Below are 57,671 nucleotides of genomic sequence, written 5' to 3'. Positions count from 1 at the left end.
AGAATGTGAAACATCTCATCCAAAACGCCTATGCCGAAGTACGTAACATTTCGCACAATATACTTCCGGCTGAACTGGAAAAGGAAGGGCTTTCGGTGGCTCTGAAAAAGCTCATCGACCGGCTGAACCAAAACCTGCCGCTCGAATTTTCATTGAATATTGCTGGTCTGAATGAACGCCTTCCTGCCGAGATTGAATATAACCTATATAGTATCGCGTTCGAGCTGGTTAATAATGTTGTGAAACATGCCCAGGCTGATTTTGTTGCCATTCATTTGACCCGTACGGATGTCGGAGTCGATCTGTCGGTAACCGATAATGGAATCGGGCTTGGACAACATGACCCAAAGCAGGGTGTAGGGCTGCAAAACATTCGTACCCGTCTCGAAGCTCTTGGAGGATACATAAATGCCGGCCCGGGAATTGAGGGGGGCACAACAATGGATATAAAAATTCCCATCGAGGCAGTTCGCGTCAATGGGAATAAAGTTAGTTAAGGCCTTACTGGATCCATACCAGGGGGTTTGAGTTGGGAGAACTTCGTAATAGGTTGGCCGGTGGCAGAGTCCCGGAATGCAAATTTATCCACGGTTGTGTGATGTTTGAACCATGCTTCGTCGAATGCAGCGACCATATGGATTACGTTGGATCCCGGAGTACTTACCAGGCTGTCAAGAGGATCTTCAAAGCGTAGACCCCTGTTTAACGGATTCATACTTTGATCCAGGATCACGACTTCGATCATTCCATCTGGTTGCTTATTAATTTGTGCTTCACAATTTAAAGTTAGATACCTGTACTTTGCCATAGTCGAGTAGGGTTAAAGTGAATAATGATTATATGATATGAAACTTCAATGCATATTTAACCAGTCCGATGGTAGACTGTACTCCAAGCTTTTGCATGAGATGTTTACGGTGTGTTTCAACAGTGGTGGGCCCAATAAATAGCTTTTCAGCGATCTGCGTTCCGGAATATTCCTCAGCGATCAGTTTCAATACTTCCAGTTCCCGTTTTGTAATGGATATTTTCTGCGGTTTGTCGACCTCTATCGAGAAGTCGAGGGCGGTTTCGTTTGCCAGTGTCATAAGAACCTTCTCGCTAAAAAATCTGGTTCCTTTCATGATCATATTTAAGGACGTTTCCAGCTCCTCGCGGTCAGCACTTTTGAGTACGTAGCCGTCAGCGCCCGCACGAATGGCCTCTTTAATTGCACTGGGCTGGTCAGCGACAGTGAGCAGGCAGATCTTTACCTGAGGGAAACGTTCCCTCATTTTAAGAGTCAATTCAATACCACCCATGATCGGCATTTGCACATCGGAAACAACAAGGTCGATATCAGGTTCTAATTCCAGGGCTGTTAATATTTGCTGCCCGTTTGTATGCTTCGAAACGACTTCCACTCCCTCCATACCTGACAAAAGCAGGCAAAGACTGTCGAGCACAATTCTGTGATCTTCGGCTATCAGAATACGCATGAGTATTTATTCAGGGATTAAATATTTCTAATCTTAAAAATATATCAGGAAGCAGATCCATATAGATCAGCTCAGAAATACCAGATTTGACGGGAAGTGGGTTAATAGTAAATAAAGCATAATCCTTCCTTAATCTCTCCATTCGACGTCGTAATAATTTGCCTAATATTTCAGTGGCGGGAAGATTTATTTAATAGTATAACAATCGACTGTTTTTCTAAATCCTAAAATTATAGGATGCAAAATCGTAAGAACAGGGGATTTTCGCCCGATAGTGAATTCTTCACCTTTGTAATGTTCTAGGGAGTGTAAGAAAACTTGCAAGCCTGATAGCACACAGTACATATTCAATAGTCTGACCCACGAATATGGGAATCAACAAGGAAGACCTTAATTAACAACTAACATAAACCATGCTGACATGTGGACGCTTGGCCGGACTTGGAATTTCGGACTTGACTAATTGCCAGTAGCAATCATCTATGCGAATTCTTATAGCCGAAGACCACCGAGCACTGTTGGATAGCCTGGCACGTCTGATATCGGGTTTTGAAGGGGTAGAGGTCATAACCAAACACACCAACGGTCACCAGGTATTGACGGCATTGGAAGCAGATCCCGATATCGATCTTGTCGTATCCGACCTGAAAATGCCTGTAATGGGAGGAATCGAACTGACGCTTCAGATAAAGGAACGTTTCCCGGGGGTAAAGATATGTTTGCTCACGGGCGCTGACGAGCCAGACCTGATCAAAGAGGCGATGCGCGCCGGAGCCGACGGTTATGTTTTAAAAGATACGGAGCTTGGCGAGCTTGAAACAGCCATGAACCTGATTGTCGCAGGTAACAAGTTTTACAGCCCGGAAGTGTTGAACCTCCTGGCAAATGACCAGGAGATCGAGTTTGTTCCTGAAACTGACGATTTTTTGAAGATAGCGATCACTCAAACGGAAATGGATGTGTTGAAACTGATTGCACAGGAATTCTCGGGTACGCAGATCGCGGAAAAGTTATTTATAAGCGCAAATGCCGTGGAGACGCATCGTAAGCATCTGATGCAAAAGCTTGGTGTGCAATCAACCATCGGACTTGTTAAATATGCTGTTAAAAACAACCTCATTAAATAATCCTCTCACTTTTAACTACAATTCAAACTATGTCAGAAACAGTAAAGTACGTTCTTTTGAAAGGCCGCGCCAAGATGGGCGTAGCCACGGACGGACGACTAACCCTCACGATGTGTGCCCAGGATGGTACCCCTTACCCAGGCACCGAACCTATTTTCTTCGCTATTCCGGGGACAACAGTAGGTGTAGTTCCCGAGGATCCCAAGGTTCCAGCAATCGCATCTCCGCCTTTAAACCCGCCAATCAACTTTTTGGACATCGAGCTGTTGGCGCAATTCAACCAAAAGGATTTTATCCGTTATCAGCCGCTTTGGGACATAATCGCCCCAACACTAACGTGGGCCACTGCGCTGATACCCAATCAGCACAATATGCCCAACATGAATCCCACCGGCCCTCCGAAGCCATGACATGAGATTTTTCAGGAGTTGATCGGATTCCCATTGAAGCTAACCGTTTCAATGGGAATTTTTATGACTATCCGTGTTCCTTTCCCAGGAGGCGGTGTGCTGGTAAACGTCCCGCCCAATGATTCCAGCCTTGTCTGGATGTTTTGCAGACCAATCCCCCTTTTAACTTCACTGTTCACCATGCCGATTCCGTCGTCGGTAACTGCAATGTCGACACCGGAATCCGTTCGGCGCAGACTGATGCCTACACATGAGGCCCTGGCATGTTTGATAACGTTATTGATAAGCTCAAACAGAATACTATATACGTTGAATTCGATTTCCACTGGAAGCCTGTTATCAAGTCCTGAGATCGCCAGGGAAAATTGCAATGGAGAATTTTGATTTAACTTACCTACCAGTGAGGCCAAAGTGCTGACAAGACCTTCTTTTTCCAAATCGGCGGGCAGGATATTATGAGAAATGTTACGGACTTCGGCGTAAGCGTTCCGGACAAGGTGTTTGACATTTTCATAAACTGACTGTTCGGATTCTGACAAATGCTGAGGATTAATATGCTGCATGGTCATATTTACCGCGCTAAGCAGGCTGCTGAGGTTGTCATGCAATTCGATAGCAACACGCTTACGTTCAATCGTCTGTCCTTTGAAGAGTGCTTTTTTTATTTCCTCATTCTTTCTGATCAGCTCATGGTTTGCCTGAAGCAGTTCTTCTGTCCGTTCTTCGACACGGGTTTCGAGGGTTTTATTGATGTCTGCAAGCTCTAATCTGGCGGTTTCCAGCAGAACCTTTTGCCCATTGATTAGCGCGTTTTTTGCCTGTAATCTTCGGTTATTCCAAAAAAGCAGGCCGGCAATGATAAGTATAGAAATTATTCCGACGAACAATCCGTTACGGGTTCTTTGATTTGCTAAAAGCTCCACCTGTTTCTTTTGCAACTCGTTAGTTTTCTGGACATTGTCGTACTGGGCCTGTAACGTTTCGATCCGATGATCTGTTTTTTCTTTTGACAGGCTATCTCGCAATAGGACAAAGTTTTCGTACGAATCCAGCGCCCTTGCGGGTTTATTCATTTGCTTGAATATGTTGTAAAACGTTTCAAAAGCTTCTGCTTCGATGCTGCTATTGCCCACACGCCTGGCTGTTTCCTTAGCGATATTGCAATAGGCCAGGGACTTTTTCCAATTTCGTTGGCTTAAATAAAGTTTGCTGATATTGAGTAAGATACTTCCTTCCAGATCGACGCTCCCGGTTTTGCGGGCGAGTACCAGTGCATTCCTGAAATAGTTGAGCGCCTGCGGCATGTCATTCATCTCTTTGTAAACCCAGCCAATGGCATGCAACCCTTGCGCTTCGTACCAGGTGTGATGGTCCCTGACAGCAAGTTTATAAAGTTCCTGGTTGACCCTGAGAGCCTGTTCCAGTTTCCCCTGTTGCCGGTAGATGGCACCCTGCACGTTAAGGATAGACGCCTGTACATAAGAATCCGGGTGTTTGCGCAGGACGGCAAGCCCCTGTTCGCAGAATTTTGCGGCCTTGTCGAACTCCTTGAGGCTCGTATACGCGTGTGCGAGCCAACCGTAGGAAGCCGCCATCCGGGTGTATTGCCCTAGTTTTTCGGCAACAGGGAGCGCCTTGTAATGGAATCGGATACTTTGATGATAGTCCCCACGCACCTGGTAAAGGTAACCGGCATACTGGTAAGCGTAAATTAAGTGCTCTTCTAATCCGGGTTTTTCGCTGAGTGCAATCAGCAGTTGGTTGTAGTGCGAGGCTGAATCTATGTCTACATTTACATATGACCTCATAACGGCTTTCAATGCATTGCAGGTAAGGGTGTCTCTTGCGAACCCCTCAGGGCGTTGTTTAATTGCCATCAATTCTTGTTTCAAACTATCGATGGCAGGTACCTGAGCATAACATATCCGCAACAGCAGTAGCAAAATAAGCAGCAGTTTTTTCATAGAGGAGGATTTAAGTAAACTTAACCAGGATATTGCTATTTACCAAGGGTTAATATCCTTAAATTATAGGATGCAAAATACTACTAGTCAGGGATTTAACCTGGCATAAAATGTGCCGACCTTTAAGACCTGAGTTCTTCATTATTTCTATTTCTGAATAAATATTCTGCACACCATTTCAAGTGCTATTACAATCCTCCAAAACCTAAAAGATATGGATCGGGAAACCACGCCATTTTCACTGGGCAGCTTTTTTTCTTTTGACCGGAAGCAAGTCATTATTCTGGTGACAATTGTCTTTATACTTGTTACCGGAGCACTTTATTCTTTTCTCTACATACCGTCCAATCAGCGGAGTGTTGAAGCCCTCCGGTTCCGGGCAATTCAGAATATCGATCGAAATATCAATAAGAAGATAGAGAACTCTGTTATTTTGATGAATCAGTTGTTGATCGCCTACCGACGAAGACCGGAGCCTGTTAAGGCGTATATCGACTCATTTCCCAAAACCAACTTTGAACTGTCCGATATTCAGACGGATACAAAAGGAGATAGTCTGTTGGGTATTTTATTTGATGGTGAAAAAGTGCAGATAAAGCTCCTGAACGATAGTTTGAGCATCGAAATGAAGTATACGCTTCCCAAATTTATCGAACCCTTGCTTTCCAAAGAGGCATTTGACAACTATCTGATCATCGGAAACCGCGGGGAAATCATTTATCAAACTTTTCCGTGCGGTGCCACCGAGCTTTGCGAAGATTCACTTCAAAAGAATTGCACACCATTCGGGGACAAACCTATCCGAAATATTCGTCTTGGGGGTACAGATTACAAAATGTTTCTTCAGAAAATCAAGCTTGGCCCCAATAATTCGGTTACCATTGCCGGATTATTAAGAAAACAGAAATACCAGCATTTGAACACGAGCTTGCCTGAGAAAATCGTGGTATCCATGCTCTTTGTATTGCTGGCGGTTATTCTGTCTCTTCCCTGGATTAAACTCTATCACATCGGTAATCAGGATAGGTTGACAGTGTTTGACGGACTGTTTGCATTTGTTTCATCACTGTTGCTGATCGCCTTTCTGGTGTTTGCATTTATGAATTACAACGGTCCTATGCAGCCAGCCGATGCCTCCTCCAATGTTAGCAGTAAAAATCTGGCGAACAGTTTGAAAGCTGCATTTAAAACGGATATCAGGAAGGCCATAGGCGCACTTTCCAGGGTTGATTCATTACGAATCAAAAATAAAATACTTGGTAATCTTAGGAATATTTCAAAGGATATAAGCTACCAGGACTCGACAGGCACTCGCAGAAGTGGCGTCAGGCCGACTATTGATTTAATACCCGACCTTTTGGCTGGACTGGATGTTGCGGAAGTTTTTTGGCTTGACCGTACCGGGCAGGAAATATATAACTATAACAAAAATGAAAGCGCGCCCTCGGCAAGTTATGCAGATCGGAGTTATTACAGACAGTTGGCAGAAAACCGGCCCTATTGCCTGAAAGATGGCAAAACTCCCTGCTTTGGCCTTGAACAGGTAGTCTCCTGGACGACGGGTAGTTTTGTAACGGTGGTTTCGAAGTCGGTCCCGGTGAAGGATACCGCATCTTATGCGGCAATTGCATTCAATCCCAGGAGCGTTACTAACCCCCTTTTGCCTGCTGGCTTTACATTTGCGATCACTGATCAGCTGGGAAATGTGTTGTATCACTCCAATCCGTTTAAAAATCTAAACGAAAACCTTACTGAGGAATTTGCAGACGCAAGTTTGCTCAGGGAAGCACTCCGGGGAAACGCCGAAGTTTCCATTCATACGAAATACAGCGGGACGGCATGTAACGTATACGTCTCACCGTTTGGCGATTTGCCGTATTACATGATTATTTTTGATGATACCAATTTTACCTCTGTGAGAGGCACCAAAGTTTTCGTGTTCACTTTTACGTTGCTGCTTCTTTTCTTTGCTTTTCTTGTTGTTCACTTTCTGGTCATTTATCTCCTTTATCAGCGTCCGAGCTTCCTGAAAAAGCACTATTTTGACATTACCTGGCTTGGTCCGAGTGTGAAATTCAAGCCACGATACTTATTGGTTTTGGGGCTTAATTGCTTCATTATACTGTTGCTCCTTACATTCGCTTATTTTACGTCTTTTTTGCAATTTCTTTTTATTTTGCTCCTTTCTGCCACAGCTAGTTCGATATTTTTGAATAGCCAATATAAAATGAGCTACTTCAAGACAGAAAGTGAAAAGTTCAGGCAAAAAAAGAAAGCGATACAAACTCTTTGGGGCATTATGGGGCTTATCGTCGTAGGAGCGATGGTGAATACCGATTTTGATCACTTTTTGTATTTTGGAATGATAACTGCCGTTTTTTCGTGGAGTTATGTAAAGTATACTTCCAAGGTAAGACAAAGACGTTTGTTGATCCTAATAGCGAGGTGTTTGCCCCTAAGTCACTGTTTTACAGCGATGGTGTCTTCGCGCCTGATCATCATGAGTGCTTTACCGGTGGCCTATTTTTTTATTGCTTCATACAACTATGAGTCGTCGCTGATCGGCACTTATCGTCACAGGCAGTTTCACGACGAATTCATCCGGCGCAACGCTACAAGTCCATTCGTGAAAGATGCCAACATGTTTTACGACGAGGTATGGATTGCCGGCTCAACAAAGCCGGATATGGAGAAATCCGAAGTAGAAGGGACCGCAAAGTGGCTATTTGAAAAACTGACCGGATACATAACTCACGATGGAGAAACATCCTATTCCGGAGCGCAGAATGCAGCCGGGTATTCGCTGTACAATGAGGGCATTACTATTACGACTTTCCCCGGAGAAGATCTGATCTTTAAAAGATTGGTTACCGCGCCTGTGAATTATAAATTTCCGACCGTAGTCAGAAATGGCGTTGTCGACTGGAAGGGGATTTCTTTTTGGAGTATTTTCGTTGCTGCGCTGGTTTTATTTGTTTTTCTGCTGCATCGTGTCATCAGAAAACTATTCGCACTCAATCTTCCCAGACAAACCGGATGGGATATAATCGATAAGCGGCTGCTTTTGGATAATAGTCTGAATTCGAGATTGTTCTTTATTGGCCCCTGGGGCTCTTCCATACTCCAGCTGATTGTTCAGGAAATCGATAATGGTCGAATCAAAGGATTGGAAGATGAGGTCCTAACGCGTGCAAGTACATACATAGCGGACATGCTCGCGATCCCTGAAAATGAAGAAGACGCGAAAAAAGATTCCGCCTGGTTGGATATCCAGACAAATGCCGTCAACACGCTTTACAAGCTGATCATCGTAAACCATTTCGAATATGACCTTAAAAGTGTTAACACGAATAGAATAAAATTGAATTTCCTGGAACGCCTTAAGCAAAGAAAGGACTGCAAAATCATTATTGTGTCAACAGTGCACCCGGTTAATTTTCTGGAATCACTAAACCAACTTGAGAACAAGAAGCCGGTTGGTGAACGGCAACCCGAGCACGATCTGGAACGTTGGCATACATTGCTTAGCCACTTCAGAATTATCGTCAAAGGGCTTAGGGATATTGGCAGATTAAACAGTTTTACAACTCCGGCCTGGGAGAAAAGCCTCAAATCTGAATTGCGATTTGGAGAATTCCTGCACAGCATGCAGGGCCAGGCATTGACAGCATTGAAAACATTGCCAGAAAAACAATTCGAAAACCTTAAGGGCGATTCCTTAGCTTTCAAAATGGAAATAACGTCGCACTACTATTATATGGGCCTGTGGCAATCACTCACCAAAGAAGAGAAGTTCCTATTGTATGACCTGGCAGAAGACGGATTGGTCAATCCTTTTGATGATTATAACTTGACACTCCTCATTCGAAAAGGTCTTATTTTACAAGACGACGGAGGGTTGCGGGTTTTCAATACGGGCTTTCGTCATTTTATTCTGACCGCTATCGGGACCAGCGAGGCATTAAAAATCCGCAGCCAGATCAAGGACAACGGCACATGGAACAGTCTGAGGATACCGTTAACAATTTTGATAGTGGCGGTATTTACATTTCTGTTCGCATCCCAGCAGGAAGCATATGAAACCCTGTTGAAATACTTGTCGGTACTTACCATTTCAGTTCCCGCGGCGTTGAAATTCTTTGCCATGTTCGAGAAGACGCCTAAAAGCGAATAATAATGCGACATCATGACCATGATACCTTACAGTAGAATACCGTTAGGTCAAGGTTAGAAGCCAATGGGATAAAAAGGCCATGGAAGATTTTGCGCGCTGGTGAAAAGCGGCGGATCGTTTTCAAGAAATCGGTTGAAACCCCCAGCTGTCGCAGTCGCACATGATGCGTACCAGAGAGGAGTATTCGCTGAGAGAGATGGTGATGACAGACGTAAGCCGGACGTCGGTAAAGCCCGGATACGACCGCTGTGCATTCGCTATCGCCTGCGATCCGTCCGGCGCGTCTGACCGCTCATAGAACATTGTACATTGGTAGCGAAGGTTGTCCCCGCCTGTCGCCGAGAAGTTGAATTGCAGATATTCCATGCTGAAAAGTGATTTAACGGAAAATGCAGCAGGTTTGAAGAAATACTGGTTTCGTCGAGCATGCGGTTAGGGAGATTTAGTATCCGGTTTGGCACAGTTTTTGAACTACCTCGCATAATCCACATATCAAACCACTTCAAACTTAAAAATCATGAGAAAAATCTCTTTGCTTGTTCTTCTGTCGGTGTTCAGCAGTGCGGCGTTTGCACAGTCGTTTTCCATCGGCCCGAAAGCCGGCGTCAATATCAGCAACTATACCGGAAGTGATATTGAATCGGATGCCCGCGTGGGGTTCCATTTGGGCGGGATCATGAACTTTGGGATCGGGCAGGTGTTTTCGATCCAGCCCGAAGTACTGTTTTCAACGCAGGGCGCCAAGATCGACGATGGTACCAAAAGGGAATTTAAGACGAGCTACGTATCGGTTCCGGTCATGTTGAAATTCCGGTCCAAAGGCGGTTTTTTCTTTGAATTCGGGCCTCAGGCATCGTTCAAAACCGGCGAGGACATACCGGATCAGACGATCGACCATTTCGCTAAAAACCTCGATCTGGCAGGGGCTGTCGGATTGGGTTATCAGGCCAACTTCGGACTAGGTATCGGAGCGCGCTACATTGCCGGGTTTTCCAAAGTAGGGGATTTTGATGAGACCGCAGCCATGAATCCCGACTTCAAAAACAGCGTGATTCAGTTCAGCTTGTTCTTCGCGATCCCGGCCCATAAATAGCCGTTCGCTAACAGAAACCAGAATAGCTTTGAGGCAGGGGAGACCCTGCCTTTTTTATTTGCCGGTTTACGACGAAAGCCCTATTTGCTTCAAAAACTGCTCGCGATAATTGCTGCCGATCGGTATCTCAGTGCCTTGAATAAACACCCGGTTGCCCTCAATGTGGTCTATTTTTGACTTATTAATGATAAACGAGCGGTGGATACGCAGGAACTTCGATTTGGGCACCAATTCCTCAAAACCTGAAAAGGTCATGGCCGGCAGTAGCGTGTGTTGGATCGTCTTCACTTTCGTGTAATTCCCGTTCGCTTCGGCATACAACAGGTCATCGTGTGAAACTTTGTAAATCTTACCGTCAGACCTGAGGAAAAGGAAGTCGTCATCCTTCGATTCACTGGTGTCGGCAAATGTATTACCTGCCATTTGTAATTTTTCCATGGCTTTATCAACGGCCACTAAGAATCTTTCGAGGGAAAATGGTTTGAGTAAATAATCGCAGGCGGCCAGGTCAAATGCATCGACGGCGTATTCTTTGTAGGCAGTCGTAAATATGATTTGAGGTGGTATTTTTAGTGTTTTAAGAAATGAAATCCCGTCCATAACAGGCATATTGATGTCCAGAAACACAACATCCACTTTTTGCTGCATTAGCAGAGCCCTGGCTTGGAGCGCGCTGCCGCATTCGCCCACCACGCGCAAATAGGGCAGGTGCGCGCAATACGTGCGTATAATGTCCCGCGCGATAGGCTCGTCGTCGACGATCAGGCAGTCGGCTTGTATCATATCATCGGAGGTTCAGGCGTAAATTGACGGTGTAATAGGTTGCTTCGTTTTCAATTGCCAGATCGTGCTGGTTGGGGTACAGCAATTGCAGTCGCTTCTTGACATTCGCAAGGCCGAAACCGCTATGTTTTTCCACCGTTGGCTCATTGGTAGCAGAGCGACTATGCGAATTTTTGAGGTAAAAAAGGATCGAGTTTCCCCAGATTTTCAAACGTATCTCGATAAAAACTTTGGGCTCCACTGTATTTTTCGAATGCTTGAAGGCATTTTCAATAAAAACGATGAGCAGCATCGGGGCAATGCGAATATCGGTGCCAGTAATGCTTTCTATGTCTGTTTTCAATTCCAGCCGGTCGCCGATCCGAAGCTGCTCGAAATCGATATAATTGTGAATATAAGCCAGTTCGTCTTTCAGCGGAACATAGGTTTCATTCGCTTCGTACACCGAATACCGCAGTAAATCAGACAGTTTCAGGATCAGCTGTGGGATTTTTTCGTGCTGGGTGATCGAAAGGCCGTACATATTATTCAATGTATTGAACAAAAAATGCGGGCTCAGCTGCGATTGCAGTAAATGCAGTTCGCTCTGGCTTTGTGCGGCCTGTGTTTTTGCGGCTTCCAGTTCCTTACGTGTGCTCATTCTGAATAGTTTAACAAGCGACCCGGTGCAAAGTCCGATCGTCAGAAAAGGTATCCAGTACAACAGCAGATTAATGCCCGGGAAGTCGTGAAACTGGAAATCGGCATGGATAAAAAGCCATACAAAACAGACGGCAATGGCAATTGCAAGTCCGTTAAGTACGTTTTTGGGGATCTCGCGCCGCCTCGCCGACCAGATAGTGGCCAAATGCCGACCAATGTAAATGCAGCCGAAAATGACAAGGGTAGCCGCAGTAGCGACGGCCTCGTCGTGAGCGGCGCCTATCATGTTAAGATAGGTATCGATTCCGAAAAAAACAGGCACGCAGGCTGCTGCGGTGAGCACCACGTAAATGCCGGTTTGAGCCGCTTCTTTATTACTGGTGTTGAAAATACTGTTCATGGATCCATTCGGTTAATGCCCTGACGTTGCCTGCAAATATGCTTTGCCGGGGTCTGGAATCCCATTTTGCGCGTCATAGAGGCCCGATTTCGTGACGGAAAACCGCTGGGTCGGGTCGAAATGGTTCGTCAGGCTTATACTGCTTTCCGTCACTGTTCCGGGAAGTTACAACACATTTTTTTCACGGGGTTATACGGTCGGGCAATATTTGTCTCATCACTCGACCATATAAAACAGCCATGAAAACGCTTTTCGCTATCCTGACATTCTGCCTGATTAATTTAAATGCATCCGCCCAGGCAGGTAATACCATCTCCGGAACGGTTAAAGATTCCCGGAATGAAAGTTTACCGGGCGCAACCGTCCGACTGCTCAATGCAACCGACTCAACGCTCATTACAGGTGAAGTAACAGATACGAACGGAAACTTTCGTTTCGTAAATCTTGCAAATAACACCTACGTGCTGGTCATCAGTGCAATGGGGCAGAAAGACTTCAAAAGTACGGCCGTGACGATTGACGCGGCGCATTCCAGCATTGCATTACCAGCCATTATCCTGCTTCCTGCGAAAAGTATCGAGCTTGGCGAAGTAGTTGTAAAAGCTAAAAAACCATTGATAGAGCAGGAAATGGACCGGACGATCGTGAATGTAGGCTCGATGATCGGCAGCGCAACCAGCAATACTTTCGATGTACTGGCTAAAACGCCGGGCGTGAGTGTGAATGCAAACGGGGAAATCAGTTTGAATGGCAGGGCGGGGGTAATGGTCCTCATCGACGGGCGCAGCACCTACATGTCAGGCGCCGATCTTGTCGCCTACCTGAAATCACTGCCCGGTGGTGTGCTCGACAAGATAGAGCTGATGGACAACCCGCCTGCGCGCTACGATGCGGCCGGCAATGCGGTGATCGACATTCGTCTGAAAAAGGTGCGGGCAGGCGGGCTCACGGGCAGCGTCGCATTGGGTGGGAGCCAGGGCAGGTATGCACGAAGCAATGATGCATTGAACCTGAACTACAATCAGCGGAAGCTGAACCTGTTTGCCAATTTGGGTTACAGCTATGAAAAGAATTACAGCGAAGATGATTTCAGCCGCAGGTATTATACTGAGGCAGGGACATTAAAATCACGGGTTGAGCTAAAAAATAACCAGCAAACCGCTGCAAACGGCTACAATATCAACCTTGGCATGGACCTTACCGCTACACCCAAAACCGTTTTTGGGACCATCATTAACCTTAACGGCTCGACTCGGAAAGGCAATTTTAGCTACGAAAGCGTGCAGCGGGACGCATTGAATGCGCTGGCAGCTACCGGCAACGGCAGCACGGTTTCAAACGATACTCGTCGCAACACCAGCATTAACACCAATATGTTGCACAAATTCAATGACAAGGGCCGGGAGCTGACTGTGGATGCGAACTATCTTCATTATCACACCCTGGGCCGGCAGGATCTCGAAAATCGTTTGTTCAATGAAGAGGGTGATAATGTCAGCCGGGAGCTGTTCCGCTACCGCACCCCATCGGAAATCAATATCTACACATTGAAAGCCGATTATGTGCATCCGTTGAAGGATAAAGCGCGGCTGGAAGGTGGTTTCAAGTCGAGTTATGTGGATAATGATTTTGTTTTTAACCACTACAATACCAATGATGGGCAGGTAGTAATCGATAACCGCCGGTCGAACCACTTTCAATACCGGGAGAACATCAATGCAGTTTATGTGAGTGGGGAAAAACGATGGAAGCGTTTTGGAATGCAACTCGGGCTTCGTTTAGAAAACACGCTTGCTAAGGGCAATCAGCTAGGTAACGACTCGGTTCCGGCCATGCGTTTTACCAAAAATTACACCCGACTTTTCCCCAGCATTTTCCTTAATTATAAACTTAACGACAAGAATGCATTCGTGCTGATGGCCGTAAGGAGGATAAACCGCCCGAATTACCAGATGCTGAACCCATTTGTTTTTTACAGGGACCAATACACTTACAGCGCCGGAAACCCGCATTTGACACCTCAGTACCAGGAACGCCTGGAGCTAAAATACCAGCATAAAAACTTTCTGAACATGGGATTGAGCTACAACCGCTTCACTCACGGCATTTTTACGACGATCCAGGCCCAGGGCGATACTTTCACAAGTCGCCCCGACAACATCGCCCGGGGTTATATGGTACTGCTGAACACGAGCTTCTCCGGCCAGGTGACCAGCTGGTGGTACAACAGCACCACGTTGCGACTGTCGCGCATTACCATGAAAGGCCCGCTGTATACCGAGGCGCTGAATTATGGAACCAATGTGGCACGCCTGGAGATAAACAACTTTTTTAACCTCGGTAACGGTTGGAATGCCGAGCTGGGCGGCTACTATGCAAGCCGCGATGTGAATGGGCAGGCACAAACTTCGGGCATGTTCCGGGTGAATGGCGGCATCCAGAAAAAAATATGGAAGGGAAAAGGCACCGTTGCGGTAAGTTTCGAAGACCTCTTCCACTCCTGGGTTTACCATAACCGGTCGTTCAGCATTCATCAATCGGATTATTATCAGCTCAACAGAACCGATACGCAGCGCATCAGCATTGCCTTAAATTACAAGTTCGGCAAGGAAACCTTCCAGCGTAAACGTCGCCACAACAACAATGCTTCGGACGACGAAAAGGGCAGGGTAGAGTAAACGGCCTTCCGTCAATGCTTGTCAAGCGGGGTCATGCAGGCGAGCAGTGCGAGCGCGAACGACAATACCGATGCACAGGTGCGTATCGTATGCAACCTGTTCCAAGGAACTTCGAAGCGTAAACGGTGTGCAGCCAGTTCCTGCGCGGACGCTCCCGTTAGGTTAACCTTATCCAAAGCCTCGTTCAATGGCACATTCCCGGCGATCGTAACGCCGAATGTGCCGATCACATACACCATCGTGGCAGCCAGCAGCCAATAAAACCGGCTCCCCGAACCGAAGTGCTGGTAGGTACTCAGCGGCAGGAGCAAAAGGGTGCCCATGAAACTGAGAAAGAACACCGGATTGAGTATGGCGCGATTAATGGATTGCATGGCAGCCAGGTAGTTCGCATCCGGAAGCGCGCCCAGGCCAGGGTTCACCGAGCAGGAATAGCTGTAAAACAATCCGGCAATGAGGCCGCCGGCAAGGGTCGTGACAATAAGGAATAGGTTGATCGTCGTCATGGTCTTTTTTTCTTTCAAAGTTCGTGGGAACAATGGCAGAAAAATAGAACAAAAGCGACAACCTTCAGGTAAGGCGCGGCTAATGCCGGTCGCGCCCGAACCGCATTACCCACATCCAGTTCATCGGCCAGTGGGAATTGACGCCGTCATGGCTTAGCAATACATTGTTGATCAGCTCATAGCCGATCAGCGATCCTCCCTTTTGGGAAATATCCTGTTTGGCCTGGTTATACAACTTCACCCAGGTCTCCGGTGAGATCAGGTCTTGAGAGGCGTTCTTCAATCGTTCCCAGTTGGAGTTTTCGGCCTGCTTGCCGTAGCGTTCGATCAGATAGTGCTTGAAACTTTCATCGTTCAGTGCGATCACTGCTTGTTTTTCATTTTCGCCTTCCATAGCTATCAAGTTTAACTTTGCGGATGAGTTGAAAATTGTAACCGATGTTGCTATTAAAACTGTACCAGTTTTTTGTAGTAGACTATCGAATTAACTCACAAAACGAGTTTCAGTTATCATAAGGTTGGCTTGAATGATCGTCAGGCGATTAATCCGATCGTTTTTGCGCTTTGTAATGCTTCGATAGAATTGTCGGCTTTTAGTTTTTTAAGTATCCGTTGCCTGTGCGTATTGACAGTGTGGACGCTAATGTCCAGTAATGCGGAAATTTCTTTACTCAGTTTGCCCGTATTGATCATTCCCAATATCTCTTTTTCACGCGTTGTCAGTTTGATGCCTCCATTGATGTCGCCGTATTCCAGCCTGACAAGCTCACCCGTGTGGAAATTGGTAACCTGGCTTTTCACATTCGTAAGTGCCTGGTTCGGCGAAATGTCGATTACTCCCAGAGACAGCCAGATATTCCCCGAAGCGTCGAGTTCAAGTACCTGGTGCTGTTCCGATACGCGGATGGCGGTTTGGTCATCCGGTGTGATACGGTATTCGACGATCATTTTAAATTGCTTGCGCGTTTGCACCGGCTGGGTCATCATGAATTTCATAGCCTCGTAGCCATTCCGGGCCAGCGCCTGGCGGTCGTCAGGGTGTATTTTTCGATCGAACATATCGTTGGGAATGCAGGATCCCATATCACCGAAATCGTAACCGTAGAGCTGATAAAAGTTGCGCGAAACATACACATGCGTCTGTTTTTGCAAATCATATACGGTTACGCCGCTGCTGCTGAGCTGGGCCATTGCCCGGATGAGCGCCAATTGCTTATCGAGCCGGTCAGGTTCGAAGCCGTCAAAATCATAGTATCTGTTGAGCAATTGCAGGTAATCGGGCGCTATTCTCGTGGGCCCTCCCGGTGTGTGTTGTAATGATAAATCAGTATTTCTTCCCATGGCCATCCGGATTTTCTTTGCAGATATATAGACAGGACAACTGTAAGGCTATTTCACCTAAGACAGGTCCCCATTATTTTGCTTAAATCATCAACGTCATGAATTTTTCTGTGATCCGGGGCGCCGACACCCTGTGGGGAAAAGCCTTCGCAAAAGCGTTGGCCGCCGTTAACAGGCATTTGATACTGATTGGCACGAAAGAGGCCTCACTGGAATCGCTGGTGCGTGAGATCGTGCAGAAACACAGGGTGCTGGTACATTACCTCGTCGCCGACGATGCTGATACCGGAAGCATAATCGCTGCCTGCGAAAAAATCAATGACCGGTTCGAAGTGGATCTTTTGGTCAATTATGCTGAAACCGGGTTTCTCCAAACCGGGTTTCTCCGGTCGCTGGAAGACTACGACATCCGCACACTGGACAGGAAGTTGAAGGCCAGTCACGCGAGCGGAATTCTGTATCTGCACCAGCTACTCCCTAATCTGCTGCTTCACGCGCACGCGCGGGTAATCGATCTGTGGCATTGCGCGCAGCCGGTACCGGCCTGGGAGCAGGCGTTACTGACATTCCATATGCGTTTCGCGGAACATATCAACGCAGAACTGAACGATTCCGGGTTGGTCATCAGCAGCTTTGCATTGACCGCTTTCTCGGCTTCCGAATCCGGCGGGAAGGCCGCGGCAATCCTGGAAAGTGCATTGCCGGGCGTCGGAGAAAGCCGGGCGATAGCGAAGCAATCCCATTTAATTCGATGAAAATCGGGACACTTTCTTGCGAAATGCTAGATTTGCGGTTTCACCACATCAACATTTCCATGGAAAACATTCAGATCAGGCAGGCACGGCTCGACGAGCTTCCAACACTTCTTGCATTCGAACAAAACCTGATCGAGGCCGAACGCCCACTCGACGTTACCTTCATCAGTGAAGAATTTCACTATTACGACCTGGAAAAAATGATCCGCAACGACGAAGCCGAGGTGCTGGTTGCCGTTCTGGGCGACCGACTGGTCGCCAGCGGGCACGCGCGGATCCTCGAAGGGAAGCCGTATAACAATTTCAAACGTTACGCATTCCTCGGTTTTATGTACACCGAGCCCGATATGCGCGGCCGGGGGATCAACAAGCTGATTATTGACGAGCTTGTGGAATGGGCTCGCAAAAAAGGCCTGGATGAGGTACGGTTACAGGTTTATGCCGATAACACACCAGCGGTAGCGGCCTATGAAAAAGTGGGCTTCAAAAAAATGCTGACCGAAATGCGCCTCGCAACAGGAGCGTAGCCGACTGGGTAATGCATCACGATTGCCCGGGACGTTTGCAAAGCGTTTCGGGCTTTTTTTAGGTTGTCATGAAATGATAAGTCGTTGGCGTATGCGGGTAAGTGCCGTGGGCGGGTGCTACAATACCTTTGTTGCATCCAAAAACAACTAACCAGTCAACATATGAAAACGCTCAAAAATGTAATGCTTATCAATGCAATCAGTTCAGGTGCAACAGGTTTGGGACTTGCCGTTTTCCCAAAAACAATAGCCGGCTTGTTCGAAACGACGGCTACAATGCCCTTTATCGAAGTCGGGATTTTTCTGGTTGCCTTTGCCGCGTTGGTCTTTTCGGTAGGTCGCGGCAATCCGTTGAATACCCGCTTGGTAAGGCTGGTCATTGTACTGGACACGCTTTGGGTGATCGGCAGCGCCGCCATTGTGCTCTTCCAGCCCTTCCCGATCTCGCTCATCGGCTATGTGTTCATCGGCGCAGTGGCGATCTGGGTCGCGGCAATGGCCTACTTGCAAACTGCGGGACTGAGGCAAATAACTGTTTCCAAATAGACCGGTTTGAGCCATCTTTCTTTCAGGCCCTGCCACCATTATGGTCGGCAGGGTTTCTTTTTTTGTATTTAAATCCTCATTTTAGCGACAGTCAAACCTTTGCCAGAAAACGATTGTCCAGCCATGAATTTATCCGACATTGCCGCATTACGTCTTGCTAATCAACAGATTCTGAATACCCGCTTCACCGATCCTGCCGAGTTGGTTGCCTGGATGGGCGCCGTACAATCACAGGATTTTGCCATGGCCAAATGGGCGCTGGGGTTACGCTTAAAAAAGGCAACAGACGCCAGTGTGGAGCAAGCCATCGACGCGGGCGGCATTATCCGGACGCACATTATGAGACCTACCTGGCATTTCGTGGCAAAAGAGGATGCCCGATGGATCATGGACCTCACAGCCCCGCATGTTTACAAGCTTGCCGGCACGATGTACCGTCAGCTGAAACTGGACGATTCTGTTTTCAGGATTACTAACGACCTGATCGGTAAGCTGCTGGCCGATGGCGCTGAGCTGACGCGCGAAGAAGTGATCGCGGAAGTAAATAAGGTAGGCATTGAAACGGACAATCTTCGCGCGACACACATTATGTTCCAGGCCGAGCTCGATAAGATCATTTGCAACGGCGCACGGCGTGGAAAGAAGTTTACTTATGCCTTATTTGACAAAAAAGTGCCCGCCGCTGCAGCGCTGAACAGGGAGGAGGCATTAGCCGCACTGGCCAAACGCTATGTTCTGAGCCACGGGCCGGCTACCGTTCAGGATTTTGCCTGGTGGAGCGGCTTGTCGCAAACCGATTCGAAGCGAGGGTTTGAAGCCATCCGCGGCGAATTTGAAACGGCGGGCGTCGACGGGCGGGAATACCTGTTTACCGCGACTGCGGAGCTGCCCAAAATGCATGGAAAAGCGATACTCATCCCTGCGTTCGACGAAATTACGATCGGGTACGCCGACCGCAGCGCTGCTGTGGACGAGGCTGTGGCACAAAACCCGGAGTCGGGCAGTGGTATTTTTAAACCAGTGGTCATGGTGAAGGGCAAGGTCGTCGCTGCATGGAGGCGGACAGAGAAGAAGGATTCCGTGCATATCGAGATAACCCCTTTATCCAAAATATCAGCCGCTGCTGAGAACTCCCTGGAATCAGCAGGTACCGGTTATGCCCGGTTTATCGGGAAAAAGAATGTGGTATTTCAATAATATTGCCTCAAAGCATCCGCTCGATCTTGAAATACCCGATGTGCTCCTTGAAAAAGGGTTCTGAGAATTTTTTGAAATGAAAACGTTCATAAAATCCAAGCGCATCGGTGCGCGCGTCGCACCACATACGGGTGTAGCCTTGCGTCTGCGCGTATGTGATGGCGTGTTGCAGGAGCCTGGAACCCAACCCTTTTCCTTGAAATGCGGGTAATGTCGCAAATTTCCTGAACCTGACATTGTCACCTTCGGCGAAGAGAGAAATGACGGATACCAGTGTGCCTTCGAAGTACAAACCGAAATGAATACCACTTTCGTCTTCGGGCACTTTTACAAACTCGCGCGGCTTGTCGGGCCAGAGTACCAGATGCCTGATTTCCATCAAATCATCAGCATTAACTTTTTGAATTTCAATCAAATCCATTCTTTTATTTAATACAAAAAATAACTAACTACACAGACGTTTCGTGCAAAAATAAGCCTTTTATCCAGCCCACATGAGCATGACCCAGCCAATCGCACTTCAAAAAGAAGAACCATTATTCTGGTCAACCGGACTAGGAACCGACGTATGGCAAATGTTCTGCGCAGCCCGCGACGGCGCCCTTGAACAAGTAAGAAAGCTGCTGGCCAAAGATCCTTCACTGGTGCGTGGTACTTATGACTACCGGACACCCATGTCCTTCGCAGTGGCCAACGACCGGCTGAAAGTGGCCGAATATCTTTTGCAGCACGGCGCAAACCCTGTGGATTCCGGCACCGGCGATCCACTCATTCAGATGGCGCGCGATCGGGGTTTCAAGGCCATGGAAGAGCTTCTGGAACGTGCACTGAACCGCCATAAGGGTTCCGAAGCCGGAAAGCAAATCGCCGCTGCTATCAAAAACCGGGATTTCAAGACATTTAATGCACTATTAGATAGCGCCGACGAATATGTTCACGCCACCGACGACGAGGGGAACCAGCCCATTCATTGGGCCACCATGTCGCGCCAGCCTGAAATGATCGACGCATTGCTGGTGCACGGGGTGGATATCAACGCCAGGCGCCCCGATGGCGCCCGGCCAATCCAGCTCACGAATGGGGACTATTCCTATCGTGGCTGGCGCAATGTGCCGGATGACTGGAAATGGAAACCCAACGATATTTATTTGCATCTGGTGAGTAAGGGGGCGTATGTGGACATTTGTATGGCTGCATTGAAGGGCGACGAGCCGAGAGTGAAGGCATTGCTGGATCTGGACCCGTCACTCGCGAACAGGCCTTCCGAATATGTTACTTACTATGCCGGCTCAGGCACGCCCTTGAAAAACGCGGCAATGGCCGGACGAATGGAGATTGTCAAACTGTTGCTTGAAAAAGGCGCGGATCCTAATCTACCGGAGGAAGGTATAGCTCCGATGGGCCATGCATTGCATTCGGCGGTGGTTTACAATCACATTGAAATCGTAAAACTGCTTCTGGAACATGGTGCACATCCTAATGTCCCCATCGAGAGTTCCGCCGATACGCTCACGGCAGCTCTCGAACGGGGCGACAAGGCGATGATCAGCCTGCTATGTTCCTACGGCGCGGCGCGGTCGCTGGATTTGCTGGCATATTATGGAGATATCCAGACGGCCGCGGCTGTTTTGAAGGCCAACCCGGCGCTGGCAGATGATGTATCGGCATTGGAAACAGCCGCTGGACAGGGAAACGAAGATTTCGTGCGCCTGATACTCCGCTATCAGCCCGACCTTGCAAAATACATTGGAGTAGGGGTGCAGAGCAGCGGCCCGCAGGACGCAATCAAAAGTCGCGAACTTGCCGAATTCCTCTTCAAACGCGGCATGAATCCCAATTTCAGAAATTGGCTGGGTATTGCGCCGTTGCACCGGTTTGCCGAGCGTGGCGACATACATAATGCAGCGTTGTTTCTCGAACATGGTGCCGATATTGATGCGATTGACGAGCAGCATTGCACCACGCCGCTAGGTTGGGCTGCGAAAGCCGGCAAGGTAGAAATGGCGCAATTCCTGCTCGAAAGGGGTGCTAATGCATATTTGCCAGCCGACAAGTTGTGGGCGCGTCCGCGCGCGTGGGCGGAGAGACGCGGTCATGAAGCGGTGCTTGCACTGACCTGGCCTTCCAGCTAAATTGCAGAAACTCTAAAGTCGAGTTCAACCCCTATGCATCATCCAGACGACAATCCCGAACCATTCATATCCCACGCCGAGCCGGTATTTTCGGTTAAGGACGTGGCCGAAACCGTTAAGTACTGGCATGAAGTGCTAGGTTTTCCCGGCCACTGGACCTGGGGGGCGCCGCCTAACCACGGCGGTGTTTCCTGGCACGGGGCATTTATTCAGTTCTCACAGGATAGTGAAGCGGCCGGGCGCATGCGCGGGCAAAGTGTATGGATCAGAGTCAGGAACATCCGTGAACTGTATCAGTGCCATCAGGATCGGAAGGCAGAAATCGTGATGCATTTGGAAAAACAGCCCTGGGGTTTTGAAGAATATGTAGTCAAGGATCCAAACGGCCATTACGTAACTTTTGCCGCGCCTGCTACTTCCGGCAGCGAGAGTAGGTCGCAACCGCTGCCGGCTACTGTGAGAATCCTCGGACGCAGGCTCACAACCCCCGAATACCGGAAGCTGGCCGAGTCGGTCGGCTGGTCGAACACGCAACCGGATGATGTCCTTCAACAGAAACTGGACGCCACACTTTTCGTGGCGGTTGCCGAAGACACCGAAACCGGCGAGGCCATCGGCTGCGCATTGGTACTGGGTGACGGTCTCAGCTTTTTCTACATCAAGGATGTGATGGTCCACCGCGACTGGCAGCGAAAGCAGGTTGGTTCGGCTGTGATGAGGGAGGTAAAGCGCTGGCTCGACGCCAATGCACCCCAGGGAGCTTTGGTGGGCTTGTTTACCGGTCACGGATTGGCGCGATTTTATCAGCAAACAGGCTTTGGTGAGGCTTTCGGCATGATCCGCATTATCGATCGGTCACAATTGTAGTAGCATCATTATATCATAACCTTTTTAACGCAATTACCTATGAGCGCGTTGAAACCTGTTATTAAATCCCCGGTAAGCCGTCATCTGGTCGTGCACAATATCGCGAGGAGTATCGATTTCTACATTCGTAAGCTGGGGTTTGAGGCTGCTGATAATGCGGTTGCTGACATGCCGTACCCCGCTGTCGTGAACGGCCCTGCCCGCCTTTATTTTCACACAAACGATATCGCCGTTGACAGCACTGGCCCACTTCGGCCGGCGGGAAGTGCGATGGTATTCTTTGAGGTTGGTAATGTAAATGAGTTTTATGAATGGGTAAGGCAAAACGGATTGCAGCCCCGGGAGCCGGAGCGGCTAAATTGGATCAAGATGGAAGTCATGGAACTGACGGACCCCGACGGGCACCGGCTCTGGTTTGGTAAATCGTTTCACGAAAATCTGCCGGAAGCGATGCACACACCGTCCGGAACGGGTCAACTGAGGCAGATTATGCCGGAATACCCCTGTTCGGACGTTAGTTCTGCTGTGTTATATTATCAACAGGTGATGGGTTTCAGTGTTAACTACCAGCAAGATGATCTCGGCGTTCTCGACCGTGATAACGTACGATTGCTGCTCGTTGCAAAAACGCAGCACAGACCCGGGCTGGGATCGTGCTGCGTTTATATCCGGAATGCGGACGAGTTGTATCAGGAATTGAAAACCAAAGGTGCAAAGCTGCTTGGCGAGCCGGTAAGCCATCCTTGGGGGCTTCGTGAATTTGTAGCAATCGATCCGGATGGAAACAGGATCAGTTTTGCACAAACTTTCGAATGATCACCACCCGAAACCGTAGTCTTCGCCATGATTGCTCGATCCTCCCCAGAAGCTGCCGTGCTGCCAGTCGAAATAAATGGCGTTGATCGGGCCGCTCGTCCGGGGTTGATAGCTTAGTTTGTAACCCATGCGGGAGAGCTCCTTGCGCGTCCAGTCGGGCATGGATTGGTTTAAAATCAATCCTCCCGGATCTTTTTCATGCTCACCAAAGCTGGCATACATTTGCAACGTCTTGAAACTCGGTGCTTCTGTCGCTTCCTGAACCGTCATTCCAAATTCGGCCACATTTAGAAAGAATTGCAGCAGCAGCTGGTCCTGCTCGTCACCAGCCTGCTTGGCAAAGGAAAGAAACGGCTTGCCGTCCTTCATGGCAAGACCGGGCGTCAGAGTTACCCTGGGCCGTTTGCCCGGTTCCACGACATTAAAGGGGTTCTCGCGCGCATCAAGCACGAATGATTGCATACGCTGGCTCAGGCCCACGCCTGTATTACCCGCGATACACGCAGGCACCCAGCCGCCACTGGGCGTAATGCTCACTACCCAGCCTTCTTCGTCGGTTGCCTCTACGGAAGTAGTTCCCGCGGTAAACTCCTCCATAAATTTCTCGTCAAGCCCCTTTGCATTCCGGTTCAGCGACGCCTGGAAATTCCCCCAGTTCCTGATTTGCTCGACATAAGGGTTCTTTTTCCCCTCGAAAGGGTAAGGATCACCGGGCATTATTTTAGCGTCGTTCTGCTCCCAATTTATCTGCTTTATCCTCTGCTTCGCATATTCTTTGGATAGCAGGCCTTTCATCGGTTCCTCGGGCGCAAATGCCGGATCGCCATAATAGAAGTCACGGTCGGCGAAGGCCAGGTTCATGACCTGATACAGCGTATGCACGTAGCGCGAGGAGTTGTATCCCATACTTTTCAGATCAAAGTTTTCGAGCATGTTGAGCGCTTGCAGCATGACCGGCCCCTGCGTCCATTGCTGCATTTTGTACACTTCGATACCCTTATAGTTTGTCATCAAAGGCTCTTCGATCTTAACTTTCCAGTTGGCCATGTCCTGCTCGGTGATGAGGCCCCCCTGTTCCTGGCAGCCCCGCGCAATTTCTTTCGCGATATCTCCTTTATAGAACCGATCATAAGCCGCATAAATGGCTTCCTTACGATTTTTGCCGCTTTTCAAAGCTTGCTGCTCGGTATCCACCAGTTTTCGCAATGTCTCATGCAGATCCTTTTGGACAAATATTTCCCCTGCATCCGGGGCCTCCCGTTTCTGACCTAAATGGGGCAGGAATACTTTGGTAGAGTAAGGCCATTTCTTGATATGATCTTTACCTTTCTCAATCGAGTTGGCCGTTTGTGCTTCAATAGGGTAGCCCTCGGCCATCTGCATGGCGGGTGCCAGCACCTCTTTGAGGCTCATTGTTCCATATTCCGCCAGCATGGTCATCAGGCCGCCGGGCGTGCCGGGCGTTGTAGCAGCCAGTGGACCATATTCAGGCGGATATTTCATGCCCTTATTTTTGAAAAAAGCAGCCGTAGCTCCCGTCGGAGCAACGCCCATCGCATTGATGGCGATCACTTTTTTCGTTTTGGGGTTGTAAATCAGCGCCTGCGTTTCGCCTCCCCAGCTCAGTACATCCCACATCGTACAAGTAGCCGCAAGCATCGCACACGAAGCGTCGATGGCATTACCGCCCTTGCTGAAAATCATTGCCCCCGCCGTTGCCGCCAGTGGCTTGCCGGTAATACCCATCCAGTGCTTACCATGCAGAGGTGGTTTTTGAGTGGTAACAGGAAAGTTGTTGAAAGACTGTGAAAAGGCACTCAGCCCAAAAAACATCAGTCCGATCGTTGAGTGTAAAAGGAGTTTTGCTTTCATAATATGTGGTTAGGAATTCAGTCTACCGGCCCCTGACCGATAGCCGAAGATACAAAATAACCACATCAGGCTAAACTTAAAAGTCGCTCCTCATCATTTTGTTAGTCGGATATGCGTATACGTTTCTTCCCGCTCAAAACAAACTCCCTTGCACAAATGCCTGATCGGGCAGTCCGAGCAATGGCATACGCGCAATTTCCCGGCATTTCGAGCCGCTTACTAGCGATCTTTTCAGCAGGATCATTTCCGTGACGCGGAAGGAGGAGTGGAATTTCCTGAACTTCCATTCCCTGGCCGCGCTGTCCATTTGTGCGGGTGTCATTTTGCGGGCGATGGTAACGTGTGGATCGGTGCAGAACCTGTATTCTCCCGACGCCCATTTGGAGAGGTGTTCAATCGTCTCAGCCCTAAGGTTTTTGGTTAATTCAGTCACTTGATGGGACGAGCCTTCTTCCAGATCGACGTAGAACGTACCGCCTTCGTACCGGTTGAAACCATCCAATTCTATGCGGAATGGAGCAATGTGCCGCGCTACCTTTTCAAATCCCTGAATCACCCGGTCGAGTTTGTATTCATGGATAATGCAGTTGAAAAGCGTCAGATGGGGGCGTAGATTCGCGGCCTGTTCGCAGCCGTAAGCCCTTTGAAAGTACTGCTTGACGCTTCCGATCGCGGCCTCGGTTACCGGATCACAGGAAAAAACCAGGAGGTACTCATAGAGATGCTCCTGGATGTTCCTGATCGTACTCAAATCGTTGTTGTTGAAGTGAATAGATTTCATATTGATGAAGTGTAATTTCACTTGTAAAAATAATAAAGATATTTTAAATACCAAACAATTGATTTTAAAAATATCATAAAATTTATCGCAAATGCCGTTTCTTGAATTCTGACGGGTTTTCGCCGACAACTTTTCTAAAAAGCTTGTTGAAATACGACAGGCTTTCAAAGCCCACCGAGAAGCATGCCTCTGAAACTGAGCGGTCCTGAAGCAGCAGATTCTTCGCCTGGTTGATGCGGAACTGGTTCACAAAATCGGTGAAAGTCATGCGGGTATTGGTCTTGAAAAACCGGCAGAATGCAGGAGTGGTCAGGTTTACCGCCGCCGCAATCGCATTTACATCGGGTTCGCGATCAAAATGGGTTTCTACGTACGCGTAGACATGCTGCATACGAAGGTGTTCCTTTCTGAAAGATTTGCTTCCGACGGGCTTGGGATTCAATACGATCGCCTCGGTCGACTCGGCCATGATTTTTAAAATACCCAGGAGCGCCAATAGCTGATCAAATGGTGCCAGTGAGGGCATTTGTTTCAGCTTTTCCCCCACGATACGCTTCGCATCGCCTGAAAACGAAAGGCCATGATGCGAATCCTCGAAGAGCTTGCGGATGTTCTGAAGTTCGGGCGCGAGCAGAAAGTCTTTGCCCAGAAAATCCTCCCGCATCTGCACGATCACCTGCTCGCAATGCGTACGCACCCCATAATCAAAATTCAGGTGAGGGATGTTCGGCCCGATAAAAACCAGGTCGCTTCCCTCGTACACAGACGTATGCGAGCCCACGTGCCGGGTACCGCTCGATCCCTCGACGTACACGATCTCGTACTCGGGGTGTAGGTGCCAGAGGAATGTGTCGTTCAGTCCGGGAGTCAGCAGGATTTTGAAAGAACGACCCTGATCTGGATGGATGTCTTCGCGGATAATTTTCATATTGAAATGCTTGAAATTGTCCCTGATTTGCGGATGTAGCTCCTTTGCTGACTAGTATTTGTTAATATAGAGCAAAAGTAGGTAATTACAGCGGTAGTGACGGGCGTATCGAATAATTAGTTTTGTTTTATTCAATCATGAAAAAATAGTATTGATATGGAAACGAAAACGATGGCCACTATGGCACCTGCTAATGCGCATCAGGACATCCCTGGTAATCCTTCGACGGCCAAATCGAGCAATGTAAGATTAAACGACAGAAGCAATGGAAAGCCGCTCAGATTGCTGAGCGAGGAAGATTGGGATTTCTGGACGACCAATGGCTATATCGTGGTCAGAAATGCGGTTCCGAAAGAGCAGGTCAAAAAGCTGGCCGACTTTTTGTGGGAGTTTGAAGAAAAAGACCCGAACGATCCGGAAACATGGTATGCGCCTCCCCGGGCCGAAATGAAGATGAAAGAGCTGACCAATACCGGCATGGTGGAGGTGTACAATCACCAGTACCTGTGGGATAACCGGCAATATCCGAAGGTACACGAGGCGTTCTCCGACATTTGGGGTACCGAAAGGCTTTGGGTAACCATCGACCGTGCCAATCTGAACCTGCCCCTCCGCCCGGGTTTCGAGTACAAAGGTTTTATTCACTGGGACTACGATCCGGAAACCAAACCGCAAAATGTGCAGGGCGTACTGGCACTGGCCGATCAGGACGACGAGAATATGGGCGGATTTCAATGTGTGCCGGAGTTGTTCCGGACCTACGACACCTGGAAATTGACGCAGCCCGAGGATAGAAACCATTTTCAGCCCGATGTGACAGGTTTTGAGATTGTTAAGGTAAAAATGAATGCCGGTGACCTATTGATTTTCAACAGCTCTCAGCCACATGGTATCCGCGCCAACCGCAGTAGGGACAAAGTCCGGCTTGCGCAATATATCTCGATGATGCCCGCCCAGGAAGACGACGACGCATTGCGGCAGTGGCGAATCCGCTCGTGGCGCGAACGTGAAGCGCCACAAGGTTACGCTTTTCCCGGGGACCCCAGAAACTGGGAGAAAACGCGTTATCAAACGGCCGAGTTGAGTGAGCTGGGACGCAAATTACTGGGGCTTGATCGTTGGGATTAACACTTTGAATAATGTCGGTAAATCGCGTAATAATGTAAAATAGAGGGCGTTTAGAGTTTGTAACCGCTAACAAACTTTCTTAACGTAAATTGAAGCCTCTATGAAAGCGAACCTGCTGACGCTTGCATGCCTGTTGTGCGTTATGACGAACGCATTTGCCCAAACGAGTTACCGCATTCCCGAAACTGCCGCTCATTTTCTCACCATGGGCCCCGATGCAAGGGCAGGAGGAATGGGCTATGCCGGAACGGCAACCAGTGCCGACGCGAATTCGATGTACTGGAACGTTGGCAAGCTTGCCGACGCGCCGGGGAGTTTCGGGGCTTCGGCGACGTATTCGCCCTGGTTGCCATATCTTATCGATGGTGCCTGGCTGGGGTATGCGACCGGTTATAAGAAGTTCAAAAATGGGCAGGTAGTAGGTGCTTCCGTGCAGTATTTCAGTGCTCCGTGGATAATTTCTGCTCCGGTGTTCTCCTCTGGCAGAGATATTGCGTTCAGCGGATCGTATGCCAAACAACTGGGGAGCCACGTTTCAGTGGGTGCGACACTCAAATATGTGTCGTCCGACATTGGAAATAATGTGGTGACGGGCGTTGCGCTAAAACCAGCACGTGCCGCAGTCGCAGATATCGGGTTTTATTACAAAAGTATTTCGCCGGATGGGGAGGGGAATGAAAATATGGTGTGGACCATCGGGGCCACGCTAGCGAATATCGGACCGAAGATGGACTACGGATCGGGCCATGAATTTTTTTTGCCGACGACCCTGAGGTTGGGAGGAGGCTTTTCGTATACTGCCAGCGGGCAGCACAAGCTGAATGTGACGGCAGAAGCAGGAAAGCTGCTGGTACCGACGCCTTCGCCGGGCCGGAATGTGAACCAGAAACCCTACCTGGAAGGTGTTATCCAATCGTTCTCCGACGCGCCCGGTGGCTTTAAGGAAGAAATGCAGGAAATAGTAGTGTCAATGGGCGCAGAATACTGGTACAAAAACCTGTTCGCGCTCCGGGGTGGCTACTATGCTGAAAACAAAAAGAAAGGAGACCGGAAATTCTTCACCACCGGCGCTGGCGTACGGGTTCTGAAGCATTACTCCCTCGATTTCGCTTACCTGATTCCCACAAACTCAGGCAGTCCAATGAAGAATATGTATAAAGTAACTGCTTCGGTGGATTTTTAAGACCGCGAAACGGCTCTCAATTGAAATCTGCGGATGAATTAAGGCTACCTATGAACTTTCGTCAGTTCAAGCATGCATTCTGTCAGTTGAAACATGCTTTCCGGCGTCCGGGGCGGAATGGGCTTCGGTAATGACGGGTGAAGTGAGAATTTTGTGCCGTTATGAGGTACCTGATACTCGCATTAGTGGCTATTTACCTGTGTGTTACGCAGGCGATCGCGCAGGCGGAGTGGAAGCGCGTGGCCGCGCGTGACGGGATCAAAGTGTACGCAAAAGGAGTCAGGGATTCGAAGATCAAGGCCATGAAAGCGGAATGCACATTGCATGCGGATGTCGAGGAGGTAATAGCGTTGCTGATGGATGTTGAGGCGGCAGGGCAATGGGTTTGCCATACCAAATCGTGTAAGCTGATCAAGAGAGTTTCGGATACCGAGCTGTTTTATCACACGGAAGTAAGCCTGCCCTGGCCGCTCGACAACCGTGACTTCGTCACACAATTAAAAGTACTGAGAGACGAAGCGGATGGAGTTGTTACGGTAGATGCGCCTGCCGTACCCGGCATTGTGCCTGTGCGGGAGGGTGTTGTAAGGGTTAGTCGTTCGATAAACCGATGGATAATCCGCCCATTGCCGAATGGTCAGGCTTGGGTCGAATATACACTACAGGTTGATCCGGGCGGTCACATCCCCGCCCACGTCGTCAATATGTTCGCTTGCCGGGCGCCTATCGAAACGTTTGAGAACATGCGGAAGGTGCTGGCCGCGAGAAGGAAGGCACGGACCGGCAGCCGTTGATTTTTTGATCGGCTGCCATGCTATCATCGTCTCCGTATATTGGCATGTATTTTTTGGGAATTTTTATAATTATTTTTCTAAATTGGCAAAGGAGAAATTCGGTGCGTTTTTGACATCGAAACCAAGGTTCTGAAAATCAAAGCAAAATATAAAACCATGGGAAAAGGAAAAGATCTTTTCGGACACTACAATGATCTCGCCAAGGAAAAAGGCCCCGGTAGCGAAGAAAGTAAATATGCCGGTGTTCTTTTCCAATCGCTTCTGATGCTTGGCGAGCGTCGTACTTTCGAGCTGCTGGAAGAGGCAGACGAGAAAGGCAAGAAGCTGAAATTGGAATACAATAACAATGCAAAAGCCAGCACAGCATGTCCGTGCGGCGTTACGTTGACATAGTTTGAAAGCCAAAATATTCCATACAGGCCCGGCGGATGTGCAGAATCCGCCGGGCCTTGTCGTATAACGGTGCCGTCGTTTCGTCAATTTTTTTGATCTGTTCATCCTGTTAGCTCCTATTTCGCCCTTATTGCTGTAAATTGTAGGTATAATAGCCACTTGTCCTGCATGATCGCCCAGCCTCATTCCAACCCGGATTTTAACCTTCCGCCTGCCCGGGTACATTGGTTTTTCAGGTACAAGCTCTATCACATTCCGTTCTGGATCGTTTACCACTATATATGGTGGGTAGTGGCGCTGGGGAACCCGGTCAAGGTGGTGGAAGCGCTTTTCACGACCTCTATCTTTAAGTTTCTGTTTTACGTGCTATGGCAGGCGCTGGCCGTGTATTTCAACCTGTATTTCCTTGTTCCCAGGTTTCTGGAAAAGGGTAAGTATGTCCATTACTTAGCGCTCTTGCTGTTGACTATCCTTGCCACGGCGGCTATGATCGTTCCCGGCTATTATGTTGGCGCCTGGGCGGCGGGGAAGACACTGGAAGAATTCTTTGGCCCGGGAAACTACGGGTTCTTTCATATGATGCTCGGAGGTCCGTTATCGTCGACTGTTGCGGCGACGACATTTGCGATGAGCATCAAGTTGGCTAAAAACTGGCTTCAAACGCAGCGCAGGCAACAAATACTTGAAAAGGAAAAGCTGGAAACCGAGCTGAATTTTCTGAAATATCAATTCAATCCGCATTTCCTTTTTAACAGCATTAACTCGATCTTTTTTTTGATTCATAAAGATCCGGATATGGCGTCGGCATCGCTGGCAAAATTTTCGGACCTGCTCAGGCACCAGCTTTACGAATGCAACGACCACCAGATTCCGCTGACGAAGGAAATAACCTATCTCAAAAACTTTATCGAGCTGGAAAAACTGCGGCAGAACGACAATCTGCAAGTGATTTTTAGCGTGCAGGAAGATTTCGTCGGGCAGCCGGGCATTGCGCCTTTTGTGCTCATGACTTTCATGGAAAATGCATTCAAGCATGTTTCAAGGTATCACGACCGGCCCAATTGGATCCGGGGCGACTTGCGGTTGGAACATGCAAACCTGATATTTAACCTCAGCAACTCTATCTCGGAAGAGCAAAACGAGGAAGTGGTGAATTACGGAGGAATTGGCCTCAAAAATGTGCGACGCCGGTTGGATTTGATCTATCCCGGAAAATACAAACTCGATATCCGGCGCGAGAGCGACCGCTTTATCGTTCATTTTGAGGCGGAACTGGAAAAACTGGAAACAGCCGATGTTTCTCAAATGTCTTTAAATCAGGTCGAATAAATGATTAATTGTGCGATAGTCGATGATGAACCGCTGGCGCGGGAAGGGTTGGCGGATTACGTGAAGGAAGTGGATTTCCTAAAATTGACAGGCGTTTGTGAAAATCCGGTGGAGCTGATCAGCCTGATGGACCGGGAGCCGGTCGACCTTATTTTTCTCGACATTCAAATGCCGAAAATGAGCGGCATCGATTTCCTGAAAATCATGCAAAACCCGCCTATGGCTATCATTACTACCGCCTACCCGAGTTACGCATTGGAGGGTTTTCAGCTGAATGTGATGGATTATCTGCTCAAACCGATCACTTTCGAGCGTTTTTTTAAGTCAGCCGGCAAGGCCAGGGATTATCACAAACTGCTGAGTAAATCGGCGTCGTCGAAGACGGAGGAAGACTACTTTTTTATCAAATGCGGCAGCAAATACGAGAAGATTTTCTTCGACGACATACTGTACATCGAAGGCCTGCAAAACTACGTCACGATCCATACGCGTAAAGGCAAGTACATTACGTTGCTCAACCTCAAGCATCTCGAGCAAAATCTGGACAGCCGGCATTTCATCCGCATTCACAAATCTTATATTGTCTCGATCGGCAAAATCGAAGGGATAGACGGAAATGAAATCTTCATTCAGCCGCATCGCATTCCCATCAGTCGCAACTACCGCGAGCAGGTAATCGAGCAGGTGGTCAACCGGCGGCTTATGGATAAGAACCGGTAGGTCATTTGATATTGAAATGTAGCAAGGCAATCTCCCCTGTGACTGCCTCCGATTTTTTGGATATATCCCTGTCGAACGGACGTACGAGGTTATTCCCCGCCAAATCTTCCAGCCTGGGTTCGATGAGGAGTTTGTAGGAACCGGTCCTCCATTCTTTTGCCGGTATAAAGCTGCATTGCTTTTCAAACTGGCCGATCTCCCATCGACCGGAGATTTTAGCGCCATTGCTATCCTGGATCGTAAATACTTCGCGCAAAAGGCTGTGATCCAGCGATTCCTTGAAATCGATCGTCAGTGGCTGCTCCGTCGCTTGCGTGGGCGTTACCAGGTTCCATTGCCAAGGCTGCGGCGATTGGGAATCCTTTGCGATGGTTACAAATGCCTTTTGATAAGGTTTTGCCAGTTTCTTCCCATGCACATCCGTCCATGCCTGCGATACGATAACTTGATAATGTGTGCCAGGCTGCATGGGCGCGCCCAGCCGTTTATTGGGCTGCAAATCACGCTTGATCCGTCCGGGATCGAGCCAGAGTGTTAGCACTGTCCGCCCGGGGTTCCAAAGTTCCGGTTGCAGATCCAGGAATGCACCTTCGATGGTATCGCGCTGGTTTTTGATCAGTTTGACATATTTTCCGGAAAGGCCCTCTCGCATGGGCTGATCAAAATGCAGGTAAATTTTAAGCAGGTTTTCGGGCAGCGTGTCGGCCGAAGGATAAATGGCTGTGACACGTGGCGCATTACCAGTAGGATTTTCGGGTATTTCAAAACCTCCCGCATACGTGCCATGTACGCGTACCTCGTAACGCATTCCGCGCGTGAAGGGGATCATTGGCGTGAATAATAGCCCATTATCTTTTGGCTCAAACGAACCAAAAATGGCTACGGGGTTTTGTTGATCTGCTATGTTGATTGTCACCAGAGAAGAAACGGAATCATCCGGAATAGTCTCTGTGAATGCGGTAGGGACGATGATTGCGGTCGCCTGTCCGTTTTTCCATTGAATGCCGATCGGTTCCTTACGTCTTTCTTTCCGGCATGCGAAAAGGCACACAAAAAAAGTCAGGCCGGGGATGAACGCCAGCCTGACCAATCTTTTTGCCGATCTTCTACAAATATCTTTCACTCGAAGTCCACAGGTCGAGACTGCCGTTGGACCGGCGTTGCAGCAGGATCATGCGCGAATCGTCCAGCTTGTCCATCTGGATTACATTCGTTACAGGCAATGAAACAAAGTCGACGCCTGCGGTGGCGAAGCTTTCTTCCACGGGAGTGGTCAGCGCGCCCTGGTAAGCCTCGATACTTTTGTATTTTACTTTGAAAACCGGCCGGGCCGAGTTGGACATCATCAAGAATGACTCTCCGCCTTTGCTTACCGTCACCATATCGATCGGCGAGTTGCCGCTACCCATTTCGGCGACGGTACGGCCTTTTACATGTGTGCCGGGTTTAAGCTCGTCCATCGGGAAAAGGACCAGCGGCGTGCAGGTGTAGCTCGCTACCAGGTATTTTTTGCCTTTGATTTCGGCTGTGGTAAATGTGCGGATCGGCGCTAGCGTCTCATATTTGCCGTGCGCAGCGTGGTAGATTTCCAGCGTAGATTCGTCTTGTTTGCTGGAAAAAGGAAAAGGAATGCTGCGGAAAGTCGAGTTGAATTCCTGACCGGAAAGCCCGCTCACCAGTACTTTGCCATCCGCAAAACCGATATCCGAAATGGCTGAAACCCTGACAGCATTGCCACGTTTGTCTTTTGCATCTTCCGAAGGTGCATTGTTAAGCGCCAGGCTCGAAAACGGCACATTTTTCGTGCTTACCGCTTCGATTTTATCACCCATGATTCTGAGCAGTACCGGTGTGCCATCGGCACTTTGCACAGCGCAGTAAATGTTTTTGGAAACAGGGTTCACAGCGATATCCTGAATGCTGATATGGGCGGCGTCTGTTCCCAGTAATGCGGCAATTTTCTGGTCAATATTCTTGATTTCAACGGGTTGGGTATTTGCACTGGCCGTCACATCCTTTGTGTCGATCGCGAAAACGGTCGCACTTTTGGAATCTCCCACAAGAAGCACCCCGTCCGGCCCGAAAGCCAGCCCGCTGATCGATCGGATCTCCGGTGTGCCCACTACCATGCCGTATTTGGCACGGGTCACACGCGAAGTGTTGGCCAGAAACACGAGCCCGGCAAGTGCGGCCAACAGGAAGTAAACTTTCTTCATAGCTTATCTGCGTTTAACGAGTTGACAATGAACGGCCAGCAGGATGATCACCGACCAATTATAAAGCATCGCAAACATCAAATCTACCGTTGGAAAGAGCGTGCGGGCGCAGCCCCGGCTACTTTTCCTCAATCACAGCCATAACCAGTGTAGCCGCATTATGCGCGGCAACATTGTAAAATTGGTCCATGTCCGCTTTGGCTTTGCCATCGGCCTTGTCGCTCAGGCTTCGGATGATCAGAAATGGTGTGTTTTGCTGGTAGCAGGTTTGCGCGATGGCGGCACCTTCCATTTCGGTCGCAGCGGCATTCAGGTCGCTCAGCAATCGCTTTGTGGTTTTTTCCGATGAAACAAACACATCACCGGTAACGATGATGCCGGTTTTAACTGCCGGTACAAAGCTGCCATTGTCCCGCTCCACCTTGGCCAGTTTCAGATTCTTGGAAACAGAAAGTGCCTTACTGATCAATGCGGAATCGCAATGGAATTTCAGCGGGTTTTCTTTTTTTGTAAAGGGGTTTTTTGTGGCCCAGTAATGCATTCCCGCATCGTCGAGCTGGCCAAAGTCGTGGTAGGCAACCTGAGTCCCGATCACCAGGTCACCCGGGGCCAGGGCCGGGTCTACGCCGCCTGCAATTCCCGAGAATACGATTTCGCGGGGTTTGAAATGCTGGATCATCATCACGGTCGTAATGGCGGCATTCACTTTTCCCACGCCTGTCTCTGCGAGTACGACGCGCCGGCCGCGCAATGCGCCAGTAATGAAGCGGATCTGGCTGATAATGGTATCTTTTTTTCCGGTCATCTGACTTTCCAGCAATACCAGCTCAGGCGGAAATGCGCCGAGAATGCCGGTAATGCTTTGGGACTTCGCAGAATGGAAGACAAGTAAAAAGAGGAATGCAAGTAGTGAGTTTTTCTTCATGTTGAGTTTAAAAAATCAGCGCCAGTATGGCGAAAATATCAATGATAATGAGGGCTATACTAATATCCCTGGCGTGTCCCGAAAGCAATTTCAAAGCCGTCCAGCTAAGAAATCCCCAGATAATGCCCTGGGTAATGGAGTAGGTGAATGGAATCAGCACCATCGCAAGGAATGCAGGAAACGCCTCCGAAAGATCGTTCCAGTTGATGCGGACGACAGGTTTCATCATAAAAACACCCACCAGCACCAATGCAGGAGCAGTGGCAATGGACGGTACTGCGCTCAGCAGCGGCGAAAGGAAGAGAAAGGGCAGAAACAAAACGGCCCCTGTAACAGCCGTCAGCCCGGTTTTACCTCCCTGTTCGATCCCTACCGCAGATTCAATATAAGCCGTACCCGGACTGCTGCCGGTGAGCCCGGCGATAGTCGTGGAAATGGCGTCCACCATTAGTGAACGGCGGATATTGCGCGGCTCGCCATTTTCGTCGAGCAGGTTGGAGGCTTCGGCCAGTCCTACGAATGTCGAAAGGCTGTCGAACATGTCGGTAAATACGAATGCCAGAATGATCGGTGCAAGGCTCCATTTGAGCGAATTGACGAAATCGAGCTTGAAAAGCAGGCTGAAATCGGGTTTCGACACAATGTGATCGATGGTAATAACCGTTTCCGGTCCGCCCCACCACCGGCCGATCGGCCAGGCGAGCAGGCTCGTGAGGACAATGCCGATCAGAATGCTGCCTTTTACATTGCGGATCAGAAGGATCACTGTTAGCAATAGTCCGGCGATGAATGTGAGCGTCGGCGCATTGAGGTTACCCAGGCTGATCATCGTCGCGGGATTGGGTACGATGAATTTGGCATTGGCAAAACCTATGAGCGTGATAAACAGCCCGATCCCCGCCGCGATGCCGAACCGTAAAGGTTTTGGAATAGCTTTAACAATATAGGACCGGATATTGAATGCCGATAAAATCAGGAAGAAAACCCCGGACCAGAACACCGTGCCGAGCGCCACTTGCCACGACAGGCCGTCGGTCAATACTGCGGTGTAGGTGAAAAACGCGTTAAGCCCCATTCCAGGCGCAACCAGGATCGGGTTATTGGCGTAAATGCCCATCATCAGACTGCTGAAAAACGACACCAGGATTGTTGCCGTAAGCACTGCCGGGAATGGCATGCCGGTTTGGCTGAGGATCGACGGATTTACGACGATGATATACGCCGTTGCCAGGAATGAAGAAATCCCGGCCAGGATTTCGGTGGAGATCTGCTCTTTGCGAAGCCCGGAGAATAAGGTCATATCGTTCAGGTTTATTTCAAATATATTGATTTAAATTCAATGGGGAGGCTTTTTCGTTGGGTGTAAGGGATAGTAGGCCGAAAATTGGTCATTAGTATTCCAGTAAGTTCCTATTTTGCATTGCTTTAAAAGTTGTTCTTCATTACCTGAACCATACATGCTTAACATTTCAAAGTACCCGGGCAAACGGTGGGGTGTTGCCCTGCTGGGCGCCATCACCCTGGCGTCCGTGCTGATGACCGGCTACACCTACACCCGCAATACCGCTTCCGACCGTCCTGATTCGCTACAACTGGCTTCATTTGTGGAGCCGGGTTTTCCCTACATTTCAACATCTGTCGACGCCCGCAAGCTGGGCGGCGGCTTTCCGAAAGATAACCAGGCTGCACGTACGCTCGCATTGCAGCTGGGCGACAGCGCCTACGCGTGCTTTGATACCGATTTGCTGCGGTGGTCGGTGGCGTGGACGGGCAAGTTTCTACCGATGGTGCTGATGGCGCAGGTTTCGTACAAGGATTTTTTTAACAAAAACAATAATATAGCCACCGTTCCCGGCTCGGCCGTGCTAGCAACGGGCGCCTACGCAGGATGGTCTACGGGCAAGCCGCAGTACCGCACCGACCAGTCGTTACCGCCTACCTGGAAGCCGCTTCCCGCCGGGCAGGGGCGCTATAACGGTGTGTATGTCTACGGAAACCGTTCAATACTCGATTATTCGGTCGGCAAGGCACATATTTACGAGTTGCCGGGAAGCGCCCGTTTCGAGCGCGGCGTGGCATTTACCCGCGCAATCCAGGCCGGCGATGTTTCCACCGATTTATTTCTGACTGCCGCTGAAATCGATAATGCAACCGGCAGCGAGGTAAAGGGACGAATTGCGTACGTGTACCAGGGTGTGGACAAAGATACCGTTACCGCAGTCGCGGTTTTGGGCAAAGGCAAGCCAGACTGGGAGCCCGGCGTGGAAGAGGGAAAATATCTGACGGTGAAAATACCGGCTTCTGCGAATAGCACCGAAGCGACGGTTGCCATTTGGAAAGGGCTTTCGAGGGATAAAAAGGCATTTGAAAAGTTTGTGAAAACCAAACACACGCCACTGCCTGATTTCAAAAAGGGCGGCCCCGCTTTGTGGAAAGAAACAGTTGTTACGCAAGGAAAGCTGTCGCCGGATACGGCTGCCTTCGTGACGGATCAGCTTACTTTGCCTTTGAATAATCCTTGGAAAAGAAACGTGCGTGTGGCCGATGTGGGCTTTTTTAAGGATGGAAGGGCGGCTGTCGTTACTTTTGAAGGCGACGTCTGGATGGTGGAGGGTATTGATAAAAATCTGCAAAACCTGAAATGGCGGCGCTTTGCATCGGGTCTTCACGAACCGATGAGCATCGAGATCGTGAAGGAAAGTATTTATGTTTTTGACAGAAATGGCATCATACGGTTTCATGACCTGAACAATGACGGTGTGGCCGATTACTATGAGAATTTTTCTAACGTAATGGGGCAGTCGGCCGAGTCGCGCGAGTGGGCAGGAGACCTTGTGACTGCGCCGGAAGGCAGTTTTTACATTGCAAAAGGGGGGAGTTTGAGCAACGGGCCTGGTATGACCAAAGTTACCGGCAAAGGCTTCCGGGCAGGTTCGGACCAGAACGGCACTATCCTGAAAATTTCCTTGGACGGCCGTAGCGCGGAGGTCGTAGCGACGGGTCTACGCGGGCCGTATCTTGGCATGCATCCTACGAAAGGGATTCTGACCGCTTCCGACCAGCAGGGTAACTTCGTACCTTCCACACCGATTTTTGTCATCAAGCAAGGCGATTACTTCGGCGTAGAACCTACATTGCACCGCAAAGATAACCCGGACGTTACCCCGCCATTGACCTGGATTCCTCATAGTGTCGACCGTTCGGCGATCAGCCAGGTTTGGGCTACAAGTACCAAAATGGGGCCACTGAATGATAACCTGATCCATTTTTCTTTCGGCAGACCAGGGCTGTTCCGCGTGCTGATCGATAGTACTACGAGCATTGTACAGGGCGGTGTTTCGGTGATAAATGCTAATTATCCTGCGCCGACCTCGAAAGGGGCGATGAACCCGGTTGACGAGCAACTATATGTGGCTGGTTTTAACCTCTGGGGTTCCAGCTCAAATGGGATCAGTGCATTGCTGAGGCTGCGCTACACGGGAAAACCGAGTTATTTACCTAATCATTTCCGCGCTGGCAAGCAAGGTATTGTGCTGCGTTTCGACTCACCGATGGATAAAGCCACAGCAAGCGATCCAAAGAATTTTGAAGTGAAAAGGTGGAATTACAAACGTACCGAGGAATACGGTTCAGGCCATTTCAAGCTCGACGGATCAACCGGACAAGAGACTATGTACGTGGCGGGATCCTATTTGTCGGCGGATCGCAGAAGTGTGCTGCTGCTAGTGCCTGAAATGACCGAAGTTATGCAGATGGAATTGACCTATCATCTGCAAGCCGCGGATGGCAAAAAAGTGAACGATCAGTTCTGGTTTACCATCAACCAGTCCACAGACGTCGATTTGAAAGGCTTCGAAGGCGTCGACCTCGCATTACTGAATGTAAAACGCCCCGAGCCCACAGCGGTAGCCGTGGCTGAAACGGCCGCTTCTGCCGAAAAGGGCCGGGAGATATTCCAGAAAATGGCTTGTGCCGGATGCCATTCGGAAGGTACGCGCACAAAAGGGATGTACGGCCCGCCGTTTCAGAACCTGTACAAATCGGAGCGGACTTTTGACGATGGTACCAAGGTAGTTGCCGACGAGGCCTACCTTCGGGAGTCCATTCTGACGCCTTCCAAGCGCATTATCAAAGGTTATAATGAAGAAATGCCATCGTTTGTAGGCGTGCTTTCGGACAACGATATCGAATCGGTGATTTTGTTTATCAAATCGCTTTCGGGAAAATAGCCGCTGCTCCACAGCGGCTACGAAATTTCATCCAGACTGAACGGGAGCCTGCGGATTCGCCGGCCCGTAAGGTCGAAAATGGCATTGGCAAGGGCCGGGGCAAACGGAGGCAGCCCCGGCTCACCCACGCCGCCGGGTTTCTCGTCGTTTTCCATGACGTGGACTTCAATAGGCGGTATGTCGGCGATGCGCGGCATGGAGTAGGTGTCGAAATTCTGCTGAACCGCTTTGCCGTTTTCAAAGGTCGTTGCATGTGTGGTGGCAGCGCCCAGCGCCATGACGATACTGCCCTCCACCTGTGCGCGGATAATGTCCGGGTTGACGTACCATCCGCAATCCATCAGTGCAGTCACTTTTTCGATTCTGACTTTTCCTTCCGCATTCCGGGCCACTTTCACTGCATGGCCGCAAATGCCGGTAAAGCATTCGGTAAATGCAACGCCCCAGCCCTGGTTTTTGCCACGGGATCGCCAGTTGGTTAATGCTGCCATCCGGTCGATCAAGGCCTGGTAGCGAGGGTCTGGTAAATGCTCACGCCGGAATGTCAGCGGGTCTTTGCCGGCCAAATGCGCCATTTCATCGAGAAAGCTCTCGCACGCAAACCCGTTCGTGGACGCGTACACGGAGCGCCACCACATCACGGGTATGGGTGAGTGCGTACCGGCGCCCCCGAAGCTGTAATGGGGGATTCCCTGGCGGTAGGGGTGTAGCAACCCTTCGAAATCGCCCGTATTGTAGCCGGCTGCCTCGGGAGCGGACGGTGGGACCGGTGACCATTCCTGCCCGATCCACTGGGTAGCTGTTTTGGCCTGGAACGCGTGAATGCGGCCGGCGGCGGTTAATCCGCCTTTCAAGGTATAAATTGCTCCGGGGCGGAAGGGACCGGCAGTCATATCGTCCTCTCGCGTCCATACCACTTGTACCGGCGCTTGTATTTCTTTGGAAATCAATGCGGCCTCGCAGGGGTAATCGGGGAAACCCTTTCTGCCGAAACCACCGCCGAGGAAGGTCATGTTTACCGCCACGCGCTCAATGGGGATATTGAACCGTTGGCTTAAATCGGCCTGAATCCAGTTCGCTTCCTGGATAGGCCCCCAAATCTCGATGCTGTCGGAGCGGACGTCTGCAACGCAGTTGAGCGGTTCCATGCAGCTGTGCGACTGGTAGGGAGTTTCATAAACCGCTTCCAGCTTTTGTATGCAATGATCGTATTCATTTTCAAGTTTCGGCTGCGGGCCGATCCTCTGGAGATTTTCCCGCATTTGTTTTTCGAGCGATGCGGTGTCGGGTAGTTCGAAATCCGGATCGTTCCAATTCACTTTCAATACTTTACGGCCTTGCATCGCTGCCCAGAGAGAATCGGCGACAACGGCGACGCCTTCGCAGTATTGAGAAAATACCGGTCTTTTTACCTTAAAAACGTGAGACACTCCCGGTACCTTTCGCGTCTCCAAATCGTCGAAATTCTTTACCGTATCCCTGAACCGCCTGCTGCGTTCCACAACCGCGTATTTCATGCCGGGCAGCTTTTTGTCCAGACCAAATACGGCAGATCCGTTGGTTTTTAGGGGAATATCCTTCCGAGGGGCAGATTTACCGATGATTTTATAGTCACTCCGCTTTTTTAGTACGACTTCTGTCGGTGGTTTGAGTTTGGCAGCCTCTTCGACCAATGCACCGTAGATCAGTTTCTTTTGGCTGTTCCTGTTGATAACCGCCCCATTTTCAGCGTAGCAGTCATTTCGGGAAACGTTCCATTCAGTTGCGGCAGCCTCGATGAGCATCTCGCGTGCGCAGGCGCCTGTATGCAGGAGTCGCGGTGCCCATCCGCGGACTGAAAAGCTTCCTTCCTGCGGCTGCGGGCCATATTTCTCAGGGTTGGCCGGTGCAAAAGCGACCTGAACGTCGTCCAGGTTCACTTCCAGCTCTTCTGCGAGCATTTGCGGAAGTGCCTGAAAGGTGCCCTGGCCCATTTCCGAGCGGTTGCACATCAGCGTTACCTTGCCTTCTGAGTTGATCGAAATCCAGGATAGCAACCCGGTACCCGGCTCCACGCTATTTGTTACCGGATTGACAATCTCCGGGAGCGTTTGTCCGTGCGCGGGCATGTATGCAGCTAGCGTCAGCGCCGCGCCCGACCGGGCAGCCTGACGAAGAAAATGACGACGGGAAATAGCTTGTGGCTTCATGACTGGCGTTCAACGGGAGTAGCTGGCGGCAGTCTTGATCGCCTTGCGAATGCGGGGATAGGTCCCGCACCGGCATATATTACCGTTCATGGCGGTATTAATAGCGTCGTCGTCGGGGTTCGCATTTCCTGCCAGCAATGCTACGGCCGACATAATCTGCCCGCTCTGGCAGTAGCCGCATTGCGGCACCTGCTCGGCAATCCAGGCGCGTTGCACGGGATGCGAGTTATCGTCAGAAAGACCTTCGATCGTTATTACCGGTTGCTCGCCTACTGCCGACACAGGAAAAGAGCAGGAGCGTACCGGTGCTCCGCTCAAATGCACCGTACAAGCCCCGCACTGCGCAATCCCGCAACCATATTTGGTGCCTGTAAGGCCTATCAGATCACGTATTACCCAAAGCAACGGCATTTGCTCATCGGCTTCGACAGTATAGGCTTTACCGTTAACAGAAAGCTTGTAGGAAGGCATAGGCGGTCGGGTTAGAAGTTTCGGATGCTTCGAAAGTAAAACGGGTGCCGCCCGGGTACAAATAGGATTGATAAGGTGTGGGTTTAGAAGTATGAAATGCGGTTTTTGGGAAATGGTTGGGGAGAGAAGGCAAGACTGGCGCTTGATAATCTGTTGCCGCCAGTTGGACATTGGTTTATGGGTAGATCTGCCGGTTGTTACAAATTATGAAATGTTTCAACCGGGAGGAAGCTGGTCGATCTCCATTGTGCCGATTAATCATCACTATTTAACAAACTCGAATTATGAAGAGGAAGGCAAATACTAAGGGCATCGAAAATGATGCAGAGAACTGGGTAACAGATGAAGAATTAAAGCAACGTTATCCGGAGCTTTGGAAGGCGGCGAAAGAGAAAGTGAATCGAATTGAGGCTTTGTGGACTCCGGAATTACCAGAACAACGGGCTTCGTTTAATTCGGAGAGGCGCTCCGGAAAATTGCGGGAGCGGTAAGCCCGCTCCCCTCTGGACAGATAATGTATTCCAGGATTACTAGGCAACCATAGTAAGCAGCCTGTTCAAATCCAGTCGCTTCCGAAGGCCTGACCGGTTGACAACTTCTTTCAGGTTTTTAGCTGACGATAATTGCTCATCGTTGACCATTTCGAGCAAATCTCCCAAATAATCCGGCTTGCGGCGGTTCAGGAATGTATCGGCCTCGGGTGAGTTACAGTAAATGGCTGTGAAACCTTTACCATGGCGTTCGATAATGCCCCATGTAACAAGGGTGTCGAGGAAGTCGAGGGAACTGTCACTTTGCAGGCCAAGTTTTTGCCGGATTTCGGATACGAAAAGCGGACCCGCTCCAAGTTCAGTAAAGAAGCCTAGTCTGACGGCTGTCAGCAAAGGTTTCGCAGACCAGAAACCCGTTCCGATCCGGATGATGTTCATTGGCGTAATTTCCTGTTCTTGTTCAATTTCAATCGTGTTCATGGCTAAATGAAGTTAATGTTCCGGAAGACGCGCTTCCACTGGTTGAAACATGCTCTAAATTAGTATCGGAGGCTCGATATACAGAACACCAATGTGATGAACTGCCGAAACCAAGGGTTAAACCATCCCAAAACGGGTGTAGTGTGTTCCCTCGTTAACGATCAATTCGCAGAAAGTTGTCAATAAGTTGCAGGAAATTTGAATTTAAAGCGGCCACATTGCTCACAATCGGCGGCGTGAAGGTATCTGATAAACTGGAACCTTGAAGGCATGGTTCCGGCCGTTGCTATAATGCATTGGCCGGAATATTTTCTGTTGCCCTTTCCTATCTGTTGTCGGTATATGTGGCGTTAATTGGCAAGTAATAAGCTTCCGAGCGGTCCCTTCCGAGCGCATAGTTGTTCGGTGCGTTGGCGAGATTCTGATAGGTAACCGGATTTTGGATTGATACCATCGATGGGCGGCCCTGTAATTCGCCGTCCGAAGTATAGTATGTCAGTCGTGTGAAAACAAGGCTTGTCTCACCTACAGCCATATTGAGGATGGGCGCAGGATAGTATCGGTTGGGCAACAGAACGCTGGGATCGTCGGGCTCGCCACCTGCGATCGACTCGCTGATCCAGTAACCGGTTGGCGTAGGAAATGTCGGCGGGGCGATCCGCTTTACATGCAGCCTTAATTTATATTCCAGCGTTGCGGTAGTAGTGGCTGTTCTGATGTACGAGAAGGCCATTGTGGTCAGCAAATGCACATTGTGGTTGGAGGGCGTCAACGTAGCGTAAACATCGGTGTTGGAACTTACTTTCATGACATCGATCTGCGTGATCTCAAATTCGCACGGATAGAGCCTTGGACTTCCGTTTACCCTTAAACAATTCGATTGGCCAGGCTCTCCGGGATTGACGTGGTCCGTGCAGGATAAAGCAAGTGCGATGATCAGCAAGGACAGGCTCAAAAAGGTTTTCCGTAAAATAATTTCATTTTATTGTTAAAAAGTGGTGAGTGTACGGTACTGAAATACAGTATGTTGTTTCAATAATACATCTAATTTGTAACTTTTTGGCAAAAAAATGGTACTAAATTTTTACATGAAAAGAAAATCCCCTCCTTTGTTCGGAAAGGAGGGGATTTCTTATGGTGGATACCGGTGATCAGAAGCTATACCGCAAACCAATCTGCACCTGGTAAGGGTTACCCGAAGGCGTTACCACACCCGCGGTGTTTACGCGGTACACATACTGATTTTTGGTTCTGTCGAATGCGGCAACCGCGGGCTTGCCATTGGCAGCGGGGATGCCCAGTGCATAAAGCGCCTGCGTACCGAGCGACTTGTTGCGGCCCCAGTCCTTGTTGAGGAAGTTGGCAAAGTTGAAAACGTCGGCAGAAATTTCAATGGCATGGGTACCGGCGATTTTGATCTTTTTGGAAGCACGTACGTCGAAGACGCCGTAGAAACCATTAATTCCACCGTTTCTTTCAGCAATTTTACCTGAGTTTTTGGTGATATAATCTTTAATGCTCTGGCTGGCGTCCTTGTTGTCGAGGATGGCCTGGAGACCCGTACGCACGTTTTCAGGCACGCTCGGATCGTTTCTGTCGAAAACAAATGCGAGGTCGTTGGTTCCTACGAAGTCGCCGTTGGTATTTCCACCCGAAAGCAGCGTGTAGCGCGTTCCGCCGATGCCCGAGTAACGAACGCCCACGTTTACACCCCAGAAGCTGGGCAGTGAGCCGTAGAACACGATTTTGTGACGGAACTGGTTGTCCGAATAAGACATCAGGCTCAGGTTACGTGGGTCGTCCCTTACCGGCAATGAAAGCGTTGCACTGTTGGCCACGTTACCGTTGAACGACGTGTTGTCCTTCACATCATTATAAGTATAGCTCAATGTGATCTTTCCATCGCGGAAATATTCATATTCCACATCGGCCACGGCAGAGAATGCATTCACCTTACCTTGGCTGTTAAGTTCCAGCACCCGGCCGAATTGGGTCGATTTACGTCCCTTCAACCAGTCGCCGGCGCCGTTTGTCGGCATTTGATCGCCGCCCGGTACGTATACGCCGCGGTTACCCTCGTTGGCAAGACGGAAGAACGGTTCGTCCACCATGTTTCTGTCCACATACATATAGTTATTACGGCCCAGGCTCATGTAACCTGCGATACCCACTTTCAGTTTGTCGGTCAGGTACTTGGCGTAAGAAACGTTAGCCTTGTAAATGATGGGCACACGTGCGTCTTTGGCATTGGTATTGATCGTCGGCAACTGGAATTGCGCCAACGTAGGAATGCTGTTGTAGTTGGCACGGTAAGCGGCGAAATCTGGAGTAGGCACGTTCGGGCTGCGCACATCGACTGTCGCCAGGTGCTTCCCGTCGAATGTAAGGTTGTTGATTACCACATAGTTGTTGATGTCCGAAGCGAACACGCCTGCGCCGAGACGGAAAATATCGGTATGCTTTTCGTTCACATCCCAGGTAAATTGCACGCGAGGTTGTGCCACGAACGACTTGATCTTGTTATCGGTGCGGATTTTCAAGGCGTCGTACAGGGTCTGGTTCAAAGGCGAGCTCGGGTAATGCGCATAGTCGAGGCGAAGGCCTGCCACTACGTCCAGGCCGGTTGCGAGGCTGGTTTTTAATTGACCATAAATACCTGCATTCCAGATTGTGCCTTTTACCGACCAGTCGTCCATCAAAGGTACTTCACGGTAGTATCGGTATGGTTTGAGGTCATTGAACTGGTCGAGGGCCGTTTTGCCCGCAGCAGCGTCCACGTTGTAGTGGAAGCGACCGTTCACCTCCGAGCCGTAAGTGGAGTGCGACCGCGTCATCATGATGTCCGCACCAAAGGTGTATTCCACTTTATCTGTGTTGTAGTACAGGTTATCAACCAGTTGAACCACATTGTTGGTAAAACGCTCCTGAGCGAAACGGTGACCGCCCATCTGAATGTTGGTCGAGCGCGAATTGCCGTCGCTCAGCACGGAATTGACGTTCTCTACGATCGCCCTGGGAATGTTGGCTGCCGGAAGCTGATCGCCGGGAGCACTTTTTTGTTTGACAAACAAATGTTGCACTTTCAGCTCGTTGGTCACTTTCGAATTGAGTGTCGAACGGAGCGATGCGAGCAGGCTATTGTCCTGGTTAAAATCGTTTCCATACGATTCGTAGGCGTTGATCGTGGTGTTATCCGCCAGACCGAGCTTGTTGCGGTCGTTGGTGTAGTTGTTGCGGATCGTCAGAAGGTTTCTGTTGTTCAGCTGCCAGTCGAGGCGTAAAAATGCCGCGTCAGAACCACGTTTTTTATCGAATGATCCAAACTGCGGGGTATCGGACATGCCGTATTTGCTGCGGGCAATGTTCACGAACTGATCCAGCGTGGCGCGGGTCACATTGAACCGGTTTTCGTCAACCGGGCTGAGAATGTCCGCGATGATCAACGGACGGCTGTCCTGCTGATGGTCCCAGGCCAGGAAGAAGTGCAGCTTATCTTTCAATATCGGGCCGCCGAGGGAAAACCCAAACTGGTTGGTAGAGAATTTGTTATTGATTTTGTTGCCGCGAATATCATAGGGGCTCGACAACCAGTCGGCACGCGTGTAGTTGAATGCGCTACCGCTCAGTTGGTTGGTGCCTGATTTCGTAACCGCGCTGATCGTACCACCGCCGCTGCGTCCGTAGGTAACGTCATACTGGTTGGTAACCACCTGAAATTCACGTACCGCTTCGATCGAAATCGAATAGGGGGCGCCGCTTCGGCTGGTTGTCGCGCCGGCAGAAGTCGGGTTTTTGGAACTCATACCATCAATGGTATAACCTGTCGAAGAGCCCAGTTGCCCGGAAATGTTACCACCGCGGCTCAATGGCGAGAGGTCCATGAGTGACGTGAAATTCCGACCGTTCACCGGCAAACGGGTGATATCCCTTGCCGAAATGGCGGTGGAAGCACCGAGGTTTTCGATCTTGTTCTTGATGCCCGAAGCCACAACGCTTACCACTTCCAGTGTTTGGCCGGCCTCTTTCATGCTCATTTTAACCTTCACGGCATCGCCCTGGTGGAGGAGATAGCCTGTCAGCTTTTGTTCGCCGAATCCGATGTAAGTGGCTGTAATAGTGTAAGGACCGCCCAGTGGAAGTTCTTTAAAGGCATATTCGCCTTTTGCATTGGTAACGGTTCCCGTTGTGAAGCCGGTTGATTCGTTTTTCACCTGAACGGTCGCGCCCGCCAGTACTGCATTCTGGTCGTCGGTGACCGTACCGGCGATCGACGCCTGCGTTGTTTGAGCCCTCAACACTACGATGTTACCGAAGCAGCAAAGCAATGTCAGGATGATAGGAAGTAAAAATCTCTTATGCATGAGCATGTTGTTGGTTAAACAAAATTTGCCGCAAAAGAAGAGGATCTACTTGTCCAGGGTGTTATTAGAATATTATGTAATTGTAAAGTCGTAGTCACATCCAATTCTACCCGCCGCAATGCCTACTAGAAAAACTGGATTTTTTTTTCGCCGCATTGTCCAATCCTGAAGAGCGTGTTCGTCATGGATATGAATTTTGAATGACTGAATGACCGAATATTTTTTCAGAATTGTCATCTGTGGTCACGAATTGTCATCGAGTCATTCAATCACTCAGTCATTCAGTCATTCAATCATTCAATCATTCAGTCATTCAATCATTCAACATTACCATGGAACAACGGATCAATTTTCTGGAGAAAGGACAAAAAGCAATCAAAGCCATGTACGGTCTGAGCGGTTATCTTGCCAAATCACAGGTCGAGAGACGGCTGTTAAACCTGATCTACCTGCGCGTGTCGCAGATCAACGGCTGCGCATTTTGCCTTGATATGCATTCCAAAGACCTGCGGGCAGAGGGCGAAACCGAGCAGCGGCTGTACCTGCTGAATGCCTGGCGGGAAGCACCTTTTTACTCAGATCGCGAGCGCGCCGCACTGGCATATGCCGAAGCTGTGACCGTCCTGAAAGACCGCGAAGTTACCGACGAAGTATTTGACGCCGTCAACGCCCAGTTTACAGACGAGGAAATCATCGATTTGACGCTCGCGATAACCACCATCAATTCATACAACCGCTTTAATATCGCATTCCGCACCGAAGCCGGAAGTTATGAACCGGGTCAGTTTGCGGTGCATTAAGCACGTCATCAACATACAATTCCGAAGCTGTTTATCAGTGTTTGCCCGCCGGATCTGAGCGATCGATCAGCGGGCAAACATTTGACAAGCTATCCCACCACTTTCACCAGCGCGGCAACTTCCTGGTTGGCCAGGCCGGAAGATTCTGCTTTTTGCAGCAGGTCGCTGATCGCTTTAACAAAATCTCCCTGGGCACCCACATTGCGAAATGCATCGTGAATGCGCTGTATGGCTGCAATGCTGATCGACATCGGACTTTGGCTGACTGTAAAATCGCCCTTTTCCACCACACCAATCTGGTGTTTGAAAAACTCCGTAAACCCGGGTGTAATCTCGCCTAGTATTTCACTGAATGCGCCGAGTGGCAAGCCGGTTTTTTGTGCAAGGACAATTCCATAAATCAAGCCGGTGTAGGAACCATACAGCCAGGTCAAGGTAGCGAGGTCCATGGCCGAAGCCATTGCCGCACGGTCGCCCAGGTATTTGATATTTCCTCCAAAAACGGCTAATGCATCCCGGCTGCGTTCGAAATGCCCGTGGTTACCCGATACGATGATGGTTGTTTCGGGCAGGCCCATCTGGTCCGGCGCAGCCTGAATAGCGCCATTGATATACCCCGCATTTATATCGGCAAGCGACGTTTCCAGTGCTTCGGCCTCCTGCGGATTTGCCGTAGTAAAGTTGATGAGCGTTTTGCCGGCTAAAATGGATTTGTCGCCGATGTTATCCAGAATACGCTCTACTGCTGCATAGTCCAGCACGCATATCACGATTAGCGGGCTCTGGCGCACTGCTTCTTCCAGGTTTTCAAACACTTTTACGCCCGTAATACTGTCGGCTTTGGCGCGGGTACGATTCCAAACGGACACGTCATAACCCTTTGTAACCGGCAATTCGGCAAGTCGCCGCCCCATTTGTCCTGAACCTATAATGGTGATTTGTTTTGTACTCATTTTGTGTTCGTTTTGAATTAATGAACACAAAATTCGCGAGTGGCAAGGGTGCCGTCAATTACCGAAAAAAGATTCGGTAACCGAAAATTTGTTCGGTATTGAGTAAATTAGGGCTGGGTAAAGCGATTGTTATCAACTCGATCATCAACCATATGTACCAACGGAAAACACCCGAAGACCTCGAATGCGGCATCACCATTGCCATGAAAGTGTTTGGAGCAAAATGGAAACCATGCCTGCTCGATGCCATCGATCGTGGGTTTCGTCGTCCCAGTGAAATGCATCGTGAGATCCGGGACGCCACTCCGCGCGTGCTCGACATGCAGCTGCGCGAGCTGGAAGCGAGCGGGGTTGTTGAAAAATGCCAGTGTGGCGGTTTTCCGCTCTATACCGAATATACACTCACCGACATTGGACGGAGCATCATGCCGGTTATCGCCCGAATGAACGAATGGGGGCTATCGCACAGGGAACGCGTGGCCGGGGAAAGCTTTCAGTCCATATCCTTGTAATGGCGCACCTTCTGGAACATTTCAATCAGCGTGGTCACCTGAAGCTTTTCAAATAACCGTGCTTTGTAGGTGCTGACGGAGCTTTCGGTAAGGTCCAGTTGGGAGGCTATTTCCTTGACCCAGAATCCCTCGATCAGCATGTCCATGATCGTGATTTCACGAACTGATAAGTCCAGGAGCGGATTGTCGGCCTTGTAATTATGCTTGTCGAGCTGGTTGAGCAGTTCAAATCTGATCCTCGGGCTCACGTACCTGCCCGTATCCGCCACAGATATAATGGCGGTTCGCAATTCGTCAGTACCCGAGTTTTTTGACACAAAACCGTTGGCTCCCGCGCGGAGATAATGAATGCCATAAATTCTTTCTTCAACGGCCGAAAAGACAAGTATGGCAACATTTTTTTGAATTGCACGCATCATTCCTATCATCTCAAACCCCTGTCCGTCAGGAATCTGAATATCAAGAATGATCAGATCCTGCGGTTGCATCTGAAGCTCGGCCAAAGCTGCATTGAAAGAGCCCGCTTCGTGAATTACTGCGGCTTTGAATATATCCTGTACGAGTATTTTTGTCGCGAGCCTGATAATCTGATAATCTTCTACAATCAAAATGTTTTTCATCCGGACATTTTCAAATTCAAAAAACTGCCTTCAATTTATTGCCAAGGTCCAGAGAATGAATGATTAAATAGGAACATTGACTAATGCTCTTTTTAAAATCCATGGATAGGGGGAGAATTAAATTCAATATTTCCCTGGTCGTTTCAATATCAAAAGGAAATTCCTAAAATAAAAGTAATTCTTATATAAAAGAATCGAATAGAAGTTGTGCAGCTTTTTCGGATTTGCCGGCTCCGATGCCTGACGTTCGCATATATACGGATGGTGGTAGAATGTATCGTCAGGATGTTAAATGCTGAGAGCCGCCAGCCGGGTCCAGTATCAGTTCAAGATCCACACTGAATTCAGATTCGGTTTGCTGTACCGACAATTTGTGCCTGTCGGGATAAAGTAACTGAAGTCGCTTCGAAGTATTGCTCAGTCCGAACCCGCCGACTTTTTCGTCCCGCGCCCGGTTTTGGGAGCGGGTGTTTTGAGGTATATTATTCTTGATTTTAAAGTATAGTGTATTGTGATTCAAGATGATGGAAAGATCTACGTAAGACGCGTACTTGCTTTTGGCGGTACCATGTTTGAATGCATTTTCGACGAACGACACAAGCAGGAGCGGGGCGATGATGTACTCCTCAGGGTTCCCTGCCAGCTGATAATTGATTGTCACTTTATCCGAGAAACGTGCGCGTTCCAGATCCAGGTAATTTTCTATGTAACCGACTTCGCTTGACAAGAGTACGCTTTCCTTGCTCGATTCGTAAAGACTGTACCGCATCAGATCGGATAATTTAAGTACCAGGTCGGCAGCCTGCTCGTCGACATCTACCGTTTTGGTATAGATCGCATTGAGTGTGTTGAATAGGAAATGCGGATTGATCTGCGATTTGAGAAAGCTCAGTTCAAGATTGAGATTGTTTTTTTGTAATTGTAAACTTTGTGTTTGCAGGTTCAGGTTTGTTTTTTCTAGTTTGAGCCGTTCCATTTCCAGTTGCATATTTTTTGTCCTGGAATTAATAATGTCACGCATAACCTTGATGGCAAGCAGCGGCGTGATGTAATATAAGCTCCATGCATAGTCGGTGTATGCGATGTCGAAATTGATGAAGCAACTGGCCCAATGGCTGCGGGCCTGATAAAAGTCCCACAATTTGCGGATATAAATAGGATTATATTCAGACCCGTTTGTAATGGTTGCCAGGTACCTGATTTCATAATAGTTGCTGAGATGGACCAGCAGAAATATGATAAGCAGGCTTATAATCAGTGAAAATATTTTTCTGGTATACAAAAAACGTGGAAAGACCACATACCCCAGCAGGTAGAACACTGAAATGGATTGCAGGAAAACTACAACAGAAGCGTGCGCTATTACAGCCAGGTTATCTCTGGTAAGCGCAGGAATACTGTAATACCGCACGACGCACCAGAGCGCTATCCATGCCAGCAAATGATAAATAACTCTGGTAATTTTTGCGCTTTTTTTAGAAAAGATAGGATTAATGCGCATCGTCCATCAGATTCTGTTCTTCTGTAAAGCCGCTAGTACATTAGCGCGATAGGTTACGCCTATCGGAATTTTCCGACCGCTGTTTGTAGTAATCTCATTGCCTTCAATTTCGCGTATCACTTTTTTATTAACGATATAGGAACGGTTTACCCTCAGAAACTGTGCGACGGGTAGCGCTTCTTCGATTTTGGCCATAGTCATATGAATAATAGCTACACGATCAGCCCAATATAATTTAAGGTAGTCGCGCATGCCTTCAATGAAGTGGATTTCACTGGGAGCTACTTTAATGAGTTTTTTATTCTCTTTCAATAAAAGGAAGTCATTTCGTGTACCGGTGAATGCTGTATCCAGCACGCGTTCCTGCGGTTCTTTGGGTGATGAAACGGATTTCCCCCCTGGTTCGGAAACGCCCGGTAAATGTTTCTGAAGACGCGCACTGTCCACCTTGTTGATGGCCTTTAAGAACCTTTCGAAAGAGACGGGTTTTAGAAGGTAATCCGTCAGCTCGTGCTCGTAACCTTCCAATGCGTAGGATGGGTCGGCTGTAATCATGATCACGGCGGGCCGGATAGCAGGAAGTAGCTTTAAAAGCTCAAATCCGGTCATTTCGGGCATTTCGATATCCAGAAATACAATGTCCGGTTTTACTTCCCTGATCAGGAACAGGGCATCGGTAGCACTCTCGGCAGTGCCGACCAATTCAAGAAAGGGAACTTTCTGCACATATTTTTCGATCAATCGGCGTGCATCAGCCTCATCGTCTACAATTATACACCGCAACCTGCCGGGAGACAACATACTCTGACCTTAACTACTGTACTAAATTTCATTCGTCTGCAATAATATAGGTATTGGTCGAAATTAATGCATAATTCGGCGAAATTATTTTAGTTCGCCAGCTATTTAGGATTACTTTAAAGCCAGTAAGGAAAGGAAGCTTTGTGAAAGAAATAAAGACGCTATTGGCCATGATTAAAAAACATACAGGAATTGCATTTAAAGGGGGATTTAAAGAACGCTCGTCGTCCCTGTTTCATACTAACCACTATTACACTTCATTTGCAAACTTTGCCGGTAATCCGGTATTGCACAGTTTGATTTTAGCAAAATTAAACTGAGGATCTACGACTTCCACGTACTGCCGGGCATTGAATATGTCGTTTGATTTGGATTTGAGCTGGAAAAGCGCAATTTTTATCTAAGAAAACAAACAATCCGGCCTGGTACTGGAAAATGATAACTTTTATAAGTAAAATGGGTGCTTAAAAATTGAAAAGCTCCTGGCATTTTGTCAGGGGCTTTTTTGTTTGCAATTTCACCAAAAGCAAGCCGATAATTAATTCACCTTTGTGGAATGTTCTAGCTTTTTTTGTAGCTAAATATTGACAATTTTGTCATCTTCGGCCAGGATACTGTTAAGTCATTTACGGGCTAAACCGTGCCGGGCCACCTGTCGGGATACAATGTGCCCTGCCTTCACGGCGACATGCGTGCCATACTGCCGAAATTGAATGACTAGTTGCGTATATATATAGGCGTTCATTTTGGGGGCTGAGCCGGACACGGCCCGCGCTCTTCGTCCAGGTCTTTTTGTTTCTTAACTTACGGGTAATGATTCGTTCAAACGGATTCACTTAGTTTGCAGCCTTTTCCATACTCCTTTTATAACTATGACTAAACCTTTGACCTTTTTTATTCTGCTGCTGGTTACACTGACGGGTTTTGCCCAAACCAGCCGTACCCCTGCACAGAGCTATCAGCTGGTTACCGGAAATTCAATTGTCCAGTCCAAAAACTGGTATTTGCTCACACTTTTCGAATCGCTCCCGGAGGTGAAAAGCTTGCTTGAAAAGGACAGTGAACTGGCCGGGGTGGCAGGTTTAAAATATAAAAATCTTGAAGCCTCCGAGACAGAATGCAAAGGCGATTTTCTTTGCTACACGGGTAAAATGAAGTTTTCCGCCGAGGAAATCAATACGGTAGGGGCAAGGCTCGAAGCGCTTTACAGCGACAACAACGCATTGGGGAAACTGGTGAAACAGCACCTTGTTCCCTCCGGAACCTATATTTTATTGAAAGAGGAAAGTGATAAAACATTGTTGCGGAAAGCCTGGGAGCAGGATGCAAGGGGCATTAACCATACTATTGAGGTGTACGCGGAAGGCAAGAAGCCTAACTATCCGGCCATTGATTCCATTGAATTTAAAACTACCGCTAAAAGTTACCCGGTGCTGGTCTACGACGTGACAGAAACCGTGCGCCAGGAAAAGAAAAGTACAAAACTTTTTTTTGGCCCGTCGATGCATTATGCGCTCCGATTTTTGGAAGTAAATGAAAGACACGAGGCTGCCGACTATGAGCCGATGGTTTCAACAGTCAACAAAGCAGCTTTCGAACGCGTGAAGAAAATCGATTGGAGCAAATTCAAATACACATTGATCCTCGTACCCGGCGCCGGCCCGGATACCTATGACCGTGCATTGAGCGAGGGGGGTATATTGCGTTGCCGTGTGGCCGCATTGAGATATTTCGAAGGATTAGCGCCCTACATTCTGGTTTCGGGAGGGAGGGTACATCCTTTCAAGACGAAATATAGCGAAGCATTCGAAATGAAGAAGTTTTTGATGGAAACCTTAAAAGTGCCCGAAAACGTGATCATCATGGACCCTCATGCGCGCCATACGACTACCAATATGCGCAATGGCGTGAGGCTGCTTTACCGTTACGGCATGCCCGTGGAGAAGCCCTGCCTCGTTTCTACGATGCGTTCGCAAAGCTATTCGATTACCAGTGATGCTTTTGTGAACCGATGTATGCGCGAAATCAACCATGTTCCTTATAAGTTGGGTAAGCGGCTCAGTGAAACGGATTTCGAATTTTACCCGGTGCTGGACGCATTGCACATTGACGCCGATGAACCGCTCGATCCCTAAATATCAATCGTTACTAACCTTGCCGCCCGAATACTGCTTAAAGAGCCAGCCGAACTCCCAATTCAGCGACAGCTTGACCCAATGCGTCAGGTACTGGTTTCTTGTCATTGAATAGAACTCCGTCGAGCTTACGACCTCCTTTTGAGGCCGGTACGAGCCAAAGGGGCTTACCGTCGTGAGCATAATCGAGAGCTTGCGTGCGGGAAGCTCTTTTTTGGCCGAAAACTATATTCCGTTTGGTTCACCTTCTCCGGTTTCAGCGATGCCGAAGGGCTTGTGATCACCTCCGCGGCTTTGATAGACCCCGCAGGCATCCTAATTAAGTGCATCGGCTGCAGTCCAAATAAGTTTGACGTACTGGTGCCCCGCTACACGACACGATTCCCCCTACGCCGGCGCCGGTTCGACCTCTGATCTGTACGGTTGAGCATACGGCGGATTTCAAACCCAGTGTGTTATAAAGAAATTTGGTCTATCAATTCAAAGAATTAGCCAATGAGACCATTACTACTAGCCATGACATTTCTTTTCGCTACCCACCTTCACGCGCAGGAGGGCATGCAAACCATCCGCGGGACTGTGCGCGATGAAGTTTCCAAATCACCGGTAATCGGGGCATCCATACTTTTGGTTCGGGAGGCGGGGGCAAGCCCGTTGGGCGCCGTTACTGATGTACGGGGCGATTTCAGCATTGCGGGCGTGCCCGTGGGCCGCCAGTCGTTTCAGGTTACAATGGTTGGATATGAGTCGCAGCGTCTGTCCGGCATCGTCGTTACGGCGGGTAAGGAAGTAGTTTTGAACGTAACCATGACCGAGGCCGTGCAGAATTTGAACGAGGTGGTGGTTACCGCCGACCGCAAGAACGATAAGTCCAAAACCAACAATGAACTATCGCTGGTGAGCGGCCGGTCGTTCAATGTGGATGATACCAAACGGTATGCCGGTGCATTGGGCGATCCGTCGCGGATGGCTGCCAACTTTGCTGGAGTAGTGTCGGGCGATGATTCGCGCAACGATATCGTGGTCCGCGGTAACTCGCCGTCGGGCACCCTTTGGCAGCTGGAAGGACTCAATATCCCCAATCCCAACCATTTTGGCTCATTTGCCGCCACTGGCGGGCCCGTGAGCATGCTGAACAACAACGTGCTCGGCAAGTCCGACTTTCTCACTGGTGCCTTTCCCGCGCAGTATGGAAATGCCCTCGCGGCGGTATTTGACCTCCAATTGCGTGAAGGCAATAATCAGAAACATGAACTGATGGGGCAGGTAGGTTTCAATGGTTTTGAACTGGGTGCAGAAGGGCCGTTTTCAAAGAATTCCAAAGCATCGTTTCTTTTGAATTACCGGTATTCGACACTGGGTCTGTTCAAAGCGCTCGGATTGCAGTTCGGAACGGGAACGGCCATTCCCGATTACCAGGACCTGAACTTTAAAGTGGCCGTGCCGACCGGAAGCAAAGGAAAACTGACGCTTTTTGGCATAACAGGAAGCAGCGACGTGAATTTTCTCGGAAATGAGGTGGATACGACGCTCACCAACATGTATGGTGCCGAAAACACCAACACCCGGGTGAAATACGGAACAAACATTTTTGGCTTGGCTTATGAACACAATTTGACCCCTAAAACTTTCGCGAAACTCACCCTCGGCATGAGCACGACGCGCGAGCGGTTCAGCGGCGATTCCATCAGCAATCCGGCGCGGGAGGCCTTCCTGAGCGGCGAGGCGAAATACAACACCTCCAAATATTCCGCGGTGTTGAATGTAAGGCATAAAATGAATGCAAAAAGCAGCCTGTATGGAGGTGTTACTGTGGATTTGCTTGATTTTGATCTGTACAGCCGCTCGATTTACCAGGGCGGGAAGATCGACACCGTTCGGGCAAATGTGAGCGGGGAAAAAACGGTGCTCACGCAGGCTTACGCGCAATGGAAATACCGGCTTTCGCAGAAGCTGATTTTTACAACAGGCCTCCATTTCCAGCATTATAACCTCAACAACAATGTCGCCATAGAGCCCAGGGCTGGTTTGCAGTATGCCTTCGGTAAGGGGCAATCGGTGAGCGTCGGGTACGGGCTGAATAGCCAGGCACAGAATATTTACACCTATTTTGTACAAACGCCCGGCGAATCCGGGCCGGTGCGGACCAACAAGGAACTGGGTTTTACCAAAAGCCATCAGTTCGTATTAAGTTATCAGAACCGGCTGACGGAAAACCTGTTACTGAAAATCGAGCCGTATTATCAGCAACTGTTCAATGTGCCGGTCGAGCAGCGGACTTCCACTTACTCGGCTTTGAATACGGGCTCCGCTTTCGGCCCGTCGGATCGCGACAGCCTGGTGAATGCGGGCACAGGGCGCAACCTGGGCGTGGAGGTCACTTTGGAAAGGTATTTCAACAAAGGCTATTACTTCCTGCTTAC

51 protein-coding genes (2 of these 51 running past the window's edge) are annotated in these 57,671 nt (G+C 49.2%); 25 read left to right on the top strand and 26 right to left on the bottom strand.

The window, feature by feature from the left end; translation table 11 throughout:
- Window positions 1–497: the end of a tetratricopeptide repeat-containing sensor histidine kinase gene (locus AAHB90_RS23615; protein ID WP_342087711.1), read on the top strand. Its footprint begins 1,366 nt before the window's first position; the window shows 497 of its 1,863 coding nt (coding positions 1,367–1,863); the start codon falls outside the window, past its left edge; the stop codon is at window positions 495–497.
- Window positions 498–836: 339 nt separating this feature from the next.
- On the opposite strand, the gene AAHB90_RS23610 is transcribed toward AAHB90_RS23615, so the two are convergent.
- Window positions 837–1,478, bottom strand: coding sequence for a response regulator transcription factor (locus tag AAHB90_RS23610; RefSeq protein ID WP_342087710.1), 642 nt, complete (start codon window positions 1,476–1,478; stop codon window positions 837–839).
- Between the two features lie 482 nt (window positions 1,479–1,960).
- Here AAHB90_RS23610 and AAHB90_RS23605 point away from each other — a divergent pair, with 482 nt between their 5' ends.
- Together AAHB90_RS23605 and AAHB90_RS23600 are read left to right on the top strand one after the other, a co-directional pair.
- Entirely contained in the window at window positions 1,961–2,605 is a 645-nt protein-coding gene (locus AAHB90_RS23605; RefSeq protein WP_342087709.1) for a response regulator transcription factor, read from the top strand.
- 29 nt (window positions 2,606–2,634) lie between these two features.
- Window positions 2,635–3,015 carry a hypothetical protein gene (locus AAHB90_RS23600; protein WP_342087708.1) on the top strand — a complete coding sequence of 127 codons (381 nt, stop codon included), beginning with the start codon at window positions 2,635–2,637 and terminating at the stop codon, window positions 3,013–3,015.
- Window positions 3,016–3,026: 11 nt separating this feature from the next.
- On the opposite strand, the gene AAHB90_RS23595 is transcribed toward AAHB90_RS23600, so the two are convergent.
- Window positions 3,027–4,979, bottom strand: coding sequence for a tetratricopeptide repeat-containing sensor histidine kinase (locus tag AAHB90_RS23595; protein WP_342087707.1), 1,953 nt, complete (start codon window positions 4,977–4,979; stop codon window positions 3,027–3,029).
- A 214-nt stretch (window positions 4,980–5,193) separates the two neighbouring features.
- On the opposite strand from AAHB90_RS23595, the gene AAHB90_RS23590 reads away from it, so the two are divergent.
- The gene (locus AAHB90_RS23590) at window positions 5,194–9,153 is read left to right on the top strand and encodes a cache domain-containing protein (protein WP_342087706.1); all 3,960 of its coding nucleotides are present in this window, start codon (window positions 5,194–5,196) and stop codon (window positions 9,151–9,153) included.
- Window positions 9,154–9,273: 120 nt separating this feature from the next.
- Here AAHB90_RS23590 and AAHB90_RS23585 read toward each other — a convergent pair whose 3' ends face one another.
- Entirely contained in the window at window positions 9,274–9,519 is a 246-nt protein-coding gene (locus AAHB90_RS23585; protein ID WP_342087705.1) for a hypothetical protein, read from the bottom strand.
- Window positions 9,520–9,670: 151 nt separating this feature from the next.
- Here AAHB90_RS23585 and AAHB90_RS23580 point away from each other — a divergent pair, with 151 nt between their 5' ends.
- Window positions 9,671–10,246 (top strand): porin family protein, encoded by a 576-nt coding sequence (locus AAHB90_RS23580; protein ID WP_342087704.1) that lies wholly within the window; start codon window positions 9,671–9,673, stop codon window positions 10,244–10,246.
- Window positions 10,247–10,312: 66 nt separating this feature from the next.
- On the opposite strand, the gene AAHB90_RS23575 is transcribed toward AAHB90_RS23580, so the two are convergent.
- Both AAHB90_RS23575 and AAHB90_RS23570 read right to left on the bottom strand, forming a co-directional pair.
- Entirely contained in the window at window positions 10,313–11,029 is a 717-nt protein-coding gene (locus AAHB90_RS23575) for a LytR/AlgR family response regulator transcription factor (protein WP_342087703.1), read from the bottom strand.
- A 1-nt stretch (window position 11,030) separates the two neighbouring features.
- Complete coding sequence (locus tag AAHB90_RS23570) at window positions 11,031–12,071, bottom strand: sensor histidine kinase (protein WP_342087702.1); 1,041 nt, start codon at window positions 12,069–12,071, stop codon at window positions 11,031–11,033.
- Between the two features lie 239 nt (window positions 12,072–12,310).
- Between AAHB90_RS23570 and AAHB90_RS23565 the strand changes: the two genes are divergently transcribed.
- Entirely contained in the window at window positions 12,311–14,749 is a 2,439-nt protein-coding gene (locus AAHB90_RS23565; RefSeq protein ID WP_342087701.1) for an outer membrane beta-barrel family protein, read from the top strand.
- Window positions 14,750–14,760: 11 nt separating this feature from the next.
- On the opposite strand, the gene AAHB90_RS23560 is transcribed toward AAHB90_RS23565, so the two are convergent.
- The 3 genes from AAHB90_RS23560 to AAHB90_RS23550 all read right to left on the bottom strand — a co-directional run bounded on the left by AAHB90_RS23560 (window position 14,761) and on the right by AAHB90_RS23550 (window position 16,596).
- Window positions 14,761–15,273: an anthrone oxygenase family protein gene (locus AAHB90_RS23560; protein ID WP_342087700.1), complete on the bottom strand. Its 513-nt coding sequence runs from the start codon at window positions 15,271–15,273 to the stop codon at window positions 14,761–14,763.
- Window positions 15,274–15,334: 61 nt separating this feature from the next.
- Window positions 15,335–15,649 (bottom strand): hypothetical protein, encoded by a 315-nt coding sequence (locus AAHB90_RS23555; RefSeq protein ID WP_342087699.1) that lies wholly within the window; start codon window positions 15,647–15,649, stop codon window positions 15,335–15,337.
- A 140-nt stretch (window positions 15,650–15,789) separates the two neighbouring features.
- On the bottom strand, window positions 15,790–16,596 hold the full coding sequence (locus AAHB90_RS23550; protein WP_342087698.1) for a LuxR C-terminal-related transcriptional regulator: 807 nt from the start codon (window positions 16,594–16,596) through the stop codon (window positions 15,790–15,792).
- A 98-nt stretch (window positions 16,597–16,694) separates the two neighbouring features.
- On the opposite strand from AAHB90_RS23550, the gene AAHB90_RS23545 reads away from it, so the two are divergent.
- From AAHB90_RS23545 to AAHB90_RS23530, 4 genes are all read left to right on the top strand, one after another.
- Window positions 16,695–17,351, top strand: a complete 657-nt coding sequence (locus AAHB90_RS23545; protein ID WP_342087697.1) for an SDR family NAD(P)-dependent oxidoreductase — start codon at window positions 16,695–16,697, stop codon at window positions 17,349–17,351.
- A gap of 59 nt (window positions 17,352–17,410) precedes the next feature.
- The gene (locus AAHB90_RS23540; RefSeq protein WP_342087696.1) at window positions 17,411–17,878 is read left to right on the top strand and encodes a GNAT family N-acetyltransferase; all 468 of its coding nucleotides are present in this window, start codon (window positions 17,411–17,413) and stop codon (window positions 17,876–17,878) included.
- 162 nt (window positions 17,879–18,040) lie between these two features.
- A complete protein-coding gene (locus tag AAHB90_RS23535; protein ID WP_342087695.1) occupies window positions 18,041–18,424 on the top strand; it encodes a hypothetical protein in 384 nt (127 codons plus the stop codon).
- Between the two features lie 123 nt (window positions 18,425–18,547).
- Window positions 18,548–19,621 carry a winged helix DNA-binding domain-containing protein gene (locus tag AAHB90_RS23530; protein WP_342087694.1) on the top strand — a complete coding sequence of 358 codons (1,074 nt, stop codon included), beginning with the start codon at window positions 18,548–18,550 and terminating at the stop codon, window positions 19,619–19,621.
- 7 nt (window positions 19,622–19,628) lie between these two features.
- On the opposite strand, the gene AAHB90_RS23525 is transcribed toward AAHB90_RS23530, so the two are convergent.
- A complete protein-coding gene (locus tag AAHB90_RS23525) occupies window positions 19,629–20,042 on the bottom strand; it encodes a GNAT family N-acetyltransferase (RefSeq protein WP_342087693.1) in 414 nt (137 codons plus the stop codon).
- Between the two features lie 79 nt (window positions 20,043–20,121).
- Between AAHB90_RS23525 and AAHB90_RS23520 the strand changes: the two genes are divergently transcribed.
- The 3 genes from AAHB90_RS23520 to AAHB90_RS23510 are packed head-to-tail and all read left to right on the top strand — an operon-like array spanning window position 20,122 to window position 23,436.
- Window positions 20,122–21,753 carry an ankyrin repeat domain-containing protein gene (locus tag AAHB90_RS23520; protein WP_342087692.1) on the top strand — a complete coding sequence of 544 codons (1,632 nt, stop codon included), beginning with the start codon at window positions 20,122–20,124 and terminating at the stop codon, window positions 21,751–21,753.
- 33 nt (window positions 21,754–21,786) lie between these two features.
- Window positions 21,787–22,620 (top strand): GNAT family N-acetyltransferase, encoded by an 834-nt coding sequence (locus AAHB90_RS23515; RefSeq protein ID WP_342087691.1) that lies wholly within the window; start codon window positions 21,787–21,789, stop codon window positions 22,618–22,620.
- Window positions 22,621–22,659: 39 nt separating this feature from the next.
- Window positions 22,660–23,436, top strand: coding sequence for a VOC family protein (locus tag AAHB90_RS23510; protein WP_342087690.1), 777 nt, complete (start codon window positions 22,660–22,662; stop codon window positions 23,434–23,436).
- Here the strand turns inward: AAHB90_RS23510 and AAHB90_RS23505 are convergent, their stop codons facing one another.
- The 3 genes from AAHB90_RS23505 to AAHB90_RS23495 form a co-directional block, all read right to left on the bottom strand.
- Window positions 23,437–25,269 carry a gamma-glutamyltransferase family protein gene (locus AAHB90_RS23505; protein ID WP_342087735.1) on the bottom strand — a complete coding sequence of 611 codons (1,833 nt, stop codon included), beginning with the start codon at window positions 25,267–25,269 and terminating at the stop codon, window positions 23,437–23,439.
- 172 nt (window positions 25,270–25,441) lie between these two features.
- A complete protein-coding gene (locus AAHB90_RS23500; protein ID WP_342087689.1) occupies window positions 25,442–26,089 on the bottom strand; it encodes a 2'-5' RNA ligase family protein in 648 nt (215 codons plus the stop codon).
- 82 nt (window positions 26,090–26,171) lie between these two features.
- On the bottom strand, window positions 26,172–27,017 hold the full coding sequence (locus AAHB90_RS23495; RefSeq protein WP_342087688.1) for an AraC family transcriptional regulator: 846 nt from the start codon (window positions 27,015–27,017) through the stop codon (window positions 26,172–26,174).
- A 156-nt stretch (window positions 27,018–27,173) separates the two neighbouring features.
- On the opposite strand from AAHB90_RS23495, the gene AAHB90_RS23490 reads away from it, so the two are divergent.
- From AAHB90_RS23490 to AAHB90_RS23465, 6 genes are all read left to right on the top strand, one after another.
- Window positions 27,174–28,145: a phytanoyl-CoA dioxygenase family protein gene (locus AAHB90_RS23490; RefSeq protein ID WP_342087687.1), complete on the top strand. Its 972-nt coding sequence runs from the start codon at window positions 27,174–27,176 to the stop codon at window positions 28,143–28,145.
- A 100-nt stretch (window positions 28,146–28,245) separates the two neighbouring features.
- Window positions 28,246–29,328: a type IX secretion system outer membrane channel protein PorV gene (gene porV / locus AAHB90_RS23485; protein WP_342087686.1), complete on the top strand. Its 1,083-nt coding sequence runs from the start codon at window positions 28,246–28,248 to the stop codon at window positions 29,326–29,328.
- Between the two features lie 161 nt (window positions 29,329–29,489).
- On the top strand, window positions 29,490–30,122 hold the full coding sequence (locus AAHB90_RS23480) for an START domain-containing protein (RefSeq protein ID WP_342087685.1): 633 nt from the start codon (window positions 29,490–29,492) through the stop codon (window positions 30,120–30,122).
- 156 nt (window positions 30,123–30,278) lie between these two features.
- A complete protein-coding gene (locus AAHB90_RS23475) occupies window positions 30,279–30,515 on the top strand; it encodes a hypothetical protein (protein ID WP_342087684.1) in 237 nt (78 codons plus the stop codon).
- Between the two features lie 168 nt (window positions 30,516–30,683).
- The gene (locus AAHB90_RS23470) at window positions 30,684–31,844 is read left to right on the top strand and encodes a sensor histidine kinase (RefSeq protein WP_342087683.1); all 1,161 of its coding nucleotides are present in this window, start codon (window positions 30,684–30,686) and stop codon (window positions 31,842–31,844) included.
- Entirely contained in the window at window positions 31,845–32,564 is a 720-nt protein-coding gene (locus AAHB90_RS23465; protein WP_342087682.1) for a LytR/AlgR family response regulator transcription factor, read from the top strand.
- Between the two features lies 1 nt (window position 32,565).
- Here AAHB90_RS23465 and AAHB90_RS23460 read toward each other — a convergent pair whose 3' ends face one another.
- The 4 genes from AAHB90_RS23460 to AAHB90_RS23445 all read right to left on the bottom strand — a co-directional run bounded on the left by AAHB90_RS23460 (window position 32,566) and on the right by AAHB90_RS23445 (window position 37,005).
- Window positions 32,566–33,687 carry a hypothetical protein gene (locus AAHB90_RS23460; protein WP_342087681.1) on the bottom strand — a complete coding sequence of 374 codons (1,122 nt, stop codon included), beginning with the start codon at window positions 33,685–33,687 and terminating at the stop codon, window positions 32,566–32,568.
- Window positions 33,671–34,780 carry a hypothetical protein gene (locus AAHB90_RS23455; RefSeq protein WP_342087680.1) on the bottom strand — a complete coding sequence of 370 codons (1,110 nt, stop codon included), beginning with the start codon at window positions 34,778–34,780 and terminating at the stop codon, window positions 33,671–33,673. Before AAHB90_RS23455 ends, AAHB90_RS23460 begins: the two co-directional genes overlap by 17 nt.
- Window positions 34,781–34,898: 118 nt before the next feature.
- On the bottom strand, window positions 34,899–35,705 hold the full coding sequence (locus AAHB90_RS23450; RefSeq protein ID WP_342087679.1) for a 5'-methylthioadenosine/adenosylhomocysteine nucleosidase: 807 nt from the start codon (window positions 35,703–35,705) through the stop codon (window positions 34,899–34,901).
- 7 nt (window positions 35,706–35,712) lie between these two features.
- Entirely contained in the window at window positions 35,713–37,005 is a 1,293-nt protein-coding gene (locus tag AAHB90_RS23445) for an NCS2 family permease (protein ID WP_342087678.1), read from the bottom strand.
- A gap of 157 nt (window positions 37,006–37,162) precedes the next feature.
- On the opposite strand from AAHB90_RS23445, the gene AAHB90_RS23440 reads away from it, so the two are divergent.
- Window positions 37,163–39,934, top strand: a complete 2,772-nt coding sequence (locus tag AAHB90_RS23440) for a DUF6797 domain-containing protein (RefSeq protein WP_342087677.1) — start codon at window positions 37,163–37,165, stop codon at window positions 39,932–39,934.
- Window positions 39,935–39,951: 17 nt separating this feature from the next.
- On the opposite strand, the gene AAHB90_RS23435 is transcribed toward AAHB90_RS23440, so the two are convergent.
- Both AAHB90_RS23435 and AAHB90_RS23430 read right to left on the bottom strand, forming a co-directional pair.
- The gene (locus tag AAHB90_RS23435) at window positions 39,952–42,123 is read right to left on the bottom strand and encodes a xanthine dehydrogenase family protein molybdopterin-binding subunit (protein ID WP_342087676.1); all 2,172 of its coding nucleotides are present in this window, start codon (window positions 42,121–42,123) and stop codon (window positions 39,952–39,954) included.
- Between the two features lie 9 nt (window positions 42,124–42,132).
- Complete coding sequence (locus AAHB90_RS23430; protein WP_342087675.1) at window positions 42,133–42,594, bottom strand: (2Fe-2S)-binding protein; 462 nt, start codon at window positions 42,592–42,594, stop codon at window positions 42,133–42,135.
- A 284-nt stretch (window positions 42,595–42,878) separates the two neighbouring features.
- Here AAHB90_RS23430 and AAHB90_RS23425 point away from each other — a divergent pair, with 284 nt between their 5' ends.
- Window positions 42,879–43,085, top strand: a complete 207-nt coding sequence (locus AAHB90_RS23425; RefSeq protein ID WP_342087674.1) for a hypothetical protein — start codon at window positions 42,879–42,881, stop codon at window positions 43,083–43,085.
- Between the two features lie 39 nt (window positions 43,086–43,124).
- On the opposite strand, the gene AAHB90_RS23420 is transcribed toward AAHB90_RS23425, so the two are convergent.
- The 3 genes from AAHB90_RS23420 to AAHB90_RS23410 all read right to left on the bottom strand — a co-directional run bounded on the left by AAHB90_RS23420 (window position 43,125) and on the right by AAHB90_RS23410 (window position 47,932).
- The gene (locus tag AAHB90_RS23420; protein ID WP_342087673.1) at window positions 43,125–43,565 is read right to left on the bottom strand and encodes a methyltransferase family protein; all 441 of its coding nucleotides are present in this window, start codon (window positions 43,563–43,565) and stop codon (window positions 43,125–43,127) included.
- A gap of 325 nt (window positions 43,566–43,890) precedes the next feature.
- Complete coding sequence (locus tag AAHB90_RS23415; RefSeq protein WP_342087672.1) at window positions 43,891–44,520, bottom strand: hypothetical protein; 630 nt, start codon at window positions 44,518–44,520, stop codon at window positions 43,891–43,893.
- Between the two features lie 196 nt (window positions 44,521–44,716).
- Window positions 44,717–47,932: a carboxypeptidase regulatory-like domain-containing protein gene (locus AAHB90_RS23410; protein ID WP_342087671.1), complete on the bottom strand. Its 3,216-nt coding sequence runs from the start codon at window positions 47,930–47,932 to the stop codon at window positions 44,717–44,719.
- 326 nt (window positions 47,933–48,258) lie between these two features.
- On the opposite strand from AAHB90_RS23410, the gene AAHB90_RS23405 reads away from it, so the two are divergent.
- The gene (locus tag AAHB90_RS23405) at window positions 48,259–48,726 is read left to right on the top strand and encodes a carboxymuconolactone decarboxylase family protein (protein ID WP_342087670.1); all 468 of its coding nucleotides are present in this window, start codon (window positions 48,259–48,261) and stop codon (window positions 48,724–48,726) included.
- 89 nt (window positions 48,727–48,815) lie between these two features.
- Here AAHB90_RS23405 and AAHB90_RS23400 read toward each other — a convergent pair whose 3' ends face one another.
- Window positions 48,816–49,679: an NAD(P)-dependent oxidoreductase gene (locus AAHB90_RS23400; protein WP_342087669.1), complete on the bottom strand. Its 864-nt coding sequence runs from the start codon at window positions 49,677–49,679 to the stop codon at window positions 48,816–48,818.
- Window positions 49,680–49,777: 98 nt separating this feature from the next.
- Here AAHB90_RS23400 and AAHB90_RS23395 point away from each other — a divergent pair, with 98 nt between their 5' ends.
- A complete protein-coding gene (locus tag AAHB90_RS23395) occupies window positions 49,778–50,191 on the top strand; it encodes a winged helix-turn-helix transcriptional regulator (protein WP_342087668.1) in 414 nt (137 codons plus the stop codon).
- Here the strand turns inward: AAHB90_RS23395 and AAHB90_RS23390 are convergent.
- The 3 genes from AAHB90_RS23390 to AAHB90_RS23380 all read right to left on the bottom strand — a co-directional run bounded on the left by AAHB90_RS23390 (window position 50,173) and on the right by AAHB90_RS23380 (window position 53,038).
- Window positions 50,173–50,811 carry a response regulator transcription factor gene (locus AAHB90_RS23390; RefSeq protein ID WP_342087667.1) on the bottom strand — a complete coding sequence of 213 codons (639 nt, stop codon included), beginning with the start codon at window positions 50,809–50,811 and terminating at the stop codon, window positions 50,173–50,175. The genes AAHB90_RS23395 and AAHB90_RS23390 overlap by 19 nt on opposite strands.
- Before the next feature lie 280 nt (window positions 50,812–51,091).
- A complete protein-coding gene (locus AAHB90_RS23385) occupies window positions 51,092–52,312 on the bottom strand; it encodes a sensor histidine kinase (RefSeq protein ID WP_342087666.1) in 1,221 nt (406 codons plus the stop codon).
- A 6-nt stretch (window positions 52,313–52,318) separates the two neighbouring features.
- Window positions 52,319–53,038 carry a LytR/AlgR family response regulator transcription factor gene (locus tag AAHB90_RS23380; protein ID WP_446717921.1) on the bottom strand — a complete coding sequence of 240 codons (720 nt, stop codon included), beginning with the start codon at window positions 53,036–53,038 and terminating at the stop codon, window positions 52,319–52,321.
- Window positions 53,039–53,985: 947 nt separating this feature from the next.
- Here AAHB90_RS23380 and AAHB90_RS23375 point away from each other — a divergent pair.
- The gene (locus AAHB90_RS23375; RefSeq protein ID WP_342087664.1) at window positions 53,986–55,248 is read left to right on the top strand and encodes a YdcF family protein; all 1,263 of its coding nucleotides are present in this window, start codon (window positions 53,986–53,988) and stop codon (window positions 55,246–55,248) included.
- A 3-nt stretch (window positions 55,249–55,251) separates the two neighbouring features.
- On the opposite strand, the gene AAHB90_RS23370 is transcribed toward AAHB90_RS23375, so the two are convergent.
- On the bottom strand, window positions 55,252–55,431 hold the full coding sequence (locus tag AAHB90_RS23370; protein ID WP_342087663.1) for a hypothetical protein: 180 nt from the start codon (window positions 55,429–55,431) through the stop codon (window positions 55,252–55,254).
- Window positions 55,432–55,743: 312 nt separating this feature from the next.
- Here AAHB90_RS23370 and AAHB90_RS23365 point away from each other — a divergent pair, with 312 nt between their 5' ends.
- Window positions 55,744–57,671, top strand: the 5' portion of a protein-coding gene (locus AAHB90_RS23365; RefSeq protein WP_342087662.1) for a TonB-dependent receptor. 448 nt of this gene lie beyond the right edge of the window; 1,928 of the gene's 2,376 nt are visible here — the first part of the coding sequence; its start codon is at window positions 55,744–55,746; its stop codon lies off the right edge, out of view.

It is taken from the genome of Dyadobacter sp. OTU695 (assembly GCF_038440355.1).
Taxonomy (GTDB): domain Bacteria; phylum Bacteroidota; class Bacteroidia; order Cytophagales; family Spirosomataceae; genus Dyadobacter.
Note: the sequence above shows the minus strand (reverse complement) of the source record. Positions and strands in the feature narration are given on the sequence as shown.

What these genes read in the sequence shown, in the direction of transcription:
- AAHB90_RS23410 (WP_342087671.1), bottom strand. Translation starts at nt 47,932, where the DNA reads ATGCTCATGCATAAGAGATTTTTACTTCCTATCATCCTGACATTGCTT.
- AAHB90_RS23515 (WP_342087691.1), top strand. Translation starts at nt 21,787, where the DNA reads ATGCATCATCCAGACGACAATCCCGAACCATTCATATCCCACGCCGAG.
- AAHB90_RS23385 (WP_342087666.1), bottom strand. Translation starts at nt 52,312, where the DNA reads ATGCGCATTAATCCTATCTTTTCTAAAAAAAGCGCAAAAATTACCAGA.
- AAHB90_RS23550 (WP_342087698.1), bottom strand. Translation starts at nt 16,596, where the DNA reads ATGGGAAGAAATACTGATTTATCATTACAACACACACCGGGAGGGCCC.
- AAHB90_RS23475 (WP_342087684.1), top strand. Translation starts at nt 30,279, where the DNA reads ATGGGAAAAGGAAAAGATCTTTTCGGACACTACAATGATCTCGCCAAG.
- AAHB90_RS23600 (WP_342087708.1), top strand. Translation starts at nt 2,635, where the DNA reads ATGTCAGAAACAGTAAAGTACGTTCTTTTGAAAGGCCGCGCCAAGATG.
- porV (WP_342087686.1), top strand. Translation starts at nt 28,246, where the DNA reads ATGAAAGCGAACCTGCTGACGCTTGCATGCCTGTTGTGCGTTATGACG.
- AAHB90_RS23430 (WP_342087675.1), bottom strand. Translation starts at nt 42,594, where the DNA reads ATGCCTTCCTACAAGCTTTCTGTTAACGGTAAAGCCTATACTGTCGAA.
- AAHB90_RS23480 (WP_342087685.1), top strand. Translation starts at nt 29,490, where the DNA reads ATGAGGTACCTGATACTCGCATTAGTGGCTATTTACCTGTGTGTTACG.
- AAHB90_RS23495 (WP_342087688.1), bottom strand. Translation starts at nt 27,017, where the DNA reads ATGAAAATTATCCGCGAAGACATCCATCCAGATCAGGGTCGTTCTTTC.
- AAHB90_RS23585 (WP_342087705.1), bottom strand. Translation starts at nt 9,519, where the DNA reads ATGGAATATCTGCAATTCAACTTCTCGGCGACAGGCGGGGACAACCTT.
- AAHB90_RS23390 (WP_342087667.1), bottom strand. Translation starts at nt 50,811, where the DNA reads ATGAAAAACATTTTGATTGTAGAAGATTATCAGATTATCAGGCTCGCG.
- AAHB90_RS23405 (WP_342087670.1), top strand. Translation starts at nt 48,259, where the DNA reads ATGGAACAACGGATCAATTTTCTGGAGAAAGGACAAAAAGCAATCAAA.
- AAHB90_RS23570 (WP_342087702.1), bottom strand. Translation starts at nt 12,071, where the DNA reads ATGAACAGTATTTTCAACACCAGTAATAAAGAAGCGGCTCAAACCGGC.
- AAHB90_RS23530 (WP_342087694.1), top strand. Translation starts at nt 18,548, where the DNA reads ATGAATTTATCCGACATTGCCGCATTACGTCTTGCTAATCAACAGATT.
- AAHB90_RS23520 (WP_342087692.1), top strand. Translation starts at nt 20,122, where the DNA reads ATGACCCAGCCAATCGCACTTCAAAAAGAAGAACCATTATTCTGGTCA.
- AAHB90_RS23470 (WP_342087683.1), top strand. Translation starts at nt 30,684, where the DNA reads ATGATCGCCCAGCCTCATTCCAACCCGGATTTTAACCTTCCGCCTGCC.
- AAHB90_RS23575 (WP_342087703.1), bottom strand. Translation starts at nt 11,029, where the DNA reads ATGATACAAGCCGACTGCCTGATCGTCGACGACGAGCCTATCGCGCGG.
- AAHB90_RS23455 (WP_342087680.1), bottom strand. Translation starts at nt 34,780, where the DNA reads ATGAAGAAAGTTTACTTCCTGTTGGCCGCACTTGCCGGGCTCGTGTTT.
- AAHB90_RS23580 (WP_342087704.1), top strand. Translation starts at nt 9,671, where the DNA reads ATGAGAAAAATCTCTTTGCTTGTTCTTCTGTCGGTGTTCAGCAGTGCG.
- AAHB90_RS23590 (WP_342087706.1), top strand. Translation starts at nt 5,194, where the DNA reads ATGGATCGGGAAACCACGCCATTTTCACTGGGCAGCTTTTTTTCTTTT.
- AAHB90_RS23440 (WP_342087677.1), top strand. Translation starts at nt 37,163, where the DNA reads ATGCTTAACATTTCAAAGTACCCGGGCAAACGGTGGGGTGTTGCCCTG.
- AAHB90_RS23450 (WP_342087679.1), bottom strand. Translation starts at nt 35,705, where the DNA reads ATGAAGAAAAACTCACTACTTGCATTCCTCTTTTTACTTGTCTTCCAT.
- AAHB90_RS23565 (WP_342087701.1), top strand. Translation starts at nt 12,311, where the DNA reads ATGAAAACGCTTTTCGCTATCCTGACATTCTGCCTGATTAATTTAAAT.
- AAHB90_RS23435 (WP_342087676.1), bottom strand. Translation starts at nt 42,123, where the DNA reads ATGAAGCCACAAGCTATTTCCCGTCGTCATTTTCTTCGTCAGGCTGCC.
- AAHB90_RS23465 (WP_342087682.1), top strand. Translation starts at nt 31,845, where the DNA reads ATGATTAATTGTGCGATAGTCGATGATGAACCGCTGGCGCGGGAAGGG.
- AAHB90_RS23370 (WP_342087663.1), bottom strand. Translation starts at nt 55,431, where the DNA reads ATGCTCACGACGGTAAGCCCCTTTGGCTCGTACCGGCCTCAAAAGGAG.
- AAHB90_RS23535 (WP_342087695.1), top strand. Translation starts at nt 18,041, where the DNA reads ATGAAAACGCTCAAAAATGTAATGCTTATCAATGCAATCAGTTCAGGT.
- AAHB90_RS23540 (WP_342087696.1), top strand. Translation starts at nt 17,411, where the DNA reads ATGGAAAACATTCAGATCAGGCAGGCACGGCTCGACGAGCTTCCAACA.
- AAHB90_RS23500 (WP_342087689.1), bottom strand. Translation starts at nt 26,089, where the DNA reads ATGAAATCTATTCACTTCAACAACAACGATTTGAGTACGATCAGGAAC.
- AAHB90_RS23420 (WP_342087673.1), bottom strand. Translation starts at nt 43,565, where the DNA reads ATGAACACGATTGAAATTGAACAAGAACAGGAAATTACGCCAATGAAC.
- AAHB90_RS23510 (WP_342087690.1), top strand. Translation starts at nt 22,660, where the DNA reads ATGAGCGCGTTGAAACCTGTTATTAAATCCCCGGTAAGCCGTCATCTG.
- AAHB90_RS23595 (WP_342087707.1), bottom strand. Translation starts at nt 4,979, where the DNA reads ATGAAAAAACTGCTGCTTATTTTGCTACTGCTGTTGCGGATATGTTAT.
- AAHB90_RS23525 (WP_342087693.1), bottom strand. Translation starts at nt 20,042, where the DNA reads ATGGATTTGATTGAAATTCAAAAAGTTAATGCTGATGATTTGATGGAA.
- AAHB90_RS23490 (WP_342087687.1), top strand. Translation starts at nt 27,174, where the DNA reads ATGGAAACGAAAACGATGGCCACTATGGCACCTGCTAATGCGCATCAG.
- AAHB90_RS23375 (WP_342087664.1), top strand. Translation starts at nt 53,986, where the DNA reads ATGACTAAACCTTTGACCTTTTTTATTCTGCTGCTGGTTACACTGACG.
- AAHB90_RS23545 (WP_342087697.1), top strand. Translation starts at nt 16,695, where the DNA reads ATGAATTTTTCTGTGATCCGGGGCGCCGACACCCTGTGGGGAAAAGCC.
- AAHB90_RS23555 (WP_342087699.1), bottom strand. Translation starts at nt 15,649, where the DNA reads ATGGAAGGCGAAAATGAAAAACAAGCAGTGATCGCACTGAACGATGAA.
- AAHB90_RS23445 (WP_342087678.1), bottom strand. Translation starts at nt 37,005, where the DNA reads ATGACCTTATTCTCCGGGCTTCGCAAAGAGCAGATCTCCACCGAAATC.
- AAHB90_RS23400 (WP_342087669.1), bottom strand. Translation starts at nt 49,679, where the DNA reads ATGAGTACAAAACAAATCACCATTATAGGTTCAGGACAAATGGGGCGG.
- AAHB90_RS23505 (WP_342087735.1), bottom strand. Translation starts at nt 25,269, where the DNA reads ATGTTTTTTGGGCTGAGTGCCTTTTCACAGTCTTTCAACAACTTTCCT.
- AAHB90_RS23605 (WP_342087709.1), top strand. Translation starts at nt 1,961, where the DNA reads ATGCGAATTCTTATAGCCGAAGACCACCGAGCACTGTTGGATAGCCTG.
- AAHB90_RS23610 (WP_342087710.1), bottom strand. Translation starts at nt 1,478, where the DNA reads ATGCGTATTCTGATAGCCGAAGATCACAGAATTGTGCTCGACAGTCTT.
- AAHB90_RS23425 (WP_342087674.1), top strand. Translation starts at nt 42,879, where the DNA reads ATGAAGAGGAAGGCAAATACTAAGGGCATCGAAAATGATGCAGAGAAC.